We start from the raw sequence: 54517 nt of genomic DNA on the forward strand, positions 1-54517 counted from the left end.
AGGCAGCCAGCCTGGCGGCGCAGCCCAAGGTACGTTGGGCATCGCTGTTCCGCCATCGCACCCTGTGGGGCATGATGCTGGGGTTCTTCTGCCTGAATTTCGTCATCTATTTCTTCATTACCTGGTTCCCTACCTATCTGGTTCAGGAGCGTGGCTTCTCGCTCAAGTCCCTGGGTACCCTCGGCACCCTACCGGCGATCGCCTCCATCGTTGGCGGCTGGATAGGCGGGCTGACCTCAGACGCGCTCTACCGCCGAGGATGGAGCCTCACCGCCGCGCGCAAAACCTGCATCGTGGGTGGAATGCTGATGTCATCGAGCATTTCCCTGTCGGTGTTCACGGAAAACACCTATGCCATGCTGGGCTTCTTCAGCTTGGCCTACGCGAGCCTGGCGTTCGCCGGCGCCAGCATCTGGTGCCTGCCGGCCGACGTTGCGCCCACTCCGTCCCACGTCGCTTCCATCGGCGGTATCCAGAACTTCGCCTCGAACACGGCGGGGATCTTCATCACCACCTTTACGGGGTTCATGCTGGTATTGGGCAATGGCTCGTTCACCGCGCCCCTGATGACGGCAGGGGCCTTCGCCCTGCTCGGTGCGTTCAGCTACCTGTTCATCGTAGGCAAGATCGAGCCTCTAGCGGCGGAGCCTTCGGCGACAGTGGTAGGGGTGAGAGAGCAGGGCGTTCATCCCTAGGTGGTCAGGGTTCAGCTCTCACGACCAGGCGAAGCGGGGCGCAGGCCTTGGGCAATGCCCGCGGCGTTGGCGTCCTGGCCGCGGATAAGCCTGGCCCGGGCCTGGACGTACTGGTCGTAGGAAAGCCCCTGGCGGTTGAGGGCCTCCATGGAAAGCTGGAAGCGCTCTTCGGGCGAGTACGGCCGGGTTTCAGGTCCATTGGTGGCGCAGCCTGCCAGGGCGGCAGTGATCAGCAACGACGTCATCATCAGCAAGGTTTTCATGGGTCCCTCCGGCCTCTCGGCGCATTTCAGTTCTGGAATGCGTTCAGGCTAAGGCCCTCGGCGCCGGTGCAGAAATCACGGGCTTTGATAGTGGCTATTACCGATACATGCAGGCGGGTTCTCACTCGGATAGGCGTCTGCCAAGGCCCGTGGTAGAGCCTTTGCAGTACTGTATAAATATGGATAAATTTCAGAAGGCCACTAGTGGCAATTGAATAGCATCCTTATACTGCAGCTCCCAAGCGCGCCTGTCAGCGGGCGCAATGGAAGACTGACAAGGAGCTGTTCGTGAAATCCATGTTTATCCAGGCCGTCTCGCCTGTGCTGGCGGTCGTCGCCTTGGCTACCCTGGCCGGCTGCGCCGCTACTGAAACCTCCCGAGCCCTGCCAGTAGCCCAAGTCGAGAGCGTTGCTCGGCCCTACAGCGGCGCGCGTTCGCCCATCGCGGTCGGCAAGTTCGACAACCGTTCAAGCTACATGCGCGGGATCTTCTCCGATGGCGTGGACCGCCTCGGCAGCCAGGCCAAGACCATTCTAGTGACTCACCTGCAGCAGACGGGGCGGTTCAACGTCTTGGACCGTGACAACCTGGGTGAGATCCAGCAGGAAGCCACGTTCAAAGGCCAGGCCCAGCGCCTCAAGGGCGCCGATTATGTGGTGACCGGCGACGTGACCGAGTTCGGTCGCAAAGAGGTGGGCGACCAGCAGTTGTTCGGCATCCTCGGCCGCGCCAAAACCCAGGTGGCCTACGCCAAGGTAGCGTTGAACATCGTCGACAGCACCACGTCCGAGGTGGTGTATTCCACCCAGGGCGCCGGCGAGTACGCCCTCTCCAATCGCGAGATCATCGGCTTCGGGGGTACCGCGAGCTATGACTCGACCCTTAACGGCAAGGTACTGGACCTGGCCCTGCGTGAAGCCGTGAACCGGCTGGTCAGCGCCGTGGACAGCGGTGCCTGGAAACCGCAACACTGATCAAGGGACTGAACGCATGAAGCCTGTATTGAGATGCATGACCACCGCGCTGGTGTGTGGCTGGCTGGCCGGCTGCGCCGGCCCTAAAACCCTGTACCAATGGGAAGGTTACCAGCCCCAGGTGCGCAGCTACTTCAAGGGTGAATCCAAAGAAGAGCAGTTGCAGGCGCTCGAAGCGGGGCTGGAGCGGATCAAGGCCAAGAACGGCGCGGTGCCACCTGGCTATCACGCGCAGATGGGCCTGCTTTGCGCCGACCTCGGCCAACCGGCGCGGATGGCGGCAGAGTTCCAGGCCGAAAAGGCGTTGTTTCCTGAATCGGCCACCTATATGGACTTTCTGTTGAAACACGCAGGCGGCAATCGCGCCGCGGGCGATGCGCTACCCGCCGCCAGCGCTCCAGCCGCCACCACGGCCTCGGCTCAAGGAGCGACGTCGCTATGAAACCTATGCTCAAATGCCTGGCCTTGCTTGCCCTGGCGGCCCTGGCCGGTGGCTGCGTGCCGATGAAGACTGTCGATTACCAGGCCTACAAGCAGGCTCGCCCGCGTTCGATCGTGGTGCTGCCACCATTGAACGAGTCGCCGGACGTCAAGGCCACCTACAGCATGCTGTCCCAGGTGACGGTTCCGTTGGCCGAGGCGGGTTACTACGTGGTGCCGGTGGCCCTGATGGACGAGACCTTCCGCCAGAACGGCGTGACCGCTGCAGGGGACATTCATCAACTGCCGTCGGCCAAGCTGCGTGAGATCTACGGCGCCGATGCAGGGCTGTATATCACCGTCAGCGATTACGGTACCAAGTACATGGTGCTCAGCAGCGCGACCATCGTGACCGCCCACGCCCGCCTGGTTGACCTGAAGACCGGCACCACCCTGTGGACGGGGGCCGCCAGTGCGTCCAGCCAGGAAAACCAGAACAACGGCGGCGGCCTGGTGGGCATGCTGATCGTGGCGGCGGTGAATCAGATCATCGCCAGCGCGGTGGACGATGCCGGTTATCCCATCGCTGGTATTACCAGCAGCCGCCTACTGTCCGCCGGGCATCCCGCCGGGTTGCTCTATGGGCCGCGGTCCCCGCGCTACGGTAGCGATTGAGTGGGATCGGCCTAAGGTCATCGCATCCCTGGGGTTCGATCTACGATCACAACCCCAGCTCTGACAACCCGGGATGGTCGTCCGGCCGGCGACCCAGGGGCCAGCGGAATTTGCGTTCGGCCTCGGCGATGGGCAGGTCGTTGATAGAGGCGAAGCGGCGAGTCATCAGGCCGCTGTCGGCGAATTCCCAGTTTTCGTTCCCGTAGGAGCGAAACCAGTGGCCGGAATCATCATGCCATTCATAGGCGTAGCGCACGGCGATGCGGTGCTCCGTGAAGGCCCAGAGTTCCTTGATCAAGCGGTAGTCCAGCTCCTTGTTCCATTTGCGTTCAAGGAAGGCCTGGGCCTGGGCACGACCTTGAATGAATTCGGCGCGGTTACGCCACTGGGTATCCGGCGTATAGGCCAAGGCGACCTTGGCGGCGTCGCGGCTGTTCCAGCCATCTTCGGCCAGGCGCACCTTGAGTATCGCGGTTTCCCGGGTGAAAGGCGGCAGTGGCGGGCGGGTCTCGGTGCTGGCCATTAGGATTGCCCTCCATGATGTGGCTTGCCACTGTAAGCGAAGCTAGCGTCGGCTGTATGAATATCTTCACTCAGTGCAAGTGCCGTCGGCGGGCGCGCCCAGTGCATGGAGGGTAGTGCCGGGAAGTGCTCAGCCGCCCTGCAACAGCCTGCGCAACAAGCTGGGTGTGGTTCCTGTCCAGCGCTTCAAGGCCCGGCGAAAGTTCGCTGGGTCTTGGAGATTGAGGTAGTGGGCCACCGCTTCGTGGTCCCAGCCGCGCAGTTGATACAGGTCCAGGGCCAGGTCCCGACGCGCTTCATCCAGCAGGGTCTGGAACCCGGTACCGTGGCGCTGCAGCTTGCGCTTCAAGGTGGTGGCGCTCATCCCCAGGTTGCTGGCGGCGGCCTCCAGGTTGGGTGGCCTGGGCCCGGCGTCGCGCAACACGGCATAGAGCGAGTCGATCAGGCTATGGCTGAAACCCAGGCGCTGTACCTGGCGGCGGGCTTCGTCGGTGGCGACCCGGCCGGCCAGAGGCGAGACCCCGGCACGCGGGCGCGTCAGATAGCGCAGCGGCAGGCACAGTTGCTGCACGGGTTGATCGAAGCGGCACTGTTCTCCCAGGTGCACCCAGTATTGCTCCAGATGCCTGGGCGTTGGATGGCGAAAGTCGAAACGCCACGGCAGCCGTTCCCCGGCAAGGCCATCGCAGAGGTTCACCAGGCCGGCGCAGAGTGCCTCCAGCAGGAAGGGCCACTGCTCGCCGGCGCCGCAGCTGTCCCGCCAGCTCAGGTAAGCCTGCTGCTCGTCGATGCGCACCCGGAGGGCAGCGAGCGGGCTGAGCAGTACTTGCAAATGCACCAGCAATTCCAGGGCTTCGCCAAGATTGGCGGCGGTCCGCAGCGCATCGCTGGCGGGGCCATAGTGGCCGGGCCAGAGCCGATGGCCAAACAGGAAGCTGGTGTCGTCGGCGACCAGCAAGCGCCGGGCATTGCCGATCAGGTCAAGGTACTGGCTGGCCGCAAGCAGGGCGCGACCACCGGCGATGTCCTCGTAGAACAGTCCGGTGCCGCGCAGCAGGCGGTGACTGTGGATACCCCGGGACAAGACCAGGTCGATCAGCAACGCCGGCTGGCCGTGCGCCGGAATGAAAACGCTGTCGCGTTCGTAGCTAACGCTGGCGGCCATGTCAGGCGCTCCGGGCGAGGTTGGCGGCGCGAGCCAGCCCAAGGCTCACCCGTTGCAGCAACTGTTCGGGGGTTTCGTCCCGGGCCATGACGGCGCAGACCCGGGCTCGCAGGCGGATGCGCTCGCCTTGCGCAGTGGTGCGGTGGGCCAGACTGGCGACTGCCTCGGCCAGCTCGGCGGCCATCAGTCCGGCCTGTTGCTCTCCCGTGCCGGGCAATACCACGGCGAAGCGGTCCCCGGCCAGGCGGCAGAGCAAGTCCTGCCGACGCAGGTTCAGTAGCAGCAAGTTGCTGAGGCTGCTTAGCAAGGCATCGCCTTCAGCGTATCCGAAAGCATCGTTCACTTGGCGGAAGTCACAAACGTCCAGCGCGACCAGGCTGAGCGGCTGGCCTGCACGGCGCGCGGTCGCCATCATCCGTGGCAGGCGGGCCTTGAGGTAGTCGGCAGTCGCCAGGGGCGTCAAGGCATCGAAACTTTCATGGTCGCGCACGCCCTGTTCCCGTTTGGCCATGCGCGCGTTGATCGCCAACTGCTCGCGATGCCAGTGATAGATGCCCCAGGTCACCAGCAGCAGCCCTACGGGCATGCAGCTCGATTCGAGGAAATGCCCCAGGGGAACGCTGGCGGGCAGGCGAATGAACTCGTCCAACCAATCCGCCCAGCCAGCGATAAACACCAGGGAAAGGCCCAGCATCAGGTAGCGGGTGACACGCCCGGCCGGCCGACTCTTGAGCACCAGCCCCAGCCATACCAGGTTCAACAACGCCGAGCCGCCCTCGCCCAGGATGTCGATCCAGATCCATTCTTCCGGGCCCTTGACCCGGCCGAACATGAGCATTCCCACGAGCACGACGTTGGCCGCCAATGCGAGCAAGAGCAGGGGGGCGAGGTGTGAGCGCCATCCGTTGTGCATCGGCGTATCTCCCGGTTTCGATGGCGCCACCTAAGCAGAGCGGTGTGACAGGCCGGTGACAGCCCAGGGGTCGATTCAGCCCAGGTCATGTGCCAAAGAATCCTCGCCCGGCCTCCTTGATGCCGGTCCCGCGGCCAATGGGTCAAGCGGCATGGCCCAAGAGAGGGGTCGGATCAGCCCACCGAGGCCTCGACACTGCCTGCAATCCGGTGTTTACAGGGCGTGCCGTCCCAGGCTGTCACGCCAGTGTCATGATCGCTGCCTAGCGTGCCCCACCAGATCGCCGGGCCGTTGCCCGGCATGGCAGGCAGGGGATCATCAGGATGAGCAAGGCATGGGGCGCCGCCCGTTGGGTCGGGTTTACCTTGAGCACCATGGCGGTGGCAGTGGCCGCCCAGGCGGAAGACGAGGCCGTGGCACCGCCCGTGGAGCACGTGAAGGTGGTAGGCCAGGCGGCGCGCATCGACAAGGCGCTCAAGGAGCAGAAAGCCTCTGACAGCATCAAGAGCGTGGTGCATGCCGATGGCGTGGCCCAGCTGCCGGACCAGAACGTGGCCGAGGCGACCCAGCGCTTGCCAGGCGTGAGCGTCGAGAGGGACCAGGGTGAAGGTCGTTTCGTCAGCGTGCGCGGCCTGAGCCCTGATTTGAACAGCGTAAGCATCAACGGCACCCTGGTGCCCTCGCCGGAGAGCGATCGTCGGGCCGTGGCCCTGGACGTGCTGCCGGCCGAGCTGGTGCAGTCGCTGTCGGTGACCAAGACGCTGACCCCGGACATGGACGCCAACGCCCTTGGCGGTACCGTGGAAGTGCAGAGCCTCTCGGCATTCGACCACAAGGGGTTGTTCTACACCGGTACCTCGGAGGCGAGCCACGACGGCAATAGCCACCAGAACAGCCCCAAATTCTCTGGCGCCGTCAGCGACCGCTTCAGTCTGGGCGATGGGGTAGACAACTTCGGCGTGGCCGCGGCCCTGAGCTGGCAGAAGCGTGACTTCGGCTCGGACAACGTGGAGACAGGCGGCGACTGGAGCGGCAACGCCTTACAATCCTTCGAGCAACGGGACTATGACATCAGCCGGGAGCGGGCCGGCATGGGCCTGAACTTCGACTACAAGCCCGACGACCTGAGCAGCTACTACCTGCGTACCCTTTACAGCAGCTTCAAGGACAGCGAAACCCGAAACGCTCGGGTCATCGAATTCGAAGACGCCCTGGCCGAAGGTGAAACCGGCGAGGCCGAGGTGAGTCAACGCCTGAAGAACCGCGAAGAAACCCAGCTGATCCAGTCCTATGTCCTTGGTGGCAAGCGTGCCCTGGGGCTGTGGACGGTCAGCAGCCAGGCGGGTTTCAGTCGTTCCAGCGAGAATACCCCGGGGCATATTGCCAGCGCAGTGTTCGAGGCCGACGATACCTTCGATGCCAGCTACTACGACAGCGATCAGCCCCGCGCCCTGCTGCCGGCGAGCGCCTACGACGCCAGCAGCTACGGCCTGGACAAGGTCGAGTGGGAGAAGCAGTACACCCGCGACACCGAAAAGAACCTGCGCCTGGACCTGGCCCGTGACTACGATGTCCGGGGTTATGCCTCGCAGTTCAAGTTCGGCGGCAAGGTGAGCCGCCGCGACAAGACCAACGACCTGGATACCTGGGTGTACGAGGACCTGGATGATGCCGGCTACACCGACGAGCAGTTGAACCTGAGCAATTTCAGCAGCAGCAAGGTGCATTACAGCCTGGGTAACTACGGCAGTGGTATCAGCGCCAGCGCTATCAAGGGATTGATCGGCGGCCTGGATTCATCGGCGTACTACGATGAGCAGGAGTCTCGGGTCAACGACTTCGACATCAGCGAAGACATCGACGCCGGCTATTTCATGAACACCGTGGATGTGGACAACTGGCGGATCATCGCCGGGCTGCGCTATGAGGGCACCCGCACCGAAGCCAAGGGCACCGGCTACACCGATGGCGCCTTCAGCACTGTTGAAAGCGAGCGCAGCTACCACCACTGGCTGCCAGGGCTGCACCTGCGTTATCAACTGGACCGCGCCACCCAGGTACGGGCTGCCTGGACCAACACCGTGGTGCGGCCAACCTTTGGCCAGATGGCGCCAGGGTTCGTGATCGAAGACGACGAAGCCAGCTTCGGCAACCCGGACCTGAACCCGCTCAAATCCAGCAACCTGGACCTGGGCATCGAGCGTTTCATGGGCCGCGCCGGCACGCTGTCCGCCTTCGTCTTCTATAAGGACATCAAGGATTTCATCTACAACACTGACCTGGCCGGCACCGGTGCTTATGCGGACTTCTCTGAGGCCCACACCTATGCCAACGGCGACCACGCCAGGCTCTATGGGCTGGAGTTGGCCTGGTCGCAGAAACTGGATTGGCTGCCCGCTCCCTGGGACGGCCTCCTACTGGGCGCCAACGCCACCTTCACCCACTCCCGCGCGAAGATCGAAGGCTATGACAGTAGCGCGGGGGCCATGCGCAAGCGTGCCATCGACTTGCCCGGGCAGGCCAAGCGTGTCGCCAACCTGAGCGTAGGCTGGGAGAACGATAAGGTCAGCCTGCGCCTGGCTGCCAACTATAAGTCCAGCTACCTGTTCGAGCTCTCCGGTATCGACGACGAAGACCATGACGCCTACGTGGATGCTCAGACTTTCGTGGATTTCAGTGCCCGCTACAAGCTGAGCAAGAACCTGCAGCTGAGCTTCGACGCCCAGAACCTCACCAACGAACCCTACTTCGTGTACAGCGGCAGCAGCGCGCGCAACTACCAGTACGAAGAGTACGGGCCCACCTACAAGCTCGGCCTGACCTTCACCCATTTCTGACCTGGAGAGCCCTCGATGCGTTATTCCTTTGTCCTGCTCGGCCTGTTGGCCGGGCTGCAGACGGCGTTCGCCCAGACGAACCCGAGCCTGACGCTCCAGGCGCCCCTGGACGTACCACCGGCCAAGGCCGTGGACCTGCCCGCCAGCGGAGGCACCCTGGTAGCGGGCGCCCAGGGCCTGACCTGGTTGAGCGCCGGTGGCGTGCCTGGCCCACGCCTGGAGGGCGCTTTCCACAGCTTGGACAGTCGCCCGTTAGGTAACGGCACCTTGGTAGCCGCGGTAGACAGCACGCGACAGGCACTGGTGCTGGCTACGGCTGCGGGGCCTGCGAGTCCTTGGCAAATCGGACTGGCCTTGCCCCCCATGGCGGTGGCGTTGAACGGTGCCTGTCTGTTCCGCGACCCGGCTGGAAACCTGTTCGTTTTTCTGGTGGGCGAGGGCGGTCACGGCGAGCAGTGGCTGATCGGCAGCCAGGAGCGCCTGCTGGATAACCCGCGCCAGGTACGCACCCTGGCGTTGCCCCCGGACGCCAGTCATTGCCGAGTGGACGACACCAGTCAACAGCTGGCGGTGAACGAGGCCGGCCTGGGCTGGTGGCTGTACCCGGCGCAAGCCGAGGCGCGCGCCGAGCGCAGCCCGGTGGACCTGCGGCAGCCCTTCGGCGGGCTCGCAGGCTCGGCCGATGGCTTGGCCTGGGCAGCCGGCGGCTTACTGGGGCTGGACAGCAAGACAGGCCAACTGCACCTGTACCAAGCCAGCGGCAAGGGATGGCAAGCGATGGGTAGCCTGAGCGTTCCAGGCGGCGGTCACCCGGAAACCCTGGCGGCTCGCCCGTCGCCCAGTGGCTTTGACGTGGTCGTACAGGGTGACGGCCATGCTGGCGTGCGCCTGGGGCAGTTGGCGTGGCGGCCTCAGCCCTTGGCCGCTGCGTCGGCCCTTCCTGAGGTGCAGGCGGCGGCGCAGACCGAACCTGTGGCCCGGCAGGGAGACGCGGCGGACGATCCTGCCCTCTGGATTCACCCCACCGATGCCAGCCGTAGCCTAGTACTGGGCACCAACAAAAAGCAAGGCTTGCTGGTTTACGGCCTGGACGGCCGCCTGCGCCAGAGCCTGGACGTGGGCCGGCTGAACAATGTGGACCTGCGCACAGGCTTTCGCCTGGCTGGCAAGCCGGTGGACCTGGCCGTGGCTACCCAGCGCGACCGCAACAGCCTGTTGATCTTCGCCATCCGGCCCGACGATGGTCATCTGGAAGTGGCTGGGGAAGTGCCGACTGAACTGGGGGCTATCTACGGGCTGTGCCTCTACAAGGACGAGCAAGGCATCCAGGCGATCGCCAATGACAAGGATGGCCGCTTCGTGCAGTACCGTCTGCAGGAGAGCCAGGGCAAGGTAGTAGGCCAGCGGCTGCGCGGTTTCGCTCTGCACAGCCAGCCGGAAGGCTGTGTCGCCGACGACGTCCAGCATCGGCTGTTCATCGGCGAAGAGGACGTCGGTGTCTGGGCCTTGGACGCCCGCGCGAGCGAGCCTGCCGAGCCCAAGCCAGTCATTGCCGTGGGCGACATGCTGAAGGCCGACGTAGAGGGGTTGGCGCTCTATGTCAAGGGCGACCGCCGCTACCTGGTGGTCTCCAGCCAGGGCAACGACAGCTACCTGGTGCTGGACGCACAGCCGCCGTACCGCTTGCACGGGGCCTTCCGGGTGGGAATCAACGCCGCCGCCGGGATTGACGGCACTTCCGAAACCGATGGCCTGGACGTGACCAGCGCCGACCTGGGCGGGCCTTGGCAGGCCGGCCTGCTGGTGGTGCAGGACGGGCGCAAGCGCATGCCCGAGCAGGCCCAGAACTTCAAGTTGGTGCCTTGGACCGACATTGCCCGGGCCGTTGGGCTGCCATGAAGGCCTGAGTCATCAAACCGTCATTCTTTCGCCTTTATCTAGTGCCCGCGCATCGGCGGGAAGGAGCTACCCATGCAAGCCTCACTTGAGCATATGGATTTCTGGACCTTGATCATCGGTGCAAGCCCGGTGGTGAAGGGGATCATGGCCATCCTGCTGCTGGCCTCGTTGGCCAGTTGGTACCTCATCGGGCTGCGCCACTGGGCCCTGGCCCGCACCGAGGCGGCCATGCTCAGGGCCAGGCAAGGACTGGAGGCGAGCCAGGACCTTGCGGCCCTGGGTCGCGTCAATGCCAACGACGGCCCAGCGCGCCTGCTGTCCACTGGCCTGAACACCTATCAGCAACTGCGCCCCCTGGACGGCAGTGCCCCGGTCGCGGCACTGGAAGCCTCGGAGCGCGCCATGGGCGTGCTGCTGGTTGAGGAGGAGCTGCGGCTCGAGCGGGGCTTGTCATTGCTGGCGACCATCGGCTCGGTAAGCCCCTACATCGGCCTGCTGGGCACGGTGTGGGGCATCATGGGGGCCTTCATGGGCCTTTCCCAGGCGCAGCAGGCAACCCTGTCCAGCGTGGCGCCGGGGATTGCAGAGGCGCTGATCGCCACGGCCATTGGCCTGTTCGCCGCGATTCCCGCCGTCATTGCCTACAACCGCTTCGCCGCCCGGGGTCAGCGCCTGCTGGCGCGCTATTACAACCTGGCCAATCAACTGCAGGCCCGCCTGCATCGCCAGTGGCATGGCAGCCACGGCGCGCTGGCCAAAGCGGCCTGAGGACCTGCCCATGCTCACTCGTCCCCTGCGCAAGCATAGCCCCAAGGCTGAAATGAACGTGGTGCCATACATTGACGTGATGCTGGTGCTGCTGGTGATCTTCATGGTCACCGCCCCCATGCTTACCCAAGCGGTAAAGATCGACTTGCCAAAGGTGGCAGCCCAGGCGCTGGGTCCTGATGAGTCCCAGGCCGTCACCCTATCGATCAAGCCAGAAGGCGGCTTTGCCTGGACCCAAGGCCGCGACCCCGAGCCTCACTTGGCTAGTGACATCCCCGCGCTGCGCGAGCAGCTCGTCAGTGTGCTCGAGCGAGCCCAGGACACGCCTGTGTACCTGCGCGCAGACCAGGGCGTGGACTATGGCGCTGTGGTGAAGGTGATGGCCGCGCTACAGACCGCGGGCATCCGCAAGCTCGGCCTGATGACGGAGGCAGCACCATGAATGCACTGGTCGCCCCGCGCGCGGGTTCGCTCGCTGGCCACTGCGCCAACGAGTTATGGACGCTTTGGCTGGGGCGAGGCCTGGCGGTGGGCTTGGCGGTCGGCTTGCATCTGGCGCTGGGCTGGGCCCTTTACCGGCTTGGGCTGGCGCAACCGCCTGTGCCTGCGCCGAAGGTGCTGCATACCGAGGTGGTGATGTTGGCACCTGCCGCGCCCAGCCTGGCGGCCGTGGCGGCGCCGCCCGTGGTTGCTCAGCCCATTACCGCGCCTCCCATGACGCCGAGGGCAGAGCCTAGCGCACCGCCGCCCGCTCCGATATCCGCGCCTATGCCTGAGGTTGCACGGCCCATCGCCAAGACGGCCGGACTGGCGCGGCAGCGGGTAAGCTCGACGCCGCGGCCCAAGGCTGCGGCAGTGCCGCCCAAGGTGGCTGAACCGGCGACCGCGCCACGGACCATGCCGACGCCAGCTCCTGCTGCGCCCAGCTTACCCAGCTCCGCTTCCATGCCCTTGACAGGAGCCAGCGCTGGCCCGTCTTCGGCGGCTGCTCCAGCCACCGCCGAAACCTCGAGCCAGCAATACCTGCCCATCCGCAAGCAAGCGCCAAGCTACCCGGCGCGCGCGCTCGACGATGGCATCGAAGGCGATTGCACTGTCGAATACCGCGTGGATACCCAGGGCCGTGTGCAAGATCCGCATGTGGTGGGCAGCTGCCATCCCATGTTCATTCGCCCGTCCCTGGCGGCCGCCAGTACCTTCGTCTATCGACCGCGGATGGTCGACGGCCATGCGGTAGAAGTGAACGCGGTGCGCAATACCTTCCATTATCGGATCGACGAGTGAGGCATCTTGGATGAAGGCACGCATCGCGGCTGGCTATAATAGTGGCCCGGTGGAAAACATTAGCAATCCAATGTCATATCTTCAGCTACGCACAGCGGTTCCTGGCGACGCCCTTCGTTGCTATGAAATCGAAACCAGTGCCTACGAAGGCGACGAGGCGGCCACCCTGGAGAAAATCCAGACTCGTATCGCCCAGTACCCCGAAGGCTTCCTGGTTCTGGAAATCGAAGGGCAGGTGGTGGGCTTCATCAATAGCGGATGCGCCCATGTGGTGGAGATGGCCGATGAAGCCTTCAAAGAGCTGATCGGGCATGCTGCGGACGCACCCAATGTGGTCATCATGTCGGTGGTGATCACACCTGAGCGGCAGGGCCAAGGCTACGCCCGGCTGCTGATGGAAAGGTTCGTCCAGCGCATGAAAGGGCTTGGAAAACGCAGCATCCATCTTATGTGCAAGCAACCCCATGTCGAGCTTTACCGCCGCCTGGGCTACCGGTACGTCCAGCCCTCGGCCTCGGAGCATGGCGGCATGACCTGGCATGAAATGGTGATGACGCTGGATTGATGTGCGTTCAGATTCCAGCGAAGCTGAACGCAGAAAGAGCGCATTAGCCTATCGTTGGACTCAGCAGCCGTGGACGGCAGACAAGGCACAAGCCACGATTGGCTCGACCTGTCGGGCAATTGCATCTCCATGCTCAGCTTCAGCCAAACGAAGCTCATAGCTAGCCTGCAGGTTGACCCAGAACTCTGCCGTGGTACTGAAACAGTGCGACAGCCGCAGGGCCATGTCGGCCGTGACGCCACGCCGTTCCCTGACCACTTCGTTGACCGTCGGAGCTGAAACATGGAGTGCACGCGCCAAGGCGGAAGCAGAGAGCCCCAGCGGCACCATGAACTCCTCCCGCAATATTTCACCGGGATGGATAGGGCGCATGCCGTTCTTGAACATAGGAACCTCAGTGATAATCCACGATTTCAACGTTTGCCGGACCGTTTTCCGTCCATGAGAAGCACACCCGCCATTGTTCATTTATGCGAATGCTATGCTGCCCCGCCCGGTTACCGTTGAGGCCTTCCAGCCGGTTACCTGGAGGCGCACAAAGGTCAATCAGTTTCGAGGCGCTCTCAAGCATTTGTAGCTTGCGAGTTGCCACTTTTACAATCCCTGACCACCGAACGGTACGTCCTGTACGATAGAGCGTCTCGGTGTCCTTACAATTGAAGCTGACAATCATCGGAAGCGCTTAACGGATAACGTTAAGCGTTAATATAGTGGTTTCTTGCCGGATGGCAAGGCTTTTAACTACGGCGCAGGTTGTCAAGGTGCCACGGGTCAACTCTGCAACGCCATGAGCCGGTTCAGTTGTGGCCGTGCGCGATACAGGGCGAAACGAACAAGCTGCCGTGGTAAGCCCCCGCCGCGGTACGACCTGCCACCAGCAGCCATAGCCCCGCCAGCAGTACCACCAGCGCCTCGCCCAGCCAATCGAAGAAGCCCAGGTGGAGCAGGGCGCCGAGCTTGAGCGTAGCCAGTGCATAAACTCCAATGGGAAAGGTAAAGCCCCACCAGCCCAGATTGAAAGGCAGGCCTACCTTGAGGTAGCGAATCGTGATGAGAGCGGCCAGCAGCAACCACCATAATCCGAGGCCCCAGAACAACAGCCCGGCCACCAGGCCGACGCCCGCCGCCACTTGGCCGGCCTCGCCCAGGCCCTGCGCGGCGAAGGTGGCCGGCGCCTCCGCGCCCAGGAGCAACATGCCCAGCGCGGCTGTGCCCAGGGGGCCAAGGGCGAGCCAGCTCGATGCAGCCATGCTTGCCTGAGGCAGTTTATGCAACGACAGGCGCAGCATAAGGATCACCAGAATGCTCATGGCCACCGGCACCGAGTAGGCCCAGAGCGCGTAGCTAGCCACCAGCAGATGGAACCGCGTCGCGGCATCGGCCAGGTGAGGCGCTAGCGCGCCTGCGCTGGCGGCAGCCACTTCGCCAGCCACCACTGGCAGCAACCACACCGCCGTCATCTGATCGATGCGGTGCTCCTGCCGAGTAAACATGAGAAAAGGGATGGCCACACCGCACACCAGGGCCAACCCGGCATCCAGCCACCATAAGGCATAAGCCCAGTGCAGGGCCGCCTCGCCCCAGCGAGGCAGGCCATACTGCACCAAGCCGTTGATCAGGGTAGCCAGGCCCATGGGAATGGTGCCGAAGAACATCGAGACCGTAGCGTGGCCGAATACACGCTTGGCTTGCGGGTAAAACAACGCCCAGCGAGCGCTGTACAGCATCGTACAAAGCGCAAAGAGCAGGATGTTGAGCAGCCACAAGGCTTCCCCTATACGGTTCAGAGGTATTGGGTGGCCGGGCCATTGCCCTAGCGCGAGTGAAAGGATGCCGGTGCCCATGGTCACGGCGAACCAGTTGGGTGTGAATTGCCGAATGACTTCCAGCGGCCTCGGCAGGTGAGACAGGGGCCGCCGCAGGCGCAAGGTGTTGGCTGAAAGGGTAACGGCCATGAAAGTGCTCCGGACGATACAAGTGTTTGGTCCGTTGAAGCTAACCCGCCGCATTTAGTTGGTAAAACGGTTAATATCGTTATCTATTACCTGGATAACCGGTAGATCATGAAGCTTACCCTGCGCCAGTTGGCTATCTTTCGAACGATCGCTCAGCACGGCTCCACGACCCGGGCCAGTGCTGTCTTGTCCTTATCTCAATCAGCCACTAGCGCCGCTCTCCAGGAATTGGAGCATGCTCTGGGCACACAGCTGTTCGATCGGGCAGGCAAGCGGCTGGTGCTCAATGTGAATGGGCAAGGTCTGTTACCCCGGGCGATACAGTTGCTAGAAGCCGCCGCCCAGATCGAAGACGGCTTTCAACATGCCGATATCGGTGGCCGTCTACGAGTCGGCTGCAGTACCACCATCGGCAACTACCTGATGCCCGCCCTGATGAAAGCCCTGTCCAAACGCGCTCCCAAGGTACAAGTTGACGTCATCATGGGGAACAGCGCCGATATCGCTCGCCACGCCGCTCAGCTCAGCATCGACCTGGGCCTGATCGAGGGCCCGTGCCACCTGGCGGAACTCAGCGCCCGGCACTGGTGCGAGGACGAATTGCTGATAGTTGCAGCCGCTGAAGATCCCCTGACCAAAAACGCGAAGGTCAGCTTGCATGAGCTTGCCTCCGCGCGTTGGCTATTACGCGAACCTGGCTCCGGTACGGCCGAGCAGGTAAGCGAACTGCTGTTGCCACACCTCAAGCATTGGCCGCATACCCAGCAGGTGGGCAGCTCCGAAGCCATCAAGCACATGGTCGCGGCTGGGCTGGGTATCAGCTGCCTGTCGCGTCGGGTAGTGGCGGATCTCATCGCCCAGGGGCAACTGATGGCCCTGCGTCACGGGTTGGCGCCACTGACGAGGCCGTTCTATCAAGTGCATCATCGGGACAAGTTCGTGTCTCGCGCCATGGAGGCATTTATAGAAATTCTCGACGCCTTTCCAGTCTGACTATGGGGAGCCGGTCTCAGCGTAATTGAAGGTCTGCATACCGCTGTCATGCCCAGCCAGAATCACCCGATCGCGGCCCTCCCGTTTGGCCTGATAGAGACCGTTGTCGCTGGCCATGACCCAGTCTTCGGCCCGGATCATGGTTGCGCTACGCTCCGAAACTCCGATACTCAAGGTAATGGGTGGCAAATCCTTTCTGGTTTCGAAGGCTTCGAGCATATGGTGTTTGAGCCGGGCCAAAATGCCCTTTGCCTGCTCGCCGTCGGTATCCGGCAGTACCAGGCCGAACTCATCGCCACCTATTCGACCGGCCACGTCAGTGGGGCGGCACCGCTGGCGAAGAGTAACGGTCAGCAGCCGAATGACTTCATCGCCCACGAGGTGCCCGTGCAGGTCATTGATAGCCTTGAAATGATCGATGTCGATCAGGGCCAGGGTAGTGGGCAGGGGGCGCTGCTGCGCGGCTGTGAATTCTTCGCAAAGAAAGCGCTTCCATGCGCCCTGGTTCAGCAGACCGGTGAGGCTGTCCATCCGGTTGGCTTCTTTGAGCTGACGCTTGTGCTCGGCAAGCTGTGCGGCCAATCGGTAGGCAGCGAAGGCTACCGCCATGGGGTAGACCGCAAGCATGGGGAGGCAGGCGTAGACCTGGGCGGTCGAGGTCTGGGGGAGGAACGTCGAGTCAAGCAGCCAGGTGAAAGCCAGGGCGCTGGTTGCCATCACCGGCAGGCTTATGGCCAACAGGCGAGGGCCGCCTACCGCGATGCAGTTCATGCAGAACATGGACATCAGCAGCGTGCAGCCTAGCGCATTGAACTGCATGGCAGCGACCCAGAGCCCGCCAAACGCGGACTCGACGATCATGTTCCGGCGCTCCACGTGATAGGACACCCGTACTGTGCGCGCCAGGATATAAGCCACATGAGGCCAGACGAAACCATGGAAGACGAGAAGCACCCAGACCCAGGCCGGCAGGGCGTAGGACGTCAGAACGGCGGCCACGGCCCAGAAACCGGCGGCAGAGCCGAGAATCCGGGGAAGATAGAGGCGCTTTGCGAAGGTGCCCGCCCTGATGGTCATAGCCTGTCAGATTCGTAAAGAGGTAGAGCGGCCTTGCCGCCTGGATCTTGGGTTATAGGTGGGGCAGGCGAAACCGTGGGAAGTTCTGCCGACAAAGAGCCAGGGCACAGCTTTATGGACGGTCCATCGCAACCAAGCCGATGGCTATGTGCTATCAGCAGGCTATATTGAAGAATCCTTGGCGTCAATGCTTCACCGCCCTGGGGTTGCGATAGAAGACAAGCGGGCTGACAGGGTGGATGCTCCTCCCCGAAACCACGGTGGCCGCGCCCTGCGGCAGCCCCAGTCGACGAACCTCTCGCGCGGCACACACTCAAACCCGGCGATGTCGCCCCATCCAATCTTGCGAGGAGAACGCCATGAGTGACGCTTATCGTTCGGAAGCTCAGCGCCTGGAACAGGCCTTTGCCGATGCCTACGCCGCCTATCGTAAGCATCTTGAAACGACCTCTTATCCTGCGTCCGAGGAAGACTGGGCCGAGCATGATCGTTACCAGGAAGCCGTATCCGCCGCGTCCACGGCCTGGGGCGATTTCTGCATCAATAACAGGCATCTGAGGTGAAACAAGCACAAGCATCAGTTGAAACTGTGCTTATAAAGCAGTTCCTGCGCTTGATCGTCACGCGAAACCTTCTGGCCAGGCCATTCCAGCCGGAGCTGATCGTCGGGGGCGAGCCCTGGCCGCGGCTCACTCTGCCGATGCCCGTTCCTCCGGCTGCGGATGCAAGGGCAGGTGCAGGGTGATGCAGGTCCCGCCACCGTCTTCACCCTCGGCCACGCTGACGTGGCCACCGTGAGCGCCCACCATGCCCTGGCAAATGGCCAAGCCCAGCCCCGTGCCCTGGCCGCCGCGGTCGCCCCGGGCGGCGGTGTAGAACATGTCGAAGATCCTGGATCGTTCGTCCTCTGGAATACCAGGGCCTTGGTCGCTGACCGCGAACCGCAGTTCGCCATCCACTGCACGGGCCGACACCCGCACGCGGCCGTTCGCCGGGGAAAAGCGGGCGGCGTTTTCCATTACGTTGACCAACGCCTGCTCGATCAGCGCCGGGTGGGCGTAGAGCAGTGGCAAGGCGCTGCCGGCTTCCACTACCAGTTGCAAGGGCGCCAGCACCCCGCGTAGCCGTTGCACCGCCGAGGCGATGATATCGGCCGGGGCGATCCAGTCCCGCGCCAGGCTGAGGGTGCCGTGGCCCAGGCGGGTCATGTCCAGCAGGTTCTGGATATAGCGATCCAGGCGTTCGCACTCCAGACGGGTGCCTTCCAGCAATTGGTCCCGGTCTTGGGGGCTAAGGGCCCCACCCAGGGCTTGCAGGCTTTCGATGCTGCCACGCATGACGGTCAAGGGGGTGCGCAGGTCGTGGGACACCGATGCCAGCAAGGCGCTGCGCAGTTCTTCGGTTTCGCCTTTCAAACGGGCGGCTTCCAGATCCTCCGCCAGGCGCGCCCGGGCAATCGCCTGGGCCAGAGGCTGTCCCAGGGCCATGACCTGGCGACGCCGGGCGTCCGGAATGTCCCCGCCTGCCTTGGGCCAGACCGCGATCAACGCCAAGGTGCCCGGTTCGCTGACCAAGGGCCACCACCACCCTTGGCTGGCAGGCAGCGTGCCGGTGCCGCAGCCCGCCGCCTGGCCATGCTTCCAGGCCCAATCGGCCGCGGCGCGGTCCCTCTCCGTAGCCTCCGAAGGCAATGCCAGGCGGCCACTGGCGTCACGTTCGTGCAAGGTCACTCGCACATCCGGCCAGCCTTCGAAATGCCGTTGCGCAGCGTCCATTACGTCTCGCCGCTCGCTGACGGCGGCCAGGCGCTGCGACAGGTCCAGCAACTCACTGGTATGAGCCTGGGTATCGCGCAGTGCATGCAGGTGGCGGCGCTGGGCTGTAGCCAGGTTGCCCGTCAAGGCGGCCATGAACAGGAAGAACAGGAGGGTGAGGAAGTCCTCCCGCAGGTCGACGGACAGCGAAAAAATCGGCTCGATAAACAGAAAGTCATAGAGCAGGAAAGACAGCCCCGCGCTGAGCAGAGCCGGGCCCAACCCACCGGCCAAGGCGACCAGTAGCACACCGGCCAATAGCACGAGCGAGATATTGGGCAGCACCAGCCAATGGGAAACCCCCCAGGAGAGGGCCGCGGCCAGAAGCGAAACCCCTACCGCCAGGGCGTAGTGACCAGGCCTGCTTGAAGGCCGCAGCGGACGGCCAGGCGCTTCCACCGAAGCGTCGCGGTCGAGGACGGCGACCTCGAGCCCCTTGGCCTGGCCCAGCAAGCGACCCGCCAAGCCCAGCCCCCCAGCCGGTCGCAGCCAGCGCAGTGGCCCAGGCCGTCGGCTGGCGGCCAGAAGAAGCACGCTGGCTCGCCGTTCCGCGGCATGCTGGAGCAGGGTCGCGGCGACTTCACTGGCGCGCAGGGTCACCACTTCGCCGCCCAGGCGTTCGGCCAGTTGCTGTGCCAGCAGCAGACGTTGGCGGCCGGCCTCGTCATTTTGTCGGCCAGTGTCCACGTGCACCAGGGCCCAGGGCAGGTGGCGGCGCTGGGCGATGCGGCTGGCGTGGCGCACCAGGCGTTCGGCCTGGCCATCGCCCTTGACCGCAACCAGCAGGCGCCCGCGCACGCTGGGCGCTGCCTGGCCCTGCTGGCGATACCCCTGGGCGAGGTCGCTGTCCACCTGGGCGGCGGCGGTTTGCATGGCCAACTCGCGCAGCGCCGCCAGGTTGGTGGGAATGAAAAACGCCTCGATGGCCGCCCGGGCCTGTTCCGGCATGTAGACCTTGCCGTCGCGCAGGCGCTCGAGCAGCTCGCGCGGCGGCAGGTCGATAAGAATGAGTTCCTGGGCTTCGAGCAGCACCCAGTCCGGCACGGTTTCCTGTACGCGCACGCCGGTGATGCCATGCACCTGGTCGTTCAAGCTCTCCAGGTGCTGCACGTTCACGGTGGCATGCACATCGATGCCGGCGGCCAACAACTCCTGCACGTCCTGCCAGCGCTTGCCGTGACGACTGCCGGGCGCGTTGGTATGCGCCAGCTCGTCCACCAGGGCCAGTTGCGGTCGCGCGGCCAGCACGCCGTCCAAGTCCATTTCCTCCAGGATGCGCTCGCGGTAGTGGACCCGCGCCAGGGGCTGGCGTGGCAGACCCACCAGCAAGGCTTCAGTATCGCTGCGGCCATGGGTTTCCACCACGGCCGCAAGTACCTTGACACCCTGGCGCTGCAGGGCCTGGGCGCAGCGCAGCATGGCGCAGGTCTTGCCGACCCCGGCCGATGCGCCCAGGTAGACCTTCAGGCGGCCGCGCCCATCGGGCAGGGCGGCCAGGAGCGCATCGGCGCGGGCGGCATCACTCATTGGTTACAGCATCCTTCAAGGGGTGGTGGCCTGCTCGAGCGCCAGGTTCAAGGCGAGAACATTCACCGTGGGCGGGCCGACCAGAGGCGAGCGTACCTGAGCCTGCACCAGTTGCTCCACTGCCTCGACATTCATGCCCCGGGCTACGGCGATGCGCCTGGCCTGCCAGAGCGCGGCCTGGGGCGGCAGATCCGGGTCCAGGCCGCTTCCGGAGGTAGTGACCAAGGCCAGGGGCACTGGCCCGTCGCCCTGGGCGGCCAGCTTGGCCGCGTCCGCCTTGACGCGCTTGTCCAGGGCTGGATTGGTCGTGGCCAGGTTGCTGGCTGAACTGGACACAGTGGCGAAGGCGCCGGCCGAAGGGCGCGGCTGGAACCAGCGCTCACCTTCGAAGCCTTGGGCTATCAAGGCCGAGCCGCGAACCTGACCACTGTCGTCGCGGACCAGGCTGCCCCCGGCCTGGGTAGGGAAGGCCACCTGGGCGATGGCCGTGACCGCCAGCGGATAGGCGACGCCCGTGACCAGGGTCATGGCGGCCAGAAGCGTGACGGCGGGGCGCAATAGACTGTTCATGACAGGTTTCCTCAAACCAGGTGCAGGGTGGTGAGCAGCAGGTCGATGGTCTTGATGCCGATGAAGGGCACCAGGATGCCGCCCAGGCCGTAGATCAACAGATTGCGTCGCAGCAGGCTGGCGGCGTCCTTGGCCTGCACCCGTACCCCGCGCAGGGCCAGGGGAATCAGCGCGATGATGATCAAGGCATTGAAGACGATGGCCGAGACAATGGCGCTCTGTGGGCTTTGCAGATGCATGATGTTGAGCAGGCCCAACTGCGGGTACAGGCCGGCGAAGAGCGCCGGCAGGATGGCGAAGTACTTGGCCACGTCGTTGGCCACCGAGAAGGTGGTCAAGGCCCCGCGGGTCACCAGCAGTTCCTTGCCGATCTGCACCACGTCCAGCAGCTTGGTGGGGTCGCTGTCCAGGTCCACCATGTTGGCTGCCTCGCGCGCGGCCTGGGTGCCTTCGTTCATGGCCATGCCTACGTCAGCCTGGGCCAGGGCCGGAGCATCGTTGGCGCCGTCACCACACATGGCCACCAGCCGGCCCTGGTCCTGCTCATGACGGATGCGGTCGAGTTTCTTCTGCGGAGTCGCCTCGGCGATCACGTCGTCCACACCGGCCTGGGCGGCGATGGCCGCTGCGGTGAGGGGGTTGTCGCCGGTCACCATCACCGTGCGGATACCTAGCTTGCGCAGCTCATCGAAGCGCTCGCGAATGCCTGGCTTGACTACGTCGGTCAGCTCGATGGCACCGACCAGGCGCTCGTCACAGGCCACCAGCAAGGGCGTGCCGCCGCCCTGGGCGATGCGCTCGATTTCCTTGGCCATTTGCCCTGGCAGTTCGGCACGGGTGCGGCCAATGAACGCCAGCACCGCATCCACGGCACCCTTGCGGTAGCGCTTGCCCTCGGCATCCAGGCCGGACAGCCGGGTTTCGGCGGTGAAGGGGACTGGCTGGGCCCCTGGCAGTTCAGGCGCGCGGGCAGCGCCCAGCTGGGCCACGAATTCCACCACGGACTTGCCTTCGGCGGTATCGTCGGCCAGGGAGGCGAGCAGGGCGGCCTCGGCGATTTCCGCCTTGGTCACCGCCGGGGCGGCGAACAGCCCAGTGCAGCGGCGGTTGCCGAAGGTGATGGTGCCGGTTTTGTCCAGCAGCAGAACATGCACGTCGCCGGCGGCTTCCACGGCGCGGCCGGACTTGGCGATCACATTCAGGCGCACCAGGCGATCCATGCCGGCGATGCCGATGGCAGACAGCAAGCCGCCGATGGTCGTGGGAATCAGTGTGACCAGCAGCGCCACCAGGAAGACCAGGGGCAGGCTGCCCCCGGCAAAGGCCGCGAAGGGCTGGAGGGTAACCACCACCACCAGGAAGATGAGGGTCATGCCGATCAGCAGGATGTCCAGGGCGATCTCGTTGGGCGTCTTCTGCCGACGCGCGCCTTCCACCAGGGCGATCATTCGATCCAGGGTGGATTCACCCGGGTTCGCGGTGATGCGGACCAGCAGCCAGTCCGACACCAGCCGCGTATTGCCGGTCACCGCTGAGCGATCGCCGCCCGATTCGCGGATCACCGGGGCGGATTCCCCGGTAATGGCCGCTTCGTCCACCGCCGCGATACCTTCGAGCACCTCGCCGTCACTGGGAATCATCTCGCCGGCCTGTACCCGAACCAGATCACCCTGGCGCAGGGCCGTGGCCGAAACGATTTCGAAACTGCCATCGGCGCGGCGACGGCGGGCCTTGAGGTCGGCGCTGCCAGCGCGCAGGCTGTCGGCGCGCGCCTTGCCGCGACCTTCGGCCAGGGCCTCGGCGAAGTTGGCGAAGAGCACGGTGAACCACAACCACAGGGCGATCTGCAGCCCCACGCCCAGCGGTACCTCGGTATCCGGCACGAAGCACAGCACCGTGGTCAGCACGGCCGTGAGTTCCACCACCAGCATGACCGGGGCGCGCTTGAGCTGGCGCGGGTCTAGCTTGACGAAGGCTTGCACCAGGGCAGGGCGCCACAGGGCGAGCAGGCCGGTTTGGGTCACCGCAGGAGTGGCGGCGGCCGGCTGGGTGTTATTGACAGGCATGTTCATGATCAGTCCTCAGAAGCCCGCGCTCAGTTGATCGGCGATCGGGCCCAGGGCCAGGGTGGGCAGGAAGGTCAGGCCGCCGACCACGACGATGGTGGCGGTGAGCAACACAACGAACAGCAGGCCGTGGGTCGGGAAGCTGTTGGGGCCAACCGGCAGCGCTTTCTTCGCCGCCAGGCTGCCCGCCAGGGCCAGCACCGGCAGGATGTAGCCGAAACGGCCGATCAGCATGCCCAGGCCCAGCATGATGTTGTGGAAGTCGGTATTGGCGCCGAACCCGGCGAAGGCCGAGCCGTTGTTGGCGCTGGCCGAGGTATAGGCGTACAGCAGTTCGCTGAAGCCGTGCGGGCCGGGGTTGGCCACCGCTGAGCCGATGCTGGGCAGACAGGCGGCTATGGCACTGAGCACCAGTACGCCCACCGGCATCACCAGCAGCGTGGCGACCAGCAGCTTCACGTCATGGGCGACCAGCTTCTTGCCCAGGTATTCCGGGGTGCGGCCGATCATCAGGCCGGCCAGGAAGACAGCGATCAGCACGAACAGCAGCATGCCGTAGAGGCCGGCGCCCACGCCGCCGAAGATCACTTCGCCCAGCATCATGTTGATCATGGCCACCATGCCGGTGATGGGGTTGAGGCTGTCATGCATGCCATTGACCGAGCCATTGGAGGCCGCCGTGGTCACGACCGCCCACAACGCCGTCCCGCCGGGGCCGAAGCGGCTTTCCTTGCCTTCGAGCGGCGCGGTGCTTTGCACCAGGGCATCCTGCAGGCCGGGCGCGGGCTGGTATTCGGCCCAGAGCGCGATGGCGCCGCCGATCAGCAACAAGGCCAGCATCGAGCCGAAGATGGCGCGGCTCTGGCGCAGGTCTTTCACATAGTGCCCATAGGTAAAGACCAGCGCAGCCGGGATCATCAGAATGGCGGCCATCTCGAACAGGTTGCTCCACGCGGTAGGGTTCTCGAAGGGGTGCGCGGAGTTCACGCCGAAGAACCCGCCGCCGTTGGTTCCCAGCTGCTTGATTGCGATCTGGCTGGCGGCGGGGCCCAGCGGCAGGCTCTGGGTAGCCCCCTGCAGGGTATGCGCGTCTATGTAGGCGGCGAAGGTCTGTGGCACACCCTGCCATACCAGGAACAGGGCGAAGGCCAGGCACAACGGCAGCAGCACGTAGAGGGTGGCGCGGGTCATGTCAGCCCAGAAGTTGCCCAGCGTACGGGCCGAGCGCCGGGCGATGCCGCGGCTCAGCGCCACCAGCACGGCCAGGCCGGTGGCGGCGCTGACGAAGTTCTGCACGGTCAGCCCGACCATCTGGCTGAAGTAGCTCAGCGACGCTTCGCCGCTGTAGGCCTGCCAGTTGGTGTTGGTGACGAAGCTCACCGCGGTGTTGAACGCCAGGGAAGCATTCAACCCGGGCAAGCCCTGGGGGTTGAGCGGCAGCGTGCCCTGGCCCATGAGCACGGCGAACAGGAACAGCAGGCCCGCCAGGTTGAAAGCGAGCAGGGCCAGGGTGTACCGCTGCCAGCTTTGCTCTTGCCCGGCATCGATCCCGGCCAATCGGTAACAGCCGGCTTCCACCGGGCCTAGCAACGGATGCAGCCAGGTGCGCTGGCCTTCCATGACCCGGTAATAAAAACGGCCCAGCAGTGGCGCGGGCGCCACCACCAAGGCCAGAAACAGAACGATCAACCACCCGTCGTAGCTATGCATGGCTGCCGTTACCCCCGGTCCGCGCGCAACAGCGCGGCCAGCAGATAAACGAACAGCCCCACTGCCAATAGCAGCGAAACCCCTTGCATGATGCTCATGTGTCCCTCTCCTCGATACCGAACTGGTATGGGCGCCATTGTTCGAGAGATGGGCGTAAAGGAACGATTGCGAAACGGCGCCCGGGCGTAAAGCTTGCGTAAAAAATGGGCTCGACAGCCCGGCCTGGGCCTGGACGCCCCAGGCTCTGTATGAAAAGCCTTGATACTCGGTGATGCGGCGTTGAAAGCTCGGAATGCTCATTTACATCCCGTGAGCTCCGCGCCCTGGGCTGTCTTCGCCTTGCCTGACCTTCGCTTCAAGACTTTTCACACACATACCCTAGGATGCCAAGGCATAAAGCAATACCGCGGCCCGGGCGCGCTGCCGTCCGAATGCGCTCATGCGCTGGAACTCGCGATGGGTGACGGGCACATGCTGGCAGTCGATGGGACGACGATGACGGCTGTGGTCTACGTCCGGGTCATGCAGGTATACGAACGTCTGGTCGCACCCCGTCACCATCACCCAGTGCGGCGCCTTCAAGCGGGTAAGCCGATAACTGCTGATCAGCACCACGGGTTTGAGCCCTGCGGCCAACGTGGCCTGAATATCCAAGGGCGCGCCGTAGGTCTGCTCCACGCCCCGCTCTGCGAGCGCCTGGGTAAAGCCGTCCTCCACCAGTTGCATCACCGCCTTCTTGTTGGAACTGCGCACCCCGTCCAAGAACAGCGAGCCAGGGCGACTCAGTTGCAGGCGCGCACCAAAGCCGCGACGCAGGGCGGCCAGGGCCAGGCCCTGCGGGCTGCAACCGCCGTGGCCAGCGGTCATGTATACGGTGGTCGCCTCTCGCCAGATCTGGATTTCCTCGCCCTGGGCCATGGGCCGCTGGGGTTGCAGGGCAGCCATGGCCATGAGCAGGCAGGCCGCGCCACAGGTGAACTCAGTGGTCTGGGCGTAGTAAGGGGCCACGCCGGTCATGCCCGCGTCCTGTCCGGCGATGCATTTCTCATAACGCAAGGCCCCGCTGTGGTCCTCGTAATAATCCGGTACCTCGGCGAAGCGGCGGTATCCCAGGGCCTCGTACAGGGCAATGGCGGCCGGGTTGTCCAGGCGCACTTCCAGTCGCAGGTAGGCGCAGGCATGGGCGACCGCCACGGCCTCGGCTTCGCTCAGTAGTCGCTGCCCCAGGCCCAGGCCACGACTGTCCGGGGCCACGGCCAGGGAATACAAGCGCGCCATGGAGGTGCCCCGGTGAAACAGCAGCAATGCGTAGCCGAGCAGGCGCTGGTCAGATTCAGCGACCATGAGGCAGGCGTTCGCGCGCGCCAGCATCCAGTGGAAGTTTCGCTGGTTGAGCCGGTCCAGGGCGAAGCATTGCTGCTCCAGGGCCAGCAGTGCCGGCATATCGGCCAGGGTTGCAACGCGGACGTTAAGATTCATCACTGCACCGTAAAGTTTGCGTAACGGAACGAGACTTTCGTTCTCGGCCATGGTTAATAAGGGGCGCGACTACTCACAACCAATGGATCTATTACTCATGTCAGCGGTGCAAGCGAACATGGTCGAAGTATTCAGCAGGGCGGAGGTTTCCACAAGCCCGGTACAGGATGAACCTCCCGGCGAAAGCCGCAAGCCAGGGCGATTGCTGGTGTTGGTGGAGAAGAAGGAAGATTGGGCCGATTACTTGCCCAGTGAAACCCTCATGCTTGCGCAAGAGTATCTCGAAAACTTGGACGAGCGCTCTGGGCAACGTGGCCAGGTGATCAATCTTTGTCGTAACTACAAGTATCTCGGTCAGGGTTATTATTGCTCGTTACTTGCCGAGGCGCGCGGTCATAAAGTAATTCCTTCCATTCGCACCATCAGCGAACTGGCGAGAAAGTCTGTATACGGACTGGGGCTGGATGATCTGGAAAAAACCCTGGAGCGCGCCTTGGCTGGCCATCCCTATGGGCAAACCGAAGCCTTTACTCTGACCCTGTATTTCGGCAAGACCAATCTGGAGCCACTGCGTGAACTCGGACGGCAGCTGTTCGAGGCCTTCCCTTGCCCGATCCTGCTGGTGGAATTTCGTCGCAGCGACAGCTGGCAGATCGCCGGGATCAAGCCTGGCGCCCTCAACAAACTGCGCGACGCCCAACAACATCTTTTCGCCGACGCGCTCGACAGCTTCAATCGGCGCACCTGGCGTCATCCCGCCTCCAAGCGACAGAGCCGCTATGACCTGGCGATTCTCCAGGACCCGAGCGAAGCCCTGCCGCCGTCCAACCCGCGGGCCTTGCAAGCGTTCAAGGAGGTGGGCGAGACCCTGGGCATCGAAGTGGAACTCATCGAGCGCAAGGATTACGCACGCCTGGCTGAATACGACGCCTTGTTCATTCGCGAAACCACCAGCGTGGCCAATCACACTTACCGCTTCGCCAAGAAGGCCGAGAGCGAAGGGCTGGTGGTGATGGACGATCCCGCGTCCATCCTGCGCTGCACCAACAAGGTGTACCTGACCGACCTGCTCAAGCGGCGCGGCCTGGGCATGCCAGCGACAGAAATCCTCTACAAGGATCGCCCCCTGGAATTGGAACAGGTGGGCCAGCGACTTGGTTACCCCTTGGTGCTGAAGATTCCGGATGGCTGCTTTTCCCGCGGAGTGATCAAGGTGGCTGACGCGACCGCGCTGGCCACCGCGGCCCAGGAATTGTTCGAGCATTCGGTGCTGTTGCTTGCCCAGGAGTTCTTCTATACCGAATACGACTGGCGCATCGGCGTGCTCAACGGTAAGCCTCTCTATGCCTGCCAGTACTTCATGTCCAAGGGCCACTGGCAGATCTACAACCACAAGGCATTGCCCGCTGACGTGAACGGGGAATGCCGCGCGGTTGCCATCGACCAGGCCCCTGCGGCTGTGGTGGACCTGGCGGTGAAAACCGCTCGCTTGATCGGCGATGGCCTCTACGGCGTGGACCTGAAGCAGGCCAATGGCCGCGTCGTGGTCATCGAGGTCAACGACAACCCCAACCTGGACGCGGGCATCGAAGATACCGTTGCCGGCCCGGCGCTCTATCGTACGGTGCTGCAGGAGTTCGTCCGCCGCCTTGAACTCAAGCATCGCGGGCAGGCCTGGTAACGATGGTGGAAGGGTATCGTATCGAGGCAGGCGGCCTGGTTCCTTGCCATGAAGACCAGGCCTGCGTGTGGCTCTGCATTTCGCCGGATACCGCCGAACGCCGGCATCTGCGTGCTCACCTGGGAATTGCCGCCCATGCGCTGGAGGCCTCGCTCGATCCAGATGAGGTCGCGCGGATCGAGATCAAGCCAGACCATCTGTTCCTGGTCTGGAAGCGTCCGGAGCGCTTCGACGGGCGAGGCTTCACGGTGGCTTCCGTCGGGGTCATGCTCAGCGAACAGCGGTTGGTGGTGATCTGTGCCAGCGATAGCTGGCTCGGCGGCCTGCGTGGCGGGCAAGGTTTGGCCAGCCCCCTGGACGTGCTGATGATGACCCTCGACGAGAGCGTGCATCATTACCTGGGGCATTTGCGGGTGGTCAAACAGGTGGCGCGGGAGATCCAGCAGCAGTTCACCCAGGCCATGGACAGCGCCCAACTCGTGCAGATGTACAATTTGCGCGAAAGCCTCGTCTACTACGTGGATGCCATCAAGAACAACGGCGGAGTACTGGCGCTGTTGCGCAGCCACGGCCAGCGTCACGGTTTCAGCGCCCGCCAGCTGGAAGCCCTGGATGACCTGATCATCGAGAACGAGCAAAGCTATCAGCAGGCGAAGATCCACGCCCGGGTGTTCAACAATCTGATCGAAGCCCGCGGCAACCTGGCCAACAACAGCATGAACCAGGCCCTGCGCAACCTGACCCTGATCAACGTGGTGTTCCTGCCGCTGAATCTCATCGCCAGCATCGGCGGCATGTCCGAGTTCAGCATGATGACGGCCAGCCTGCCCTGGTGGGTGTCCTTCCCCACACTGGTGCTGGGCATGGTCGTGCTCGCGGTCGGGATGGTGGTCGGGTTGAAGCGGTTGGTGTAGGCGCTGGCGGCCTGTGGGAGGTAGCGCCAGCTGCCGAATGGCCAAGACGCGGGCCCCCGTTCGCCAGCTATGCTGGCTCTCGCCGATTTCTGCGCGCTGCCAGGTTCGCAATCGCGCAGCGAAGCTGGCGTAATAGACCCCTGAGATCAAAGCGCAGGGAGCAGCAATGAAGCCAATATTGGTGGTATTCAGCGGTTTACCCGGCACGGGAAAAACGACACTCGCCAAGGCCTTGGTGGCCAGCACGGGTTGGGCGTATCTGCGTATCGATACCATCGAACAGGCGATCCTGCGACGTGGCAACCTGGCGGAGATAGGCGCGACCGGTTATGACGTCGCCAATGAACTTGCCTTGGGCAACCTCAGACTGGGCAATAGCGTCGTCGTGGATGGCGTCAATCCCGTGGCAGAGAGCCGCGAGGCGTGGCGTCGGGTTGCATCCGCCGTGGAGGCCCAGTTGATCGATGTACAGCTGGTGTGCTCGGATGCCGCCGAACATCGTCGGCGGGTCGAAACCCGCACGGCTGATGTGCCTGGCCTAACACTGCCTGATTGGAGCTCGGTTCAGTCCCATGAATTCGAGCCTTGGGCAGGGGCGCCATTTACGCTCGACACAGCGGCGCTTTGCGTGGAGGAAACCCTGGAAATGCTGATGGCGCGTTTAGCGCTGGGGGCCTGACGCGCTTATGGACATGTCCGCGTGTAGGGTCAATGAGCCAGAGGTCGCTCATTTTGTCCACCTTGAAACACCCATGTACCATGGCGCACCTGTACCCCCGTAACGCACCACAAGGATTGTTCATGCGTACCCGCCTGCTTACCCCCCTGGCCCTGTTCATCAGCACCTTCGCCTGCACCCATGTCCAGGCCAGCGGCGACGATAGCTGCTATCCGGACTGGTCACCGCTCAAGCGCTCGCTGGATGTCTGCAACAATTTCCCCTTTCTCAGTCCCGGCAATGACAGCCGCGTGAACCTGCGGCTGTTGCTCTCGGATCTAAAGGTGCTGCCGCTTTCGCCCAATGCCGTGGCCGAGGATGAGCGCGCCACCGGCTACGGCCCAGTGCCATTTCCCGTGTCGCGCCTGGCCGAGGATGAGTCGTTGGGCAAACCCAGCGATGACAGCGTTACGGCGGGCTTGATGGAGCAACTGCAACAACTGGGGGTGGAGCGCGCAAGCCTTGAAACCGCGGGGGAAGCCTTCCTGGACGGAGAGGGGAGCCGCTGTCGCAGCAACACTGATGACAGCGCCGCCGCATTTATCGCGCAGGTTGCGCAAAGTCCGAACCTGGCCAACGCCGAGCGTCAGGCTCTGGCGCAGGCGCGGCTCAAGCTGCTGGAAGCCTGCGCTTGGGAACCTCAGCAGCAGGCGACGCTCTTGCCCGAAGGCCTGGGCTCCCCCGAGGCTGAGGCCTTCGCGGCCTACCTGAAGGCAGCCGCGGATTTCTACAGCGGCCGCTTCAGCGAAGCGGAAGCGGGATTCACCGCGCTTACGGGACAAGCCCAGCCGTGGCTGAAGGAAGTGGGCACCTATATGGTCGCGCGCACACGCCTCAACGCCGCCCAGGCGGACGTCTTCGATGAATACGGTGGGCTCAGGCAAGAGCGGGATGCCGCCAACTTCGCTCCTGTCAGCGAGGCCCTGACCCATTACCTGCAGGCCTACCCGAACGGCCGCTATGCCGCGTCCGCCAAGGGGCTGGTGCGGCGGGTGCACTGGCTGGCGGGCGACAGGCAAGCCCTGGCCGCCGACTATGCCTGGCAGCTCACCGAAGCCAGCAATGAGCAGCGCAGCGTACCGCTGGAGGCATTGATCCAGGAGCTGGACAACAAGCTGCTCAGCCCGACCCCGGACGCCCAGGGCGCGCCGCTGCTTGCCGCCGTGGCCGACCTGATGCTGTTGCGCCCGGACGGCGAGACCCCGTTCAGTGCAGCGCAGTTGCAGGCGCAGAAGGCGACCTTCGACCAACACCCGGGCCTGTACCAATACCTGCAAGCCGCGCGTGCCTTCTACGTCGACAACCAGCCCGGCGAGGCGCTCAAGCATCTGCCTGAGGCGATTCCGGAGCCCCTGGACTACCTCGCGTTCAGTCAGCAGGTGCTGCGCGGCCTGGCGTTGGAGGCCCAGGGCGATAGAGCCGCCGGGCAGGCCTTGTGGCTGAAGTTGATAGCGCAGGCCACAGCGCCCTTGCAGAACGACCTGCTGCAGCTGGCGTTGGCAATGAACTACGAGCGTGGCGGCGAGCTGGCCAAGGTCTTCGAAGCCAACTCTCCCGTCACCGCCGAGCAGGTACGCTTGATCCTGTTGGCCAAGGTGGCCGACGCGCCGCTGTTGCGCCAGCAGGCAGTCCAGGGCATCAGCGCCAAGGAAAAAGCCACGGCTCAGTTCGTGCTGCTCTACAAGGACCTTATGCGCGGCCAGTACGCGGCCTTCGCCGACGACCTGGCCGCCCTGGGCGCCGCCCCGTCCGAGGAAAAGCTCGACAGCGCCCTGGGCTACGCCTATGGGCCGGCCCAGACCTTGGCCCTGTTCAATTGGGCAGGCGGGAAGGGGCCGTCGGGCTACAACTGCCCAAGTCTGAAGGAGACGGCCGCCGCCTTGCAGGCGCGCGAGCATGACCCCAAGGGCCTCAATTGCCTGGGCGAGTTCATCCATCGTAACGGGCTGGATGGCATGCCGCTGGACCAGCGCCCGGAGGCGGATCAGCTCGGCGGCACCGAGCCGGCATTCAAGGGGGCCGTCTATTCGCGGCTGGAGGGATACAAGCAGGTGATCGCCGACCCGACCGCGGACCGCGATGACAAAGCCTATGCCCTGTACCGGGCAATCAACTGCTACGGCCCCTCCGGCTACAATGGGTGCGGAGGGAGCGAAGTCGACCAGGCGGTGCGCAAGGCGTGGTTCAAGCAGCTCAAGGGCACCTATGCCAGCACTCCCTGGGCCAAGGCGCAGCGGTACTATTGGTGAAGCCTGGACACCTGGCGGCCGGGCTGTTGTTCCTGCTCTGCGCCAGCCCGGCGGTGGCCGGCGTCGATGCGGCAGAGCATGACGCCTTCTGGTTGTGGAGCGGCGTGCAGGCTCAGCCGGTATTGAAGCAGGCACGTACGCTTTACCTGCTCCAGGGCCAGGTCAGCGTCCGGCGAGGACAGCGGCGGGTGGAGCTGATCGCCCAGGGCGCGGGCGTGTCCCGTTTGCCTCAGCCCGAACTCTGGGTCGTGTATCGGGCGCATACCCTGCGCTGGCCTGAAACCATCTACGAAAAGGTATTGGGCCAGGTGGGGCGCTGGCAGGCGGCCGGTAACGCTGTGGTGGGTATCCAGATCGATTTCGACGCGCGCACTCGCTATCTCTCCGAGTACGTCGCCTTTCTCAAGGATCTGCGTCAGCGCCTCCCCGTTCGCTACAAGCTCAGCATCACGGGCCTGATGGACTGGAGCAGCAACGCCGACCCCAACGCCATCGCCCAGCTCAAGGGCGTAGTGGACGAGGTGGTGGTCCAGACCTATCAGGGCCGCCAGAGCATTCCCGACTATGGCGCCTACCTCCCGCGCCTGCCCCGCCTTGGGTTGCCCTTCAAGGTTGGGCTGGTCCAGGGCGGCCAATGGAAAGCCCTGGATGCGCTGGAGCGGAGCCCCTGGTTTCGAGGCTATGTGGTGTTTCTTCAGAATGGCCCAGGGTTCAGCCAGCCGGGCCGGTAGCGATCGCTGACCGGCGGCACAAGCTCAGGCCACTGCAAAGGCGGGCCTGCGTGGCCAGATGCGCTGCGCGACTCACATGGGCAGCGTCTGATCAGGCGCGCCCAGCAGGGCCACAGGTACCTGGGCATTGGCCGGGTCGGCGAATACGAAATTGTCCGCCGTCAGGGCATTGCTGAAGTCGCCACTGAGGGTCAACTCGAAGCGTCGGCCCAGGCTGTCGGCATCATAGTCCTTCAGGTAGGTCACGCCGGCCTCGTTGACCCACACCGCCAGGGTGCCGTCGTGTCCGTCGCCCAGGCCAGTGAAGCCCAGGGCAGAGACGTCGATGCGGTCGTTGCCTGGGTCAAAGCCCAGGATGCGGTCGCTGAAGGTCTGGGTGTCGTCGCGGTAGCTGTCGCGTATCGAGCTATAGCGGTAGGTATCGAACCCCAGCGAGCCAAACAGCCGGTCTCGGCCCTCGCCGCCATCGAGCAGATCATTGGCCAGGCCGCCATGAAGACGATCGTTGCCTCGATTGCCAAGCAGTTCGCCGGCAACGTTGCCCGCGATCAAGGTATCGCCATAACTGCCGTCATTGAGCACCGGGCGGATGAAGTAAAGATCCAGGCGCGCGGTGGCTACCACCCCTTCGAGCACAACCTCGAAACGATGCCCGTTGGCATCCGGCTCGAAGCTCTTGAGGTAGGTTCGGTTCGCTTGCGCGTCGACCCGCAAGGCCAGGGTGTTGTTATGACCGTCACCCAGGCCGGCGAACCCCAGGTCGATCAGGTCCAGCGACTCGCGAAGCGGGTCCAAACCCCGGATATGGTCACTGAAGCTTTCGCTGTCGGTGCGGTAGCTGTCTTCTCGGGACGAAAACCGGAACACATCATTACGCGCGCCGCCGACCAGTACATCTCGGCCGCCACCCCCGTCGATGAGATCGTTGCCGCCCATTCCGTAGAGGGTCTCGCCGGCGGCGGTGCCGACCAGCAGATCCTTACCGTCTGATCCGACGATAGGGGGCGCGCCGGCGCTGAGGCGGAAGGCTTCGGTCGAGGCAGTAGCAAGGGGGATGAGCGCGACGGTGTCCATGACGATCTCCAGGCCCAGAGGGGGCAGGTCCCTAAAGCCTAGGCCCATGGCGCCAGGCCAGGCGGTGCTTCGTCGGAAAGCACCGCCCGCGCGTTCGACAGGTCACTCTACCGCGACGATTTCCTCTTGGTCCTCGCCGAGGAAACCGCCGCTCTGGTGCCGCCACAGTCGTGCATAGGTGCCGTTCCTGGCCAGCAGCTGCGCATGGGTACCTTCTTCGATGATGCGGCCCTGGTCCATGACGATCAGCCGGTCCATCGCGGCGATGGTAGAGAGACGATGGGCGATGGCGATGACCGTCTTGCCCTGCATCATTTCGTCGAGGCTTTCCTGGATGGCCACTTCCACTTCCGAGTCCAGGGCGCTGGTGGCTTCGTCCAGCAGCAGGATGGGCGCGTTCTTGAGCATCACCCGGGCAATGGCGATGCGCTGGCGCTGGCCGCCGGAGAGCTTGATCCCGCGTTCGCCGACCAGGGTGTCGTAGCCCGTATTGCCCTGGCGGTCGCTCAATTGCTGGATGAACCCGTCGGCCTGGGCGTTGACCGCCGCGGCGCGAAGCTGCTCATCGGTGGCATCAGGACGGCCGTAGCTGATGTTGTCGCGAATGGAGCGGTGCAGGAGCGAGGTGTCCTGGGTCACCATGCCAATGGCGCTACGCAGGCTGTCCTGGGTGACCTCGGCGATGTTCTGGCCATCGACCCGGATCACGCCGCTGTCCACGTCATAGAATCGCAGCAACAGGTTGATCAGCGTGGATTTGCCAGCGCCGGAACGCCCGACCAGGCCGATCTTCTCTCCCGCGCGAATGGACAGACTCAGGTCGTCGAGCACCTGACGCTCGCCATTGTAGTTGAAGCTCACATGGTCGAAGGTCACCGCGCCGCCCTGGGTCACCAGCTGTCTGGCGTTGGGCGCATCCACCACCTTGGAGCAGTGGGTGAGGGTAGACATGCCATCCTCAACGGTGCCGATGCTCTCGAACAACGAGGTCATCTGCCACATGATCCAGTGGGACATGCCGTTGATCCGCAAGGCCATGGCGGTGATCGCCGCCACCGCCCCGGCGCCCACCTGGCCGGCATGCCAAAGCCACAAGGCATAACCGCCACCGGCCATGATCAAACCCGCGACCAGCGCCTGGTTGACGATCTCGAATTGGCTCACCAGGCGCATCTGGCGAAAGCCGGTGAGCTTGAAGTCTTCCATGGCAGCGCGAGCGAAATGCGCCTCGCGCTTGGAGTGGGAGAACAGTTTCACTGTGGTGATGTTGGTGTAGGCGTCGGACACGCGGCCGGTCATGGTCGAACGGGCATGGGCCTGTTCCTGGCCTACCTTGCCCAATCGCGGCACGAAGTACCCCATCGCCAGGCCGAACAGCACCAGCCACGCCACGAAGGGCAACATCAGGCGCAGGTCGAAACCGCCGGCCAGGGCGATGATCGCGACGAAGTACACGCCAATGCCCGGCACGATCTCGATCAAGGTGAACAGTACCTCGCGCACTGCCAGTGCCGTTTGCATCACCTTGGTCGTGACCCTGCCGGAAAACTCATCGGAGAAGAACGACAGGCTCTGCCGCAGCATCAGGCGATGAAAGTCCCAACGCAGGCGCAGTGGCAGGTTGATCGCCAAAATCTGGTGCTGAACCATGGTGCGCAACGCCACCAGCCCAACGCTGGCCACCAGCACCAGGCCGATACCCCAGAGCACGCGCCGTTCCTGCCCGGCGGCCGCCTCGCCGCCGGCTTGCCAGGTCGAGAGCAGGTCCACCACTTGGCCGAGGAAGGAAAACAGCCAGGCTTCATAGAGCGACACGCTGGCGCTGAGTATCGCGAACGCCAGCACATAGCTCCGCGCGCCTCGGGTGCAGGCCCAAAGAAAACGCACCAGCCCTCGGGGCGGCGGGGGAAGTTCATCGGGGGGGAAGGGGTCGAGCCGTTTTTCGAAGAAACGGAGCATAAGGGTCTCCAACATGATGCCGTTGGAGGGATTTTGACATTGAATGGTTCATCTGGGGCGGGCGAGCTTTGATCAGCGCGGCTAGGCTAGTCATTTGCAGTTACATAGCGCACTGAAAGACCGGTACAAGCGCTATCGCCGCTACGTCATTATCCAGGATGTAATACGGTGCGCTTGATAGGCAGGCGCCTTTAGATCTTTCACCTCGGTTCACAGCCCCTCGCTTCGGCGGGTCGGCGCCATGGAGGATGTGAGCTTCGTTCGTGCATCGATGCCATGGAGGTTCTTGTGAAATGGGGATCCGTCTTAGCCCTGCTGTTGTTCCTTGTATCAAAACCGATGTCGGCTAGTGAAAGTGAGGAGCGAGCGCACCGTTTTTCGACGTTATATGCCACCATCTGCGGTGCGCACATATTCAAGCTGGACACCCTCAGGGCGGAGTTGAATTCTGTGCCTAAGCTACCCGCAGAAAAGGCTGCCCGATTTCTTAACTCCTACCCAGGCGACGCCCGGCCGGTACCGGTCGACCACGGCAATTTCGTGCTGGCGATACCTCATGAAGTACCGATGTGCGTCGTTTACGCCCGTCGGGCCAGTTCAATAATGGTCGAAGCGGGGTTCCTGCGATTCGTGGCTGAGGTCTCCCCGCCATTTACTGCAAAAAAGACCATAGACAAGTACGAGCCGGGAATAACCAGCGAGCCTGTGCATACCCTTGCTTATGAATGGTCGACGCCGACGAGCGCACGCAAATTACTGTTCATACTCACGACTACTGAGTCGCAGTCAGGGCCTATGCAGGCCATGGGGTCCGTTTCCTTGTCCTCGGACTGATGAGCCATGCGCAAATCATCGGCCGTCCCGAGTTCGACACGGGGTTGTCATTTGCCGAGTCTCACACTAGTCACTTCGCGCTGGAAACCCACGCCAGCGAGATCATCCCGGTCATTCAGGCGTTTCTTGCCAAGCACCTGTAGCGGCCAGCCGGGCGTGCAGTGGTTCCAGCCGGGCCCGCAGCAGCGCATGCAGCTGCTGCACCGCCGGGGAATATTGCTTACGGTGGGGGCAAACGAGGTTGAGCGGCGTCGGTTCACCTCTGTACTTGGGTAACACCGGCTCGAGCCGCCCCGCATCGATATCCTGGTGCACATCCAGCCAGGATTTGTACGCCAGCCCCTCGCCGGCGATTGCCCACCGCCGCACGATCTCGGCGTCATTGCTGAACAGCGGGCCGGCAACCTGCACCGTTTCATCGCCCACGCGCCAGCGGTCGTAGAGGCGGCCGCTGAGCGAGTACAACAGGCAGGGGTGCTGGCGCAGCTCTTCCGGCGTGCGGGGTTTCCCGTGGCGGCGCAGGTAGTCCGGCGCGGCGACCAACACGCGGCGATTCCATAGAGCCAAGGGCAGGGCCACATAGCTGGCGTCGTCAAACACTCCGTAGCGCAGGGCAATGTCGACCGGGTCCTTGAACACATCGGCCACTTGGTCGGACACCAGCAGGCGAAGGTCCAGCGCCGGGTGCTGCCGGCGGAACTCGCAGAGCCAGGGCAGTAGCAGGTTACGGCCCAGGTCCGAAGGCGCCGATACCTGTAACAGTCCCTGCAGTTCGGTGTTTTCCCGACGCATGCGGTCCTGACCTTCCTGCAAGGTGGCCAGCACTTCCCGCGCAAAGGGAAGGTACTGCTCCCCTTCAGCGGTCAACCGCAGGCTGCGGGTTGAGCGGGCGAACAGGCGCACGTCCAGGTCACGCTCCAGGCGCTTGATCGCGGCGGCAACCTGCCCAGGCAGCAAGCCTGTTTCACGGGCCACGTTGGAAAAGCTGCCCAGAGCGGCGGTGCGCACAAATAACTGGAGGTCTTCGAAGCGAACCATCTTCATTCCGCGAGTGAAAGTGTTAGCCAATTTTGCGACTTTTTCAAAAGGCTTGGGAAGCTGAAGATGGTTCCACATTTCGCTTCGCCTGTTATCTACAAGGATTGCCCTCATGAAAGCTATCGTCTTCACCGAACACGGTCTGCCCATCGACGACCCGCGCGCCCTTTACGACAGCGAACTGCCAGCACCCACTCCCGGCCCCCGCGACCTGCTGGTCGAGGTGCGGGCCATTGCGGTGAACCCGGTCGATACCAAGGTGCGCGCCGGCACCGGCAGCACCGGTCAGCCCAAGGTGCTCGGCTGGGATGCGGTCGGCAAGGTGCGGGCGGTGGGTAGCGAGGTCACGCTGTTCGAGCCTGGTGACGAGGTTTTCTATGCCGGTGCCATCGACCGGCCGGGGAGCTACAGCGAACTTCATGTGGTGGACGAGCGCATCGTCGGTCATAAGCCGTTGAGCCTCGACGATGCCAGTGCCGCGGCGCTGCCCCTAACGTCCATCACGGCCTGGGAGCTGCTGTTCGACCGCCTCGGCATCGCCGAACAGGGGGGCGCGGGGCAGAGCCTGCTGATCCTGGGCGCTGGCGGCGGCGTGGGTTCCATCCTGACCCAGCTGGCCCGCCAACTCACGGGGCTGACCGTCATTGGCACGGCTTCGCGGCCACAAACCCGTGAATGGGTCAGCGCCCTGGGCGCTCATCACGTGATCGACCACAGCCAGCCGTTGGCCGAGCAACTGCGCATGCTCGGTATGGACGCAGTGGATCATGTGATCAGCCTGACCCATACCGATACCTACCTGCCGCAACTGATCGACATCCTGCGGCCCCAGGGCAACCTGGCGCTGATCGACGATCCGGCGGTATTGGATGTGGTGCCGCTCAAGCGCAAGTCGTTGGCCCTGCACTGGGAACTGATGTTCACCCGTTCCCTGTACCAGACGGCCGACATGATCAAGCAGCACGAATTGCTCGAGCGCGTGGCGCGTCTGATCGATAGCGGCGTGCTCAAGACCACCCTGGGCGAACACTTCGGTCGTATCGAGGCGGCTAACCTGCGGCGCGCCCACGCCCTGATCGAAAGCGGCAAGGCCCGGGGCAAGATCGTCCTCGAGGGCTTCTGACGTGCTTTTCCCAGCCTTCTCGTTGCCAATGTAGAGGACCTGCCATGCTGATCGAAACCTTGCTTCGCCGCTCCGCCCTGGCCTTGGCCCTTCTGAGCCCGGCCGCCTTCGCCGTGCAGGTGCAGCCATTGCCAGCCGGCGTCGCCGCGGAAAAACCCGTCGGCGTACTGGACCTGGTGCATGCTTTCCATGACGCCATGCCCACCGGGGTCACGGTGAGCGAAACCGGGCGCATCTTCGTGAACTTCCCTCGCTGGGGCGACAAGGTGCCCTTCACCGTGGGCGAACTGCGAAACGGCCAGGTGCAGCCATACCCCAACGCCGCCATCAATGTCGAGGACCCCTCGGACCCGGCCAAGGGCTTCATCAGCGTGCAGAGCGTGGTGGCCGATGGCAACGGACGGCTCTGGGTGCTGGACACCGCCGCGCCTGAGTTTTCCGCGCCGCGCCCGGGCGGCGCCAAGCTGGTGGCCATCGACCTGGCGACCAACCGAGTGGTGAAGACGCTGGTGTTTCCCGCCGAGGTGATCCTGCCCAGCACCTATGTCAATGACATGCGCTTCGATTTCCGGGTCGGCCGGGAAGGCACTGTCTACGTCACCGATTCGTCCGTCTCCGGGCCGGGCGGGATCATCGTCATGGACATCGCCAGCGGCAAGGCCAGTCGTCGCTTGAGCGGCGCGCGCCAGACTTCCGTGGATCCTGCCTTCGTGCCCGTGGTGGAGGGCAGGCCGGCGCTTCTGAGCAAGGGCGCGGATGGCAAAACCAAGCCGCTGGGCGTGGCTTCGGACGGCATCGCCCTGTCGCCGGACGGCGGTACCCTCTACTTCAGCCCGCTGTCCAGCCGCCACCTTTACGCCGTGCCCACGGCCTCGTTGCGGGACTCGAGCCTGAGCGACGCGCAGCTGCAAGCGGCCGTGCAGGACCTGGGTGAGAAAGGAGCTTCCGACGGGCTCGAAGCGGACGCCGACGGCGCGGTTTATGCCACTGACTACGAGCACAACGGCATCCGCAAGCGGCAGGCCGACGGCCAGTGGCGGACCATTGTCCACGATCCCCGTGTGCTCTGGCCGGACACCATGGCCATCGGCCCGGATGGCTACCTGTACTTTACCGCCAACCAGCTGCATCGCTCGCCTGGCTTCAACGATGGCCATGACCTGCGCAGCAAACCCTACAGCCTGTTGCGCGTGAAGATCGACGCCGCGCCTGCACCTACTCATTGATCCCCTTATTGGAGAACCGCCATGCACCTGATCGACCTGGCCAAGCAGCGCTACACCACCAAGGCCTTCGACCCCAGCCGCAAGGTTCCTCGGGAAACCGTCGATGCGCTGCTCGAACAACTGCGGCACAGCCCATCGTCGGTAAACTCCCAGCCCTGGCACTTCGTGGTCGCCGCTACGGAAGAGGGCAAGGCCCGCGTCGCCAAGGGCGCCGAGGGCGGCTTTGCCTATAACGTGAGCAAGATTGTCAACGCCTCCCATGTGATCGTGCTCTGCACTCGCATCGACATGCCCGAGGAACATTTGCAGGCACTGCTGGCACAGGAAGCCCGGGACGGTCGCTTCCCCACGGCCGAAGCCCAGGCTGGCCAGGACAATACCCGCCGTGGCTATGTGGCCTTGCACCGGTTCGATCAAAAGGACCTTCAGCACTGGATGGAAAAGCAGACCTACCTGGCCTTGGGCACGCTGCTGCTGGGCGCGGCCTCCCTTGGCGTAGACGCGACCCCGATGGAAGGCTTCGATTTCAAGAAGCTGGACGAGGAGCTGGACCTGCGTGCCCAGGGTTACAGCAGCCTGGTGCTGGTCGCGCTGGGCTATCGGGCCGATAGCGACTTCAACGCCGGCCTGCCCAAGTCCCGCCTGCCCACGGAGCGAGTGTTCACCTATCTCTGACAAACGGGAAAGACAACGGGCCTGGCGGTAGCCAGCGCCCGCTGGCCGATAGACGCCGCTGCAAGCCTTGTTCGACAGCTTCGCTGTCTTCTACAGACTGAATCGCTCGACCAGATAGTCGATCACCAGGCGAACCTTGGGCGGCAGGTGACGCTTGGGCGGGTAGAGTAGCCAGATATCACCCACATACTGTGCAGCCTCAAGCTCCCAGTCCGGCAAGACCTGCACCACCTCGCCTCGCGCCAGGGCCTGGCGGGCCGCGAAATCCGGCAGATTGGCGATACCAAGGCCCTGGATGGCCGCTTCCAGCCGCGCGCCTGCGTGATTAGCGATATAGCGGCCCTGTACGGTCACGGTTTCGCTGTGAGGGGCCGGACCTTCTTTGCGACGCAACCGCCAGCGATTGTCATCAGCCTGTTCGCCCAGGTAGAGGCACTGATGCCGCGCCAGGTCCAATGGAGCGGTGGGGACGCCTGCCTGGTCAAGGTATGCCTGCGAAGCGCAGAGCAGCCAGCGCACCTTGCCCAGGGAACGGCCAGCCAGGCCTGGGGGCGGATGGTTCGTCAGGCGTATCACCAGGTCCAGATTCTCCACCAAGGGGTCGGTGTCCGAATCGCTGAACACCAGTTGCACGTCCAGTCGGGGATGCCGCTTGAGAAAATCCAGCATCAGAGGATGCAGAACGGTCTTGGCGAAGGCGGTAGGGGCGCTCAGATTGACGCGTCCTTGCGGCTGCGAAGCCAAGTGCCCGGCCGCGTCTACGGCGTTGCTGGCTGCCTCCAGCATGACGCGGCAGTGCGCATATACCTGCATGCCGGCCTCCGTGAGGCGGATGCGCCGGGTCGAGCGCTCCAGCAGTTGGGCGCCGAGCCTGTTTTCCAGGCGCTTGATCTGACGGCTGACGGTAGAGGGCAGGGTACACAGTTGCCGAGCCGCGCTCGAAAAGTTTCCCGTTTCGACGACCCGCGCGAAGACCGCCATATCCGGTAGGGATTCGAACAGTTCAGTAGGGCCCATGGGGTTACTCGGTCGCTGGCTTATGCGGCACGAGCATAAATGATGTGCATCGACGCCGCATTATCAGCGCTCCTGCATTGCTCGAGACTGTTGGCCTCGGATAGGCAGGAGCTTGCAATGAGTGGGTTGAGGAAATCGATGCTGACCAGCGACCTGATGCTGCTGGCGGTGGCCGTGGTGTGGGGGACCAGCTATGGGGTGGTCAAGGCTGCGCTGATGTTCTACCCGGCGCTGGGTTTGCTCGCGCTCAGGTTCACTATCACTTTTTTACTCTTGAGCCCGGCCTTGGCGCACCTGAGGCAGCTTCCGCCTTCCAGGCTGCTGGGGCTGATGGCTTCCGGCATGCTTCTGCTGGGGGTATTCCTTTGCGAAACCTTCGGCATCCTGCATACCACGGCCACGAACGCCGCGTTTCTGATCAGCCTTACGGTGATACTGACGCCGCTGGTGGAATGGGTCTGGCTCAAGCGTCGACCGAGCGGCCGGGAATGGGCGGCGGTGGGGCTGTCTATAGCCGGCGCCTCCTTGCTTGGCGGCGGCACGGGCTGGGCCTTCAATGTCGGTGACGCGCTGATGCTGGCCGCGGCCCTGATCAGGTCGCTGCAGGTTTGCCTGCTCAAGCGGGTAACCCAAAACACGGAGCTGCCAGCCCTGACCGTCACCGCCCTACAGTCGGGCATGGTGGCGCTGGGCAGCGGGCTGCTGTTGATACTCTGCGTACCCGCGCCGCTGCAAGGGTTGCTGGCAATACCCAGCCCCGGCGCGTTCTGGAGTTACCTCGCCTATCTCGTCGGCGCCTGCACGCTGTTTGCCTTTTTCGCTCAGAACTACGCCCTCAAACGCAGCAGCCCGACCCGGGTGGCGCTGCTGATGGGTAGCGAGCCGGTGTTCGGGGCGCTGTTCGCGGTGCTGTGGTTGGGCGAGGGCGTCTCTTATCAGGGCTGGCTGGGCGGCGGGCTGATCGTGGCCGGGTGCCTGTTGGCCAGCGTCCAGTGGGAGCGAGGCCTAAAACAGCGGCAGCGGTTCCCGGCTAGATCCACCGCCTCTCCATCTGCCTAGCATTTGACCGGTTCTAGTCTGCGGTCGCTCAGGCAGCGGCCTCGACGCCCGGTCAAATCTGCGCCTGGCCGCCATCGACGAACAGTTCGGCGCCGTTGACGAAGCTGGCGTCGTCGCTGGCCAGGAACACGGCGGCGTTGGCGATCTCCACGGGCTCGCCGACACGGCCCAGGGGGATCTGCGCGCTCAGGTAGTCCAGCAGGCCTTGCTGCTGGGCGGTGTCCTGACCTGCGAGTTCTACCAGGCCGGGGGTGCGGGTCGCGCCTGGGCTAAGGGTATTGACCCGGATGTTGCGGTCTTTCAGGTCCAGTATCCAATTGCGGGCGAAGGCGCGCACGGCGGCCTTGGATGCGGCGTAGACGCTGAAGGCGGCGGTGCCGGAGCTGGCCGCGGTGGAGCCGGTCAGGATCACCGATGCCCCCTTGGCCAGCAGCGGCAGCGCCTTCTGTACGGTAAAAAGCACGCCCTTGACGTTGCGGTCGAAGGTATCGTCGAAATGCGCTTCGGTGATTTCGCCGAAAGGCACCATGCTACCGCCGCCAGCGTTGGCGAAGAGCACGTCGATACGGCCCTGCTCCTGCTTGATCCGTTCATAGAGGCTGTCGAGCTGGTCAAGGCGGGTGGAATCCACCTGCACGCCAGTGGCCTGGCCGATGTGCGCGACCGCGGCCTCCAGCTCCGCCTGACGGCGACCGGTGATGTAGACGAGGGCGCCTTCCTCTGCGAAACGCTTGGCGGTGGCTAGGCCAATGCCGCTGGTACCGCCGGTGACCAATGCGATCTTGCCTTGAAGTTTATGATTCATGAGGTTTCTCCCGAAGTGGTTGTGCTCTGGTATGGGAGAAGCTTATCGACGCCCTCGAAATTTCAAAATAGAATTGTTTGAAAACGATCGTTGCAGATTTGAAATGAGCAGATTGCCGGATTTTGAAGGTTTGGCCATGTTCGCCAAGGTGGCTGAAGAAGGGTCATTCGCGGCCGCGGCGCGGTTGATGGGCGTATCGGTGCCGACCGTTTCCAGGGCAGTAGCGCGGCTTGAAGAACGGTTGGGTGGGCGTTTGTTCAATCGCACGTCGCGGCAGTTGGCCTTGACCGAGTTCGGCGCCAGCCTGGCGGCGCGGGCCGCGGACATCTACCGTCAGGCCGAGGAAGCCGAGAGCGAGGCCCAGGACCTTTCCGTGCAACCTCGCGGTCTGGTGCGTCTGGCCGTGCCCATGTCCTTTGGCTTGCGCTGGGTGGCGCCGTTGCTGCCTGAGATGATGCGTCAGTATCCGAACCTTTGCGTAGACCTGCACCTTAGCGATGCTACCGCCGACTTGGTCGCGGACGGCTTCGACGCCGCGCTGCGCATCGCTGCCTTGCCGGATTCCTCGCTGGTCGCCCGGCATTTGTGCGCGGTAAGCCAAAACCTGGTGGCAGCTCCCGGGTACCTGGACGTCCATGGCCGGCCCAGGCATCCGCGCGAACTGGCCGCCCACGCCTGTCTGAGCTATGCCTATCGTGCCCGTAGCCAGGTCTGGCGCTTCACTCATCGAGACGGCAGCGAAGAGGACGTCATTCCCAAGGGGCCTCTGCGCGTAACCAATTCCGATGCTCTGCTACCGCCCTTGCTCGAGGGCCTGGCCATCGCCGAGCTGCCGGAATTCATCTGCAGCGAATACCTGGCCGATGGGCGCCTGGAGCAAGTGCTGCCGGACTGGCACATGACCCAGGGCGGCCTGTATTTCGTCACGCCTTCGGCCAGGAGTCGACCACGTAAGGTGCAGATCCTGTCGGATTTCTTCGCTCAGCATTTGGGGCAGCCGACCTGGCGCTGGCGTCCTGGAGCGGAGCGCTAAGTAAACGAGCCACTGTTGTTTATCCAGCTAGGCCTGCTGGGAGGAGGACCGAAGACTCGTCAGGATTTGCCAAGGCAAAGCCCAGGACGGGCAGCGGCGGCAGGCCAAAGGCCGCACGGGCGCTGTTGCACTGCTCGTTGATCGTCCCGTCCGGCCACACCTGGTCGAATTCCCGGCAGGTAGAGGAGCGCTGCTCGTAGATCGAGCAGGCCACGGCCTGGCCTACTTCGCCCATGAGGGCCGTGCAGCGACAACGAGCACCCTCGGTGCCCAGCATGGCCACGCGGCTGGGGCTGATCTGTACCGTGAGGTCATCAGGTACGCTGCCTCCTGCCGAAGCGCATTCGCCCCAGTAGAAGGACACACGGAAATGGGAACAGCAGGCACCACAAGAAAGACAGAGATTGTTATCTGACATGGCTGGCGAAACGCAGGCGGGTTACCGGCAAGGCGGCATGGGTTGATGCCCATGACCCCGGCACCGGCTTTGCCTCGCTTGCGTGGGTTCGCCTGCTTCGTGCCGGGGGACGGGCGCTGGCTAATCTGCGCCGGCGCTCGCTTTTTGAGAAGAGGGGCCATGAATTTTTTTTCCGGCCGGCTGCGCCATGACGGTGTAACCCCGTTATCCAGGGGGCGGTACAATGGCGTTTTTCATGCCGAGCTACCCTTGATGACTGAAGCAAAACGCCTGTCCCGCTGCCTGATCGAGGCCATCGGCTGTTCCCGACGCGAAGCGGAGCTGTACATCGAGGGCGGCTGGGTCACCGTCGATGGTGAAGTAGTGGACCTGCCGCAGTTTCAGGTACAGCACCAGCAAGTACAGTTATTGCCTGGCGCCAAGGCCGAACCCCCGGAGCCGGTGACCCTGGTGCTCAATCAGGCGCCGGGCCTTGACGAAACGGCCGCCCTGGCTTCGATCACGCCGCAAAGCCAGGCGGCCGCCTTCGATACAGGCAAGCGAGTGCTCAAGGGGCATTTTCGTCAGCTGCGCTGCCTGGCACCTTTGCAGCCCGGCGCCACCGGACTACAGGTGTTCACCCAGGACTGGCGCACCGCCCGCAAGCTCACCGCCGAGTTCGGCAAGCTCGAACAGGAATACCTGGTGGAAGTGCAGGGCACCCTGCAGGCCGACGGCCTCGAGCGGCTCAAGCGCGGCGCCACCGCCAAAGGGCAGGCGCTCCCCGCGGTCAAGGCCAGCTGGCAGAACGAATCCCACCTGCGCATCGCCCTGAAAGCCCCAACCCCGGGCGTAGTGGCGCAGTTATGCACGGCGGTCGGGTTGACGGTTGTCAGCCTGCGGCGCTTGCGCCTGGGTGGCGTGTCCATGGGCAAGCTGCCGCTTGGGCAGTGGCGGTACCTTGGGCCGCAGGAGCGATTTTGATTCAGAATGCTCGACTCTACCTGGAGCCGTGCTTGCACCAGTCAGAAGATGGCGGTTCCCGAGGGCTCAAGTAGACCGGCCGCCTAGCCAGGTATAAGATCAGGCGCATGAGCACTCACAAGACACGCGAATCCTCCGACACCCGCCAGGAAATACTGGAGGTCGGCCAGCGGATCATGGCCGCCAAGGGCTATTCCGCGGTGGGCCTGAAAGAAATCCTGGCGGCCGCGGACGTGCCCAAGGGCTCGTTCTATCACTACTTCGAATCCAAGGATGCCTTTGGCGAAGCCTTGCTGGAGGATTACTTCGAGGATTACCTCGAAGAACTTGACCAGATCCTCGCTCAGCCAGGGTTGAGCATGGCCCAGCGCTTGATGAACTACTGGACAGCCTGGCAGCAGAACCAGTCCTTCCTGGAATGCCAGGGCAAGTGCCTGGCAGTCAAGTTGGGAGTCGAAGTGGCCGACCTCTCTGAACCCATGCGGGCCGTTCTCCAGCGAGGTACCTCAGGTATCACTGATCGACTTGCCCTGGCGATCGAAGCCGGTGTTACTGAAGGCTCCCTGACTATCGAGGGCGACCCCTATGCAGTCGCGCAAAGCCTGTATCAGCTTTGGGTCGGCGCGAGCGTGATGGTGAAGATCGCTCGCAACATGAAGCCCTTCGAAACCGCCCTGACGACCACCCGACAGATACTCCACTTCAGCCGAGCCTAGCGAGCGAAGCGCCGGCGTTCCCCGCTTGATCGCCGGTAGAAGAAGTCAGAAGGTCCTAGACGACCGGTCTAATTTAAAGTAATGTGGTTGGTGTTGGATAAGCATGAGCCTGAAAGGTCGCGATAGGCTGCTTTTGAGCCGTTGTTCACCTGACGCTATCTGCCAAGGCTAAGGCGCTGAAGCTACAAACTGATTGTAGACGACCGGTCTATTAAGAGTGCCCCGCTACTTCATTATCTACGCAGCCAAGGAGTCACCCCATGAAGATCCTTATGGTATTAACCTCCCATGACACCCTCGGCAATACGGGGCGCAAGACCGGCTTCTGGCTCGAAGAGCTGGCGGCGCCTTACTATGCCTTCCTCGACGCCAAGGCAGAAATTGTCCTGGCGTCCCCAAAAGGCGGCCAGCCACCACTGGACCCAAAAAGCAACGAGCCTTCATTCCAGACGGACCTCACTCGCCGCTTCGAAGCCGACCCTGTCGCGACCACTCGGCTCGCCAACACCGTGCGACTGGACAGCGTCTCGGCGGCCGATTTCGACGCTATCTTCTACCCCGGTGGTCATGGCCCTCTGTGGGACCTGGCCGAAGACCCGACTTCCATTGAATTGATCGAAGCCTTCTACGCGGCGGGCAAGCCTACTGCCCTGGTCTGCCATGCTCCGGGCGTGTTGCGTCACGTGAAAAGGCCCGACGGCGAGTCCTTGGTGCAGGGCAGGCGGGTAACGGGTTTCGCTAACAGTGAGGAAGCCGCGGTGGGCCTGACCGATGTGGTGCCTTTCCTGGTCGAGGATATGCTCCAGGCCCAGGGCGGCCTGTATTCCAAGGGAAATGACTGGGCTTCCTATGTAGTGAGCGATGGCCTGTTGATCACCGGCCAGAACCCCGGCTCGTCGAGCGAAGCCGCGCGGGTGCTCATCCACCAGCTCACCGCCCGCGTCTGAGCAGCTACGAAAGAGAGCGCTCTGGCGACTCCCCATCACTTCAGCGGCCAAGCTCCCAGCTGGCCGCCAACCAATCTAGTCATAGAGGACATTCCATGCGGCACTCCGCACTGTTCCAACCCCTGGCCCTTGGACCCATTACGCTGAAAAACCGTATCGTCATGCCGCCGCTCACCCGCCAGCGCAGCGGCCAGCCCGGCGATGTACCGACCGCGCTCATGGCCCGTTATTACCAACAGCGCGCCGACGCCGGCCTGATCATCAGCGAAGGCACGCAGATCGAGCCCCGCGGCAAGGGCTATGCCTGGACGCCGGGCATCTACAGCCAGGCACAGATCGAAGGATGGCGTGGCGTAACCGAGGCGGTGCACGCCGAAGGCGGACTGATTTTCGCCCAGTTGTGGCACGTGGGTCGGGTATCCCACCAGGCGCTGCAGCCCGGGAACGCCGCTCCGGTAGCGCCTTCTGCCCTCCAGGCGAACAACGTCAAGGCGTTCATCGAAACCGGCGTGGGTACCGGTGAACTGGTGCAGCCTTCGATTCCGCGAGCGCTTAGCGTCCCCGAGATCAAGGCCTTGGTGGCGCTCTACGCCCAGGCGGCGCGCAACGCTATGGAGGCCGGCTTCGACGGCGTGGAGATTCATTCAGCCAACGGCTACCTGATCAACCAGTTCATTTCCAGCCACGCCAACCAACGCACGGATGAGTATGGCGGCTCCCTGGAAAACCGTCTGCGCTTCCTGCGCGAAGTGGTGCAAGCGGTCGCTGCCGTGGTGGGGCCGCAACGCCTGGGCGTGCGCTTCGCTCCGTTGTTCACCAGCACCGATGAGGATCGTGTCTATATCGGGTTCGTCGAAGACGATCCACGCGAGACCTACCTGGCCGCCATCCGTGAGCTCGAGGCTCAGCAGGTGGGTTATCTGTCCATCGCTGAGGCTGACTGGGCCAACGCTCCGGAACTGCCAGAGGCGTTTCGTCGCGAGGTCAGGGCGGCATTCACCGGCCGTATCCTCTATGCCGGCTTGTATACCGCCGAGCGCGCCGAGCGCATGCTGAAAACCGGGCTGGCGGACATGGTCGCATTCGGCCGGCCGTTCATCGCCAACCCGGACCTGCCCGCGCGCATCGCCAATGGCTGGCCGCTCAATCCCCTGCAACAGGCCGGCCTTTATGGCGGCGGTGAGCAAGGCTTCATCGATTATCCGAGCTATCGGCCCGCTCAAATCGAAGCCGAGCAAGGGGTGCCGTCGTAAGTCACATCCTATGCTTGTGGGACGCAGCGGTAGCGGCCGAATGATCGCGATGGTTCGGCAGCGATTCCCCAGCTGGCGCTGGGTCCCACAGCGTCTTTATCTAAGCGTACAAGCCCCATCGATGACCCGGGATTGCTTTAGGATGAGCAGCGCGCCGCTTGCAGCGAGGCTCAGGCAGGGCTGGCAGCCAGCCTTGCGCCTACCGAGTACGCCAATCCGCCCGCGACGATAAACCCAGCGAGCATCACGAACATCCATCCGGGTGCCAAGACGGCCAGCACCCAGCCACATAGGACGGGCCCCAGCGCCGCCCCCAGGTTGGCCAGGTTCTGGGCACCGTAGTACATCCCGCGAAGGTGGGGCGGTGCTATGCGATCGATAAACATGTACTCGGCCGGGAAGACGATGATTTCGCCAAGGGTGAATACCGCCATGGCCAGGCCCCATTGCCAGACCTGTTCGGCCAGGGCGAAGCCAAGGATGCCGATGAGAAAAAGCGCCAACCCCGCCGTGAGCCATGCTTGCAGCCGCTGGGGGTCGATACGCCGCCCCACCCCATATTGAAGCGTGACCACCACCACCGCATTCACCGCCACCAGAGTACTGATGACGGGATAGGCCGCCGTGGCGCTCCCTGTGCTGACTAGGTATTGCGACAGGTAGGCCGTGAATTGGCCGAACACCACGGCGCTAAGCAAACCGCCCAAGGTAAAGCAGACCAGCCGGCGATCCGCCAACAGCACCCGACCCACCGCCAGGAAAGAGGGCGAGGCGAGATCGGCAGCCGCGCCTGGATGGCGCTCACCCCAGCGGGCATAGACCAACAGGAAACCCAACCCCAGCAGCGCCGACACCGCGAATGGCAACTTCAGGTGCGCTTGCGCCAGCCATGCGCCAAGAAACGGCCCGATGGCATAGCCCATATTGATCAAGGTGTAGCGCACCGAAAAAACCTTCGGCTGCTCGGCCGCTGGCAGCAGCCGGCCAAACGAGGCCTTTACCACCACATCCATGACCGAATAGGCAAAGTTGAATGCAACCAGGAACACGAAGAACCAGCGTACATCCGACGTCAGCAGCATCCCGACGAAACCCAGGATGAAGCAGGCGGCGTAGCTCAGGATCAGGCTGTAGTTCGAGCAGCGATCGGTCAAATATCCACCGTACAGGCTCAGCAGAGAGCCGCCGACCAGTGCGCCCCCCACCATGGCACCAATGGCGGCGATGCCGAGCCCGAAGCTCGAAGACAGGTACACCACCAGGAACGGCAAGCTGATCGCTCGCGCCAAGGTGAGTACGAATGAACTGGTAAGCAGGAGATTGACGGGGCGGGAGTAACGTCTGAAAGGGGTGATCATCCGTGGTCATGCTCGGCAGAATGGCAGGCGAGCTCAAGCTCTGTACGAAAAGTGACGGCGCTCGGCTCGGCCGTGTTACAACCAGGCTTGTCCAGCCCACGCTCGCCAACTTTTCATACGGAGCCTAACATCGAACGGGCCCGCCACGCTGCTATCGCAATTCGAGCTGAGCTCAGCCCGGCGCCCGGGTGCCTGGCACGGGTTGGCTGATTCCGGACTGGCCGCTACCGCCGACTGAGTCCAGGGTGTTCTGGGCCGCGGGCTGTTGTTCGGCGATCAGCTGTTCCCGTGCCGAATGCCAGTTGTCCTCCGGGTCCCCGTCCGGCTTGCCGGCCAGTTCCCAGAGTTCATAGGCCCGCTGGCGGATATGGTCGTCGTCGATCATGGTGGTCTCCTGGGTAGATGGCGGCCAAGGGTGCCGCCTAGGTATAAGTGTTCCAGTGCCCTAGCTGAGCTGCGCCTTGAGCGATTCGCGCAACAGCGCCTTGATGGTTACCAGGTGCTCTTCCTCGTGGCGCAAGGGCTCCTCGAAGCTGGCGGCAAGCTGCGGATGATTGGCCTGCTGGGCCAGCTCGATCAGCAGTTCCCAGGCAGCGTTGTCGGTCAGCTCGAGGGTCAGCATGGCGTTCAAGCACTGGGCCATGTTGGTCCGTGGATCGGTCAACACTTGCATGATGCCCTGGGCCATGGTCCCGGCTACCTGGGCGCAGGGCGTCACTGCGGTAGGGTCAGCCCCCAGGCTTTCAATGGCTTCGCGCAGCAACTGCAGGTGCTCGGTTTCCTGCCGCTGGATGTCGCGCAGGGTTTGCAGCATGTCCGGGCAAGCATCGGGCGCGGCTTCTACCTTCGCCAGGAAGGCTTCATACAGGCGTACCCCGGTGCGTTCGTAGCCCAGGCGTTCACCGAGCTTGTCCAGGAACAGCTCGGGCCGCTTGCCCATCAGCATGTCCACGCCAGTCTTGACCACGCCCTTGAGCGTTCCCGGAGGCGGCACGGAGCCAACCTGTTCGCCGGCCTGGCGCTGTTCGCGGATGCAGCGCACCCGTTCTTCGGTAATGCGCAGCGCGCTGCCGGGCACGTCTGGCCCGAACTGTTCGGTGGCCTCGAGCTGGCGCTTGGTGTCCTGTGGCGACATCTGGGCCCCGGTGCGGTTCAAGCCCAGGGGAGCGGAAGTGGTCATGACGAGTCCTCAAGGTTTGCGAAAGAGTTCGGTACCCGGCGTCCAGATGTACCCGGCCGAAGCGATATCCGAGGGAATACCCTCGCCGTTGAGATGGTTGCGGTACTCCACGGACGCTTTGTCCTCCTGGACGCGGGGCACGTAGTTGATGCCGTGGGCGCGCAGGTCCACTTCCTGGGCCAGGGTGTGGCGTATGAACTCGCGGTTGCGCTTGAGTGGGCGCATCCTGGGCAGGCCACCTACCAGCACTTGCGCCGGGTCCCGGTGTTCGAACTTCTTGAACAGCTCGCTCACGAAGTGCAGGTGGCCCAGTTCATAGTCCAGAAAACGCTCCCACAAGGCCTTGACTCGAGGGTTGTCTTCCTGCTCGGCGCAACTGGCATAGGCGTAGACCTCCATGGCCTCGTGAACCAGCCATTTTTCCAGGAAGGTTTCGCTGGCATCCATCAAGGACTCGTACTGGGTGACATGCTGCTCTTCCACCGAGGCGATTTCAGCGTAGAGCGCCCGCGCCACAGGATCGGCAAAGGTGTTGCCAATATTCATGTAGTAATCGTGGGTCTGGTACTCGGAACTGGTGATCATCGCCGCATGGATCTTGGTGATCAGCTGCGCGGTGGCTTTGTCGTAACCCTCCCGCAGGTCATCGCCAGGGTTACGATGCTGCTGGCTGGTGGGGCGACCGGGGATAACGTCCGTGTAGCCCTGCAGGATATTGTTCGGGTCCTTGCCTTCGAGCCGGTCATACATGGCTGAATAGCGGTACAGGTGGTCGAAGTCCTCCAGCAGCCCGAACCGGTAGGATTGCGCCTGGTACGGGTCTGGCTCGTTCTGAGCCACCGCCGCCGTGACTTCGATAGCGACCTGCTCGTAGGCGATTGTCGTTTCGAGAGGGGAATGGTCACCGGCGATCAGCCAGTTGATGGCGGTTGCCTGGTGGTGCTCCACGCGGCGGATATGCGCCAGGTGAGGCTGTAGTTCGCGATGGAAGCGCGCGCCTATGTGCTTGAGGCGCAAGGCCTCGGTCTCGATGCCGTTCATGAGGATGATACGAATGCGCGTGGTGGCGTCGTCGTCCAGCTTGCTGATCGGTCGAGTCGCCAGTTCCCGCCAGGTGAACTGCTGCTTATGCAGCGGCGTTCCCTTCAAATCCAGAAGTCCGGAAAAGGTATCCATGTCTGTTCTCGCTCAGGCCAGGGACACGGCTGATCCCTTCGTTGTAATGCCGCTTCGCTCGCCGGGCGGGGCCTGACGGAGCCTGAGGGGTGGACTTTTCGCAAGCGGCGAAGGGTCAGCCTGAGTGGCTCGCGATCCGACCAGTGGAAGCTGACAGGGCGATCAAGGCAGGCCGTTCAGCCCCTGGTCGTCGAACGCACCGACCCGAAGCTCCCGGAGGCCATGCTCGGCCTCGAACCGCACCACCGCCCCCTTGCCCTGGGTCAGGGCCTGGACGTGTGCCAACAGCGGCGTCTGGTCCGCCGCGGTCAGCAGGGGCTTGTAGCCATGGGCCTTGAGCAGTGCCCATTGGCCATCGATCAGCTCGATCCTGTAGACATCCATTTTCAACGCGCTCCGGATAACGTCTCGCCACAAAGGGGGAGCCGGGTGGTCAGTCTTCTTCCTTCACCGTGGCCACATCCTCGGCCCGCACCTTCACCTGGCGGCCAGAAATATCCTCGAATTCGTAAAAGCCGTCTTTGCTTCTGGTTTTCGGGGCGTCTTTGGTGACGTATTCGGTGCCGTCTTGGAGCGTCACCACCGTGGCGGTTGAGCAACCCGTCAGAGCGGCGCAGCAGGCGAGGGCGGTGACAAGGTTGAGCATGTTGCGGTTCATGGGGCCTTCCTTTTGGGTCCAGACTGGGGGGCGAGCCAGAAGAGAGGTTATATGCACTTTGAGTGGGTAGGTAACCCGCGGTTCGCCCGCCAACAATGGTGAAACGAGGAAGCACGAGCTGCGCCTGCTGCGCTTGGTCGATTGACGGCCTATGATGGCAACCTCTTTGCCTGCAGTGGCAGGCTGTTCTTTCCCAGCGATCCAGCTCAATGGTCCCGATCCAGCTTGCACTCGTCTGTCACGCCCTCACCGACGCTCAGCGTACGGGGCGTTTCCCATCCCATGAAGATGGATTGCGTGACCCGAGCGGTCTAGCCAGGTACGTCGGAGAACCAGCGGCTTGCCTGAGCGCGCCAGAATGGCGAGCGCGGCAGACCGTCGAAGGGTGGGGCCTGACGCCAGAGGTGGACCCCGACTTGCGCGACTACGGTCTGGGGCGTTGGGCCGGTATGTCGCTCAAGACGCTGCAGCGCGAGCAGCCTGCCGCGCTCCAGGCCTGGCAGACGGACGTTTGCGTCGCCCCGCCGGGCGGGGAGTCCGTGACCGAGCTTTGTCAGCGTGTCGCGGCCTGGCTGGAAGGCTTCGCCCGGCCCGGGCATTGGCTGGCGGTCACCCACCCCATGGTGATCCGCGCTGCGATGCTGCATGTGCTGGGCGCACCGCCAATGGCATTCCACTCGATCGATGTGCAGCCTTTGGCGCGCATTCAGTTGAGTCATTATGGCCGCTGGCGGCTCCAACTGACGGAACCGTACCCAGGCCAACCCCCGTTGCCTGGTCTTTCATCCTGACCCCTGAGGGATTTCTCGATGCTCAAAAGCCTTGCTAGCGTGGTTGCCGTGGCGCTCACCCTTGCTAGCCAAACCGCCCTGGCACATGCGCACTTGACCGGGCAAACCCCGGCCGCGGACAGCACCGCCCAATCCCCGACGGCCTTACGCCTGAAGTTTTCAGAAGGAGTCGAGCCGGCCTTCAGCAAGGTTACCCTGACCCTTGAGGGCGAACCGGTAACGGTGAAAAACCTCGCCACTGCGCCGGGTGACAATACGGAATTGGTGGTGACGCCGGACAAACCCCTGGCGCCGGGGCGCTACCAAGTAAGGTGGCGCGCGGTCTCGGTGGATACCCATCACAGCGAGGGGCAGTATGGGTTCACCGTAGCCCCCTGAGGCTTCGCCTCCAGGGCGAGCCTACTTTGTCTCGGTATGCTAAAGGCGCCCATGAACCGGGACACTGTGGGACCCAGCGCCAGCTGGGGAATCGCTGTCGAACAATTGCGCTGATTCGGCAACTGCCGCTGCTTCCACGAGGTTCGCTAGCTATCGCTAGCTCCCACTGGTAGGAGGCTACCCACCTGGCGGTTAGCCGCTCAATGCATCGAGTGCATATTCCCGCCCGCGTCCAGGGGCCTGACCGGCGCCTGCACGGTCAGCGTCTGCCGCGCGCCCTTGTCGTCTTCCACCGTAAGGGTCAGCGGCACGCTGTCGCCAACCGTTACCGGCCCGGTCAGGCCCATGAGCATGATGTGGTAACCCTCAGG

56 protein-coding genes and 1 pseudogene (2 of these 57 running past the window's edge) are annotated in these 54517 nt (G+C 63.6%); 30 read left to right on the plus strand and 27 right to left on the minus strand.

Annotation, left to right across the window (positions count from 1 at the left end):
• Positions 1 to 695, plus strand: partial view of an MFS transporter gene (locus ACP691_RS19680; protein WP_426153427.1) — the 3' portion only. It extends 601 nt beyond the left edge of the window; the window shows 695 of its 1296 coding nt (coding positions 602-1296); the start codon falls outside the window, past its left edge; it ends in the stop codon at positions 693 to 695.
• An 11-nt stretch (positions 696 to 706) separates the two neighbouring features.
• Here ACP691_RS19680 and ACP691_RS19685 read toward each other — a convergent pair whose 3' ends face one another.
• On the minus strand, positions 707 to 958 hold the full coding sequence (locus ACP691_RS19685) for a hypothetical protein (protein ID WP_426153429.1): 252 nt from the start codon (positions 956 to 958) through the stop codon (positions 707 to 709).
• Positions 959 to 1255: 297 nt separating this feature from the next.
• Here ACP691_RS19685 and ACP691_RS19690 point away from each other — a divergent pair, with 297 nt between their 5' ends.
• From ACP691_RS19690 to ACP691_RS19700, 3 genes and pseudogenes are all read left to right on the plus strand, one after another.
• On the plus strand, positions 1256 to 1933 hold the full coding sequence (locus tag ACP691_RS19690) for a CsgG/HfaB family protein (protein WP_426153564.1): 678 nt from the start codon (positions 1256 to 1258) through the stop codon (positions 1931 to 1933).
• Positions 1934 to 1949: 16 nt separating this feature from the next.
• A pseudogene (locus ACP691_RS19695) lies at positions 1950 to 2291 on the plus strand (DUF4810 domain-containing protein); the annotation flags it as partial.
• Between the two features lie 80 nt (positions 2292 to 2371).
• Positions 2372 to 3028, plus strand: coding sequence for a DUF799 domain-containing protein (locus ACP691_RS19700; RefSeq protein WP_426153431.1), 657 nt, complete (start codon positions 2372 to 2374; stop codon positions 3026 to 3028).
• Between the two features lie 46 nt (positions 3029 to 3074).
• Here the strand turns inward: ACP691_RS19700 and ACP691_RS19705 are convergent, their stop codons facing one another.
• The 3 genes from ACP691_RS19705 to ACP691_RS19715 all read right to left on the minus strand — a co-directional run bounded on the left by ACP691_RS19705 (position 3075) and on the right by ACP691_RS19715 (position 5628).
• On the minus strand, positions 3075 to 3551 hold the full coding sequence (locus ACP691_RS19705) for a DUF1348 family protein (RefSeq protein ID WP_426153433.1): 477 nt from the start codon (positions 3549 to 3551) through the stop codon (positions 3075 to 3077).
• 129 nt (positions 3552 to 3680) lie between these two features.
• Positions 3681 to 4715 (minus strand): AraC family transcriptional regulator ligand-binding domain-containing protein, encoded by a 1035-nt coding sequence (locus ACP691_RS19710; protein WP_426153435.1) that lies wholly within the window; start codon positions 4713 to 4715, stop codon positions 3681 to 3683.
• 1 nt (position 4716) lies between these two features.
• Positions 4717 to 5628 (minus strand): GGDEF domain-containing protein, encoded by a 912-nt coding sequence (locus ACP691_RS19715; protein WP_426153437.1) that lies wholly within the window; start codon positions 5626 to 5628, stop codon positions 4717 to 4719.
• Positions 5629 to 5951: 323 nt separating this feature from the next.
• Here ACP691_RS19715 and ACP691_RS19720 point away from each other — a divergent pair, with 323 nt between their 5' ends.
• From ACP691_RS19720 to ACP691_RS19745, 6 genes are all read left to right on the plus strand, one after another.
• Positions 5952 to 8465 (plus strand): TonB-dependent receptor, encoded by a 2514-nt coding sequence (locus ACP691_RS19720; RefSeq protein ID WP_426153439.1) that lies wholly within the window; start codon positions 5952 to 5954, stop codon positions 8463 to 8465.
• A 15-nt stretch (positions 8466 to 8480) separates the two neighbouring features.
• Positions 8481 to 10364 (plus strand): phytase, encoded by a 1884-nt coding sequence (locus ACP691_RS19725; protein ID WP_426153441.1) that lies wholly within the window; start codon positions 8481 to 8483, stop codon positions 10362 to 10364.
• Positions 10365 to 10436: 72 nt separating this feature from the next.
• Entirely contained in the window at positions 10437 to 11132 is a 696-nt protein-coding gene (locus ACP691_RS19730) for a MotA/TolQ/ExbB proton channel family protein (RefSeq protein WP_426153443.1), read from the plus strand.
• 10 nt (positions 11133 to 11142) lie between these two features.
• Positions 11143 to 11574 carry a protein TolR gene (tolR, locus tag ACP691_RS19735; protein ID WP_040262521.1) on the plus strand — a complete coding sequence of 144 codons (432 nt, stop codon included), beginning with the start codon at positions 11143 to 11145 and terminating at the stop codon, positions 11572 to 11574.
• Positions 11571 to 12416, plus strand: coding sequence for a TonB family protein (locus ACP691_RS19740; protein WP_426153446.1), 846 nt, complete (start codon positions 11571 to 11573; stop codon positions 12414 to 12416). The genes tolR and ACP691_RS19740 overlap by 4 nt, the downstream gene beginning before the upstream one ends.
• 70 nt (positions 12417 to 12486) lie before the next feature.
• Positions 12487 to 12981, plus strand: a complete 495-nt coding sequence (locus ACP691_RS19745; RefSeq protein ID WP_426153448.1) for a GNAT family N-acetyltransferase — start codon at positions 12487 to 12489, stop codon at positions 12979 to 12981.
• A gap of 60 nt (positions 12982 to 13041) precedes the next feature.
• Here the strand turns inward: ACP691_RS19745 and ACP691_RS19750 are convergent, their stop codons facing one another.
• From ACP691_RS19750 to ACP691_RS19760, 3 genes are all read right to left on the minus strand, one after another.
• Positions 13042 to 13368, minus strand: a complete 327-nt coding sequence (locus tag ACP691_RS19750; RefSeq protein WP_426153450.1) for a HigA family addiction module antitoxin — start codon at positions 13366 to 13368, stop codon at positions 13042 to 13044.
• Between the two features lie 7 nt (positions 13369 to 13375).
• On the minus strand, positions 13376 to 13654 hold the full coding sequence (locus tag ACP691_RS19755) for a type II toxin-antitoxin system RelE/ParE family toxin (RefSeq protein WP_426153452.1): 279 nt from the start codon (positions 13652 to 13654) through the stop codon (positions 13376 to 13378).
• 124 nt (positions 13655 to 13778) lie between these two features.
• Positions 13779 to 14936, minus strand: coding sequence for a TDT family transporter (locus ACP691_RS19760; protein ID WP_426153454.1), 1158 nt, complete (start codon positions 14934 to 14936; stop codon positions 13779 to 13781).
• A gap of 108 nt (positions 14937 to 15044) precedes the next feature.
• On the opposite strand from ACP691_RS19760, the gene ACP691_RS19765 reads away from it, so the two are divergent.
• On the plus strand, positions 15045 to 15929 hold the full coding sequence (locus tag ACP691_RS19765) for a LysR family transcriptional regulator (RefSeq protein WP_426153456.1): 885 nt from the start codon (positions 15045 to 15047) through the stop codon (positions 15927 to 15929).
• Here ACP691_RS19765 and ACP691_RS19770 read toward each other — a convergent pair whose 3' ends face one another.
• Positions 15930 to 17006 (minus strand): diguanylate cyclase, encoded by a 1077-nt coding sequence (locus ACP691_RS19770; protein WP_426153458.1) that lies wholly within the window; start codon positions 17004 to 17006, stop codon positions 15930 to 15932.
• Positions 17007 to 17365: 359 nt separating this feature from the next.
• Here ACP691_RS19770 and ACP691_RS19775 point away from each other — a divergent pair, with 359 nt between their 5' ends.
• Entirely contained in the window at positions 17366 to 17569 is a 204-nt protein-coding gene (locus ACP691_RS19775; protein ID WP_426153460.1) for a hypothetical protein, read from the plus strand.
• A 126-nt stretch (positions 17570 to 17695) separates the two neighbouring features.
• Here the strand turns inward: ACP691_RS19775 and ACP691_RS19780 are convergent, their stop codons facing one another.
• From ACP691_RS19780 to ACP691_RS19805, 6 genes are all read right to left on the minus strand, one after another.
• Positions 17696 to 20347: an ATP-binding protein gene (locus ACP691_RS19780; RefSeq protein WP_426153462.1), complete on the minus strand. Its 2652-nt coding sequence runs from the start codon at positions 20345 to 20347 to the stop codon at positions 17696 to 17698.
• Positions 20348 to 20362: 15 nt separating this feature from the next.
• Positions 20363 to 20917 carry a potassium-transporting ATPase subunit KdpC gene (gene kdpC / locus ACP691_RS19785; RefSeq protein ID WP_426153464.1) on the minus strand — a complete coding sequence of 185 codons (555 nt, stop codon included), beginning with the start codon at positions 20915 to 20917 and terminating at the stop codon, positions 20363 to 20365.
• 11 nt (positions 20918 to 20928) lie between these two features.
• The gene (gene kdpB / locus ACP691_RS19790) at positions 20929 to 22989 is read right to left on the minus strand and encodes a potassium-transporting ATPase subunit KdpB (protein WP_426153466.1); all 2061 of its coding nucleotides are present in this window, start codon (positions 22987 to 22989) and stop codon (positions 20929 to 20931) included.
• A 9-nt stretch (positions 22990 to 22998) separates the two neighbouring features.
• Complete coding sequence (gene kdpA / locus ACP691_RS19795; protein WP_426153468.1) at positions 22999 to 24693, minus strand: potassium-transporting ATPase subunit KdpA; 1695 nt, start codon at positions 24691 to 24693, stop codon at positions 22999 to 23001.
• 8 nt (positions 24694 to 24701) lie between these two features.
• Entirely contained in the window at positions 24702 to 24791 is a 90-nt protein-coding gene (gene kdpF / locus ACP691_RS19800) for a K(+)-transporting ATPase subunit F (protein WP_148485265.1), read from the minus strand.
• Between the two features lie 280 nt (positions 24792 to 25071).
• Positions 25072 to 26172: a peptidase C39 family protein gene (locus tag ACP691_RS19805; RefSeq protein WP_426153470.1), complete on the minus strand. Its 1101-nt coding sequence runs from the start codon at positions 26170 to 26172 to the stop codon at positions 25072 to 25074.
• Positions 26173 to 26269: 97 nt separating this feature from the next.
• On the opposite strand from ACP691_RS19805, the gene ACP691_RS19810 reads away from it, so the two are divergent.
• From ACP691_RS19810 to ACP691_RS19830, 5 genes are all read left to right on the plus strand, one after another.
• Complete coding sequence (locus ACP691_RS19810; protein ID WP_426153472.1) at positions 26270 to 27853, plus strand: RimK family protein; 1584 nt, start codon at positions 26270 to 26272, stop codon at positions 27851 to 27853.
• 2 nt (positions 27854 to 27855) lie between these two features.
• Positions 27856 to 28767 (plus strand): magnesium transporter CorA family protein, encoded by a 912-nt coding sequence (locus ACP691_RS19815; RefSeq protein ID WP_426153474.1) that lies wholly within the window; start codon positions 27856 to 27858, stop codon positions 28765 to 28767.
• 166 nt (positions 28768 to 28933) lie between these two features.
• Positions 28934 to 29446: an AAA family ATPase gene (locus ACP691_RS19820; protein ID WP_426153476.1), complete on the plus strand. Its 513-nt coding sequence runs from the start codon at positions 28934 to 28936 to the stop codon at positions 29444 to 29446.
• A gap of 122 nt (positions 29447 to 29568) precedes the next feature.
• On the plus strand, positions 29569 to 31734 hold the full coding sequence (locus ACP691_RS19825; protein WP_426153478.1) for an outer membrane assembly lipoprotein YfiO: 2166 nt from the start codon (positions 29569 to 29571) through the stop codon (positions 31732 to 31734).
• A complete protein-coding gene (locus ACP691_RS19830) occupies positions 31704 to 32465 on the plus strand; it encodes a DUF3142 domain-containing protein (protein WP_426153566.1) in 762 nt (253 codons plus the stop codon). Before ACP691_RS19825 ends, ACP691_RS19830 begins: the two co-directional genes overlap by 31 nt.
• Positions 32466 to 32537: 72 nt before the next feature.
• Here the strand turns inward: ACP691_RS19830 and ACP691_RS19835 are convergent, their stop codons facing one another.
• Positions 32538 to 33539 carry a M10 family metallopeptidase C-terminal domain-containing protein gene (locus tag ACP691_RS19835; RefSeq protein ID WP_426153480.1) on the minus strand — a complete coding sequence of 334 codons (1002 nt, stop codon included), beginning with the start codon at positions 33537 to 33539 and terminating at the stop codon, positions 32538 to 32540.
• Between the two features lie 102 nt (positions 33540 to 33641).
• Positions 33642 to 35498: an ABC transporter ATP-binding protein gene (locus ACP691_RS19840; protein WP_426153482.1), complete on the minus strand. Its 1857-nt coding sequence runs from the start codon at positions 35496 to 35498 to the stop codon at positions 33642 to 33644.
• Between the two features lie 288 nt (positions 35499 to 35786).
• Here ACP691_RS19840 and ACP691_RS19845 point away from each other — a divergent pair, with 288 nt between their 5' ends.
• A complete protein-coding gene (locus ACP691_RS19845) occupies positions 35787 to 36332 on the plus strand; it encodes an NMCC_0638 family (lipo)protein (protein WP_426153484.1) in 546 nt (181 codons plus the stop codon).
• Complete coding sequence (locus ACP691_RS19850; protein ID WP_426153486.1) at positions 36332 to 36475, plus strand: hypothetical protein; 144 nt, start codon at positions 36332 to 36334, stop codon at positions 36473 to 36475. Before ACP691_RS19845 ends, ACP691_RS19850 begins: the two co-directional genes overlap by 1 nt.
• Here ACP691_RS19850 and ACP691_RS19855 read toward each other — a convergent pair.
• The gene (locus ACP691_RS19855) at positions 36444 to 37370 is read right to left on the minus strand and encodes a LysR family transcriptional regulator (RefSeq protein ID WP_426153488.1); all 927 of its coding nucleotides are present in this window, start codon (positions 37368 to 37370) and stop codon (positions 36444 to 36446) included. The genes ACP691_RS19850 and ACP691_RS19855 overlap by 32 nt on opposite strands.
• Before the next feature lie 112 nt (positions 37371 to 37482).
• On the opposite strand from ACP691_RS19855, the gene ACP691_RS19860 reads away from it, so the two are divergent.
• Genes ACP691_RS19860 through nfsB form a run of 3 tightly spaced genes read left to right on the plus strand, consistent with a single transcriptional unit; the run spans position 37483 to position 40394 of the window.
• On the plus strand, positions 37483 to 38493 hold the full coding sequence (locus ACP691_RS19860; protein WP_426153490.1) for a zinc-binding alcohol dehydrogenase family protein: 1011 nt from the start codon (positions 37483 to 37485) through the stop codon (positions 38491 to 38493).
• Positions 38494 to 38537: 44 nt separating this feature from the next.
• Positions 38538 to 39719 (plus strand): L-dopachrome tautomerase-related protein, encoded by a 1182-nt coding sequence (locus ACP691_RS19865; protein WP_426153492.1) that lies wholly within the window; start codon positions 38538 to 38540, stop codon positions 39717 to 39719.
• A gap of 21 nt (positions 39720 to 39740) precedes the next feature.
• On the plus strand, positions 39741 to 40394 hold the full coding sequence (gene nfsB, locus ACP691_RS19870) for an oxygen-insensitive NAD(P)H nitroreductase (RefSeq protein WP_426153494.1): 654 nt from the start codon (positions 39741 to 39743) through the stop codon (positions 40392 to 40394).
• Positions 40395 to 40484: 90 nt separating this feature from the next.
• Here nfsB and ACP691_RS19875 read toward each other — a convergent pair whose 3' ends face one another.
• Positions 40485 to 41411: a LysR family transcriptional regulator gene (locus ACP691_RS19875; protein WP_426153496.1), complete on the minus strand. Its 927-nt coding sequence runs from the start codon at positions 41409 to 41411 to the stop codon at positions 40485 to 40487.
• Between the two features lie 117 nt (positions 41412 to 41528).
• Here ACP691_RS19875 and ACP691_RS19880 point away from each other — a divergent pair, with 117 nt between their 5' ends.
• Positions 41529 to 42470: a DMT family transporter gene (locus ACP691_RS19880; RefSeq protein WP_426153498.1), complete on the plus strand. Its 942-nt coding sequence runs from the start codon at positions 41529 to 41531 to the stop codon at positions 42468 to 42470.
• Between the two features lie 52 nt (positions 42471 to 42522).
• Here ACP691_RS19880 and ACP691_RS19885 read toward each other — a convergent pair whose 3' ends face one another.
• Positions 42523 to 43275, minus strand: a complete 753-nt coding sequence (locus ACP691_RS19885) for an SDR family NAD(P)-dependent oxidoreductase (protein WP_426153500.1) — start codon at positions 43273 to 43275, stop codon at positions 42523 to 42525.
• A gap of 103 nt (positions 43276 to 43378) precedes the next feature.
• Between ACP691_RS19885 and ACP691_RS19890 the strand changes: the two genes are divergently transcribed.
• Positions 43379 to 44308 (plus strand): LysR family transcriptional regulator, encoded by a 930-nt coding sequence (locus tag ACP691_RS19890; RefSeq protein ID WP_426153502.1) that lies wholly within the window; start codon positions 43379 to 43381, stop codon positions 44306 to 44308.
• Positions 44309 to 44327: 19 nt separating this feature from the next.
• On the opposite strand, the gene ACP691_RS19895 is transcribed toward ACP691_RS19890, so the two are convergent.
• Positions 44328 to 44726, minus strand: coding sequence for a YkgJ family cysteine cluster protein (locus ACP691_RS19895; RefSeq protein WP_426153504.1), 399 nt, complete (start codon positions 44724 to 44726; stop codon positions 44328 to 44330).
• Between the two features lie 252 nt (positions 44727 to 44978).
• Here ACP691_RS19895 and ACP691_RS19900 point away from each other — a divergent pair, with 252 nt between their 5' ends.
• The 4 genes from ACP691_RS19900 (at position 44979) to ACP691_RS19915 (ending at position 48605) form a co-directional block, all read left to right on the plus strand.
• Positions 44979 to 45689, plus strand: coding sequence for an rRNA pseudouridine synthase (locus ACP691_RS19900; RefSeq protein ID WP_426153506.1), 711 nt, complete (start codon positions 44979 to 44981; stop codon positions 45687 to 45689).
• A 107-nt stretch (positions 45690 to 45796) separates the two neighbouring features.
• Positions 45797 to 46405: a TetR/AcrR family transcriptional regulator gene (locus ACP691_RS19905; RefSeq protein ID WP_426153508.1), complete on the plus strand. Its 609-nt coding sequence runs from the start codon at positions 45797 to 45799 to the stop codon at positions 46403 to 46405.
• Between the two features lie 260 nt (positions 46406 to 46665).
• A complete protein-coding gene (locus tag ACP691_RS19910) occupies positions 46666 to 47352 on the plus strand; it encodes a type 1 glutamine amidotransferase domain-containing protein (protein WP_426153510.1) in 687 nt (228 codons plus the stop codon).
• 95 nt (positions 47353 to 47447) lie between these two features.
• Positions 47448 to 48605 (plus strand): alkene reductase, encoded by a 1158-nt coding sequence (locus ACP691_RS19915; protein WP_426153512.1) that lies wholly within the window; start codon positions 47448 to 47450, stop codon positions 48603 to 48605.
• Between the two features lie 170 nt (positions 48606 to 48775).
• Here the strand turns inward: ACP691_RS19915 and ACP691_RS19920 are convergent, their stop codons facing one another.
• The 6 genes from ACP691_RS19920 to ACP691_RS19945 form a co-directional block, all read right to left on the minus strand.
• Complete coding sequence (locus ACP691_RS19920) at positions 48776 to 49963, minus strand: MFS transporter (RefSeq protein WP_426153514.1); 1188 nt, start codon at positions 49961 to 49963, stop codon at positions 48776 to 48778.
• Between the two features lie 172 nt (positions 49964 to 50135).
• Complete coding sequence (locus tag ACP691_RS19925) at positions 50136 to 50348, minus strand: DUF2934 domain-containing protein (protein ID WP_426153516.1); 213 nt, start codon at positions 50346 to 50348, stop codon at positions 50136 to 50138.
• 60 nt (positions 50349 to 50408) lie between these two features.
• Positions 50409 to 51143 carry a demethoxyubiquinone hydroxylase family protein gene (locus ACP691_RS19930; RefSeq protein ID WP_426153518.1) on the minus strand — a complete coding sequence of 245 codons (735 nt, stop codon included), beginning with the start codon at positions 51141 to 51143 and terminating at the stop codon, positions 50409 to 50411.
• A 9-nt stretch (positions 51144 to 51152) separates the two neighbouring features.
• Positions 51153 to 52319: a hypothetical protein gene (locus ACP691_RS19935; protein WP_426153520.1), complete on the minus strand. Its 1167-nt coding sequence runs from the start codon at positions 52317 to 52319 to the stop codon at positions 51153 to 51155.
• 162 nt (positions 52320 to 52481) lie between these two features.
• On the minus strand, positions 52482 to 52703 hold the full coding sequence (locus ACP691_RS19940; protein ID WP_426153522.1) for a hypothetical protein: 222 nt from the start codon (positions 52701 to 52703) through the stop codon (positions 52482 to 52484).
• Between the two features lie 49 nt (positions 52704 to 52752).
• Positions 52753 to 52977, minus strand: a complete 225-nt coding sequence (locus ACP691_RS19945; RefSeq protein ID WP_426153524.1) for a YgdI/YgdR family lipoprotein — start codon at positions 52975 to 52977, stop codon at positions 52753 to 52755.
• 209 nt (positions 52978 to 53186) lie between these two features.
• On the opposite strand from ACP691_RS19945, the gene ACP691_RS19950 reads away from it, so the two are divergent.
• Together ACP691_RS19950 and copC are read left to right on the plus strand one after the other, a co-directional pair.
• The gene (locus ACP691_RS19950) at positions 53187 to 53768 is read left to right on the plus strand and encodes a histidine phosphatase family protein (protein ID WP_426153526.1); all 582 of its coding nucleotides are present in this window, start codon (positions 53187 to 53189) and stop codon (positions 53766 to 53768) included.
• Between the two features lie 18 nt (positions 53769 to 53786).
• A complete protein-coding gene (gene copC / locus ACP691_RS19955; RefSeq protein WP_426153531.1) occupies positions 53787 to 54146 on the plus strand; it encodes a copper homeostasis periplasmic binding protein CopC in 360 nt (119 codons plus the stop codon).
• A 200-nt stretch (positions 54147 to 54346) separates the two neighbouring features.
• Here the strand turns inward: copC and ACP691_RS19960 are convergent, their stop codons facing one another.
• Positions 54347 to 54517, minus strand: the 3' portion of a protein-coding gene (locus ACP691_RS19960) for a copper chaperone PCu(A)C (RefSeq protein ID WP_426153533.1). Its footprint extends 294 nt past the window's final position; the window shows 171 of its 465 coding nt (coding positions 295-465); its start codon lies off the right edge, out of view; it ends in the stop codon at positions 54347 to 54349.

Source organism: Pseudomonas sp. DC3200b2 (genome assembly GCF_049895785.1).
Classification (GTDB): Bacteria; Pseudomonadota; Gammaproteobacteria; order Pseudomonadales; family Pseudomonadaceae; genus Aquipseudomonas; species Aquipseudomonas massiliensis.

Coding starts and splice junctions, on each gene's coding strand:
- ACP691_RS19780 (WP_426153462.1), bottom strand. CDS start 20,347: ATGAGTGATGCCGCCCGCGCCGATGCGCTCCTGGCCGCCCTGCCCGAT.
- ACP691_RS19825 (WP_426153478.1), top strand. CDS start 29,569: ATGCGTACCCGCCTGCTTACCCCCCTGGCCCTGTTCATCAGCACCTTC.
- nfsB (WP_426153494.1), top strand. CDS start 39,741: ATGCACCTGATCGACCTGGCCAAGCAGCGCTACACCACCAAGGCCTTC.
- ACP691_RS19725 (WP_426153441.1), top strand. CDS start 8,481: ATGCGTTATTCCTTTGTCCTGCTCGGCCTGTTGGCCGGGCTGCAGACG.
- ACP691_RS19860 (WP_426153490.1), top strand. CDS start 37,483: ATGAAAGCTATCGTCTTCACCGAACACGGTCTGCCCATCGACGACCCG.
- ACP691_RS19890 (WP_426153502.1), top strand. CDS start 43,379: ATGAGCAGATTGCCGGATTTTGAAGGTTTGGCCATGTTCGCCAAGGTG.
- ACP691_RS19685 (WP_426153429.1), bottom strand. CDS start 958: ATGAAAACCTTGCTGATGATGACGTCGTTGCTGATCACTGCCGCCCTG.
- ACP691_RS19855 (WP_426153488.1), bottom strand. CDS start 37,370: ATGGTTCGCTTCGAAGACCTCCAGTTATTTGTGCGCACCGCCGCTCTG.
- ACP691_RS19840 (WP_426153482.1), bottom strand. CDS start 35,498: ATGCTCCGTTTCTTCGAAAAACGGCTCGACCCCTTCCCCCCCGATGAA.
- ACP691_RS19745 (WP_426153448.1), top strand. CDS start 12,487: ATGTCATATCTTCAGCTACGCACAGCGGTTCCTGGCGACGCCCTTCGT.
- ACP691_RS19765 (WP_426153456.1), top strand. CDS start 15,045: ATGAAGCTTACCCTGCGCCAGTTGGCTATCTTTCGAACGATCGCTCAG.
- ACP691_RS19740 (WP_426153446.1), top strand. CDS start 11,571: ATGAATGCACTGGTCGCCCCGCGCGCGGGTTCGCTCGCTGGCCACTGC.
- ACP691_RS19920 (WP_426153514.1), bottom strand. CDS start 49,963: ATGATCACCCCTTTCAGACGTTACTCCCGCCCCGTCAATCTCCTGCTT.
- kdpF (WP_148485265.1), bottom strand. CDS start 24,791: ATGAGCATCATGCAAGGGGTTTCGCTGCTATTGGCAGTGGGGCTGTTC.
- tolR (WP_040262521.1), top strand. CDS start 11,143: ATGCTCACTCGTCCCCTGCGCAAGCATAGCCCCAAGGCTGAAATGAAC.
- ACP691_RS19755 (WP_426153452.1), bottom strand. CDS start 13,654: ATGATTGTCAGCTTCAATTGTAAGGACACCGAGACGCTCTATCGTACA.
- ACP691_RS19710 (WP_426153435.1), bottom strand. CDS start 4,715: ATGGCCGCCAGCGTTAGCTACGAACGCGACAGCGTTTTCATTCCGGCG.
- ACP691_RS19865 (WP_426153492.1), top strand. CDS start 38,538: ATGCTGATCGAAACCTTGCTTCGCCGCTCCGCCCTGGCCTTGGCCCTT.
- ACP691_RS19730 (WP_426153443.1), top strand. CDS start 10,437: ATGCAAGCCTCACTTGAGCATATGGATTTCTGGACCTTGATCATCGGT.
- ACP691_RS19835 (WP_426153480.1), bottom strand. CDS start 33,539: ATGGACACCGTCGCGCTCATCCCCCTTGCTACTGCCTCGACCGAAGCC.
- ACP691_RS19715 (WP_426153437.1), bottom strand. CDS start 5,628: ATGCACAACGGATGGCGCTCACACCTCGCCCCCCTGCTCTTGCTCGCA.
- ACP691_RS19945 (WP_426153524.1), bottom strand. CDS start 52,977: ATGAACCGCAACATGCTCAACCTTGTCACCGCCCTCGCCTGCTGCGCC.
- ACP691_RS19775 (WP_426153460.1), top strand. CDS start 17,366: ATGAGTGACGCTTATCGTTCGGAAGCTCAGCGCCTGGAACAGGCCTTT.
- ACP691_RS19815 (WP_426153474.1), top strand. CDS start 27,856: ATGGTGGAAGGGTATCGTATCGAGGCAGGCGGCCTGGTTCCTTGCCAT.
- ACP691_RS19925 (WP_426153516.1), bottom strand. CDS start 50,348: ATGATCGACGACGACCATATCCGCCAGCGGGCCTATGAACTCTGGGAA.
- ACP691_RS19820 (WP_426153476.1), top strand. CDS start 28,934: ATGAAGCCAATATTGGTGGTATTCAGCGGTTTACCCGGCACGGGAAAA.
- ACP691_RS19805 (WP_426153470.1), bottom strand. CDS start 26,172: ATGAATCTTAACGTCCGCGTTGCAACCCTGGCCGATATGCCGGCACTG.
- ACP691_RS19950 (WP_426153526.1), top strand. CDS start 53,187: ATGGTCCCGATCCAGCTTGCACTCGTCTGTCACGCCCTCACCGACGCT.
- ACP691_RS19880 (WP_426153498.1), top strand. CDS start 41,529: ATGAGTGGGTTGAGGAAATCGATGCTGACCAGCGACCTGATGCTGCTG.
- ACP691_RS19700 (WP_426153431.1), top strand. CDS start 2,372: ATGAAACCTATGCTCAAATGCCTGGCCTTGCTTGCCCTGGCGGCCCTG.
- ACP691_RS19900 (WP_426153506.1), top strand. CDS start 44,979: ATGACTGAAGCAAAACGCCTGTCCCGCTGCCTGATCGAGGCCATCGGC.
- ACP691_RS19885 (WP_426153500.1), bottom strand. CDS start 43,275: ATGAATCATAAACTTCAAGGCAAGATCGCATTGGTCACCGGCGGTACC.
- ACP691_RS19930 (WP_426153518.1), bottom strand. CDS start 51,143: ATGACCACTTCCGCTCCCCTGGGCTTGAACCGCACCGGGGCCCAGATG.
- ACP691_RS19760 (WP_426153454.1), bottom strand. CDS start 14,936: ATGGCCGTTACCCTTTCAGCCAACACCTTGCGCCTGCGGCGGCCCCTG.
- ACP691_RS19720 (WP_426153439.1), top strand. CDS start 5,952: ATGAGCAAGGCATGGGGCGCCGCCCGTTGGGTCGGGTTTACCTTGAGC.
- ACP691_RS19770 (WP_426153458.1), bottom strand. CDS start 17,006: ATGACCATCAGGGCGGGCACCTTCGCAAAGCGCCTCTATCTTCCCCGG.
- ACP691_RS19915 (WP_426153512.1), top strand. CDS start 47,448: ATGCGGCACTCCGCACTGTTCCAACCCCTGGCCCTTGGACCCATTACG.
- kdpA (WP_426153468.1), bottom strand. CDS start 24,693: ATGCATAGCTACGACGGGTGGTTGATCGTTCTGTTTCTGGCCTTGGTG.
- ACP691_RS19910 (WP_426153510.1), top strand. CDS start 46,666: ATGAAGATCCTTATGGTATTAACCTCCCATGACACCCTCGGCAATACG.
- ACP691_RS19690 (WP_426153564.1), top strand. CDS start 1,256: ATGTTTATCCAGGCCGTCTCGCCTGTGCTGGCGGTCGTCGCCTTGGCT.
- ACP691_RS19750 (WP_426153450.1), bottom strand. CDS start 13,368: ATGTTCAAGAACGGCATGCGCCCTATCCATCCCGGTGAAATATTGCGG.
- kdpC (WP_426153464.1), bottom strand. CDS start 20,917: ATGAACAGTCTATTGCGCCCCGCCGTCACGCTTCTGGCCGCCATGACC.
- ACP691_RS19705 (WP_426153433.1), bottom strand. CDS start 3,551: ATGGCCAGCACCGAGACCCGCCCGCCACTGCCGCCTTTCACCCGGGAA.
- ACP691_RS19850 (WP_426153486.1), top strand. CDS start 36,332: ATGAGCCATGCGCAAATCATCGGCCGTCCCGAGTTCGACACGGGGTTG.
- ACP691_RS19875 (WP_426153496.1), bottom strand. CDS start 41,411: ATGGGCCCTACTGAACTGTTCGAATCCCTACCGGATATGGCGGTCTTC.
- kdpB (WP_426153466.1), bottom strand. CDS start 22,989: ATGAACATGCCTGTCAATAACACCCAGCCGGCCGCCGCCACTCCTGCG.
- ACP691_RS19940 (WP_426153522.1), bottom strand. CDS start 52,703: ATGGATGTCTACAGGATCGAGCTGATCGATGGCCAATGGGCACTGCTC.
- ACP691_RS19905 (WP_426153508.1), top strand. CDS start 45,797: ATGAGCACTCACAAGACACGCGAATCCTCCGACACCCGCCAGGAAATA.
- ACP691_RS19810 (WP_426153472.1), top strand. CDS start 26,270: ATGTCAGCGGTGCAAGCGAACATGGTCGAAGTATTCAGCAGGGCGGAG.
- ACP691_RS19895 (WP_426153504.1), bottom strand. CDS start 44,726: ATGTCAGATAACAATCTCTGTCTTTCTTGTGGTGCCTGCTGTTCCCAT.
- copC (WP_426153531.1), top strand. CDS start 53,787: ATGCTCAAAAGCCTTGCTAGCGTGGTTGCCGTGGCGCTCACCCTTGCT.
- ACP691_RS19935 (WP_426153520.1), bottom strand. CDS start 52,319: ATGGATACCTTTTCCGGACTTCTGGATTTGAAGGGAACGCCGCTGCAT.